General features: G+C 58.7%; 45 protein-coding genes and 2 pseudogenes. 23 read left to right on the forward strand and 24 right to left on the reverse strand.

Going from position 1 to position 57,671, the window contains the following annotated elements; genetic code table 11:
- The 9 genes and pseudogenes from AC4IHP_RS23220 to AC4IHP_RS23260 form a co-directional block, all read left to right on the forward strand.
- The coding region (locus AC4IHP_RS23220; RefSeq protein ID WP_490832863.1) for a bacteriophage T4 gp5 trimerization domain-containing protein at window positions 1–537 on the forward strand (537 nt) is incomplete at its 5' end.
- Window positions 527–1,264 carry a DUF4123 domain-containing protein gene (locus AC4IHP_RS23225; protein ID WP_256810790.1) on the forward strand — a complete coding sequence of 246 codons (738 nt, stop codon included), beginning with the start codon at window positions 527–529 and terminating at the stop codon, window positions 1,262–1,264. The genes AC4IHP_RS23220 and AC4IHP_RS23225, both read left to right, overlap by 11 nt.
- A complete protein-coding gene (locus AC4IHP_RS23230) occupies window positions 1,264–6,042 on the forward strand; it encodes an RHS repeat-associated core domain-containing protein (protein ID WP_490832864.1) in 4,779 nt (1,592 codons plus the stop codon). The genes AC4IHP_RS23225 and AC4IHP_RS23230 overlap by 1 nt, the downstream gene beginning before the upstream one ends.
- Window positions 6,039–6,470 (forward strand): hypothetical protein, encoded by a 432-nt coding sequence (locus AC4IHP_RS23235; RefSeq protein WP_323621757.1) that lies wholly within the window; start codon window positions 6,039–6,041, stop codon window positions 6,468–6,470. The genes AC4IHP_RS23230 and AC4IHP_RS23235 overlap by 4 nt, the downstream gene beginning before the upstream one ends.
- Window positions 6,471–6,562: 92 nt before the next feature.
- A pseudogene (locus AC4IHP_RS23240) lies at window positions 6,563–7,971 on the forward strand (RHS repeat domain-containing protein); the annotation flags it as partial.
- Between the two features lie 314 nt (window positions 7,972–8,285).
- The gene (locus AC4IHP_RS23245; RefSeq protein WP_490832865.1) at window positions 8,286–8,588 is read left to right on the forward strand and encodes a hypothetical protein; all 303 of its coding nucleotides are present in this window, start codon (window positions 8,286–8,288) and stop codon (window positions 8,586–8,588) included.
- 22 nt (window positions 8,589–8,610) lie between these two features.
- Window positions 8,611–9,866: pseudogene (locus tag AC4IHP_RS23250) on the forward strand (RHS repeat domain-containing protein); the annotation flags it as partial.
- 523 nt (window positions 9,867–10,389) lie between these two features.
- Window positions 10,390–10,818 carry a HEAT repeat domain-containing protein gene (locus AC4IHP_RS23255; RefSeq protein WP_490832866.1) on the forward strand — a complete coding sequence of 143 codons (429 nt, stop codon included), beginning with the start codon at window positions 10,390–10,392 and terminating at the stop codon, window positions 10,816–10,818.
- Window positions 10,819–11,410: 592 nt separating this feature from the next.
- Window positions 11,411–12,436 carry a hypothetical protein gene (locus AC4IHP_RS23260; protein WP_490832867.1) on the forward strand — a complete coding sequence of 342 codons (1,026 nt, stop codon included), beginning with the start codon at window positions 11,411–11,413 and terminating at the stop codon, window positions 12,434–12,436.
- A 142-nt stretch (window positions 12,437–12,578) separates the two neighbouring features.
- Here the strand turns inward: AC4IHP_RS23260 and AC4IHP_RS23265 are convergent, their stop codons facing one another.
- The 4 genes from AC4IHP_RS23265 to AC4IHP_RS23280 form a co-directional block, all read right to left on the reverse strand.
- Window positions 12,579–13,301: a tellurite resistance TerB family protein gene (locus tag AC4IHP_RS23265; RefSeq protein ID WP_252875659.1), complete on the reverse strand. Its 723-nt coding sequence runs from the start codon at window positions 13,299–13,301 to the stop codon at window positions 12,579–12,581.
- Window positions 13,302–13,582: 281 nt separating this feature from the next.
- Entirely contained in the window at window positions 13,583–14,140 is a 558-nt protein-coding gene (locus AC4IHP_RS23270) for a hypothetical protein (protein WP_042606925.1), read from the reverse strand.
- A gap of 5 nt (window positions 14,141–14,145) precedes the next feature.
- The gene (locus AC4IHP_RS23275; RefSeq protein ID WP_281924607.1) at window positions 14,146–14,727 is read right to left on the reverse strand and encodes a ComF family protein; all 582 of its coding nucleotides are present in this window, start codon (window positions 14,725–14,727) and stop codon (window positions 14,146–14,148) included.
- 303 nt (window positions 14,728–15,030) lie between these two features.
- Window positions 15,031–15,216: a hypothetical protein gene (locus tag AC4IHP_RS23280; protein WP_016771524.1), complete on the reverse strand. Its 186-nt coding sequence runs from the start codon at window positions 15,214–15,216 to the stop codon at window positions 15,031–15,033.
- 403 nt (window positions 15,217–15,619) lie between these two features.
- Between AC4IHP_RS23280 and AC4IHP_RS23285 the strand changes: the two genes are divergently transcribed.
- Window positions 15,620–17,248, forward strand: coding sequence for a glucan biosynthesis protein D (locus tag AC4IHP_RS23285; RefSeq protein WP_064364377.1), 1,629 nt, complete (start codon window positions 15,620–15,622; stop codon window positions 17,246–17,248).
- Window positions 17,249–17,424: 176 nt separating this feature from the next.
- On the opposite strand, the gene AC4IHP_RS23290 is transcribed toward AC4IHP_RS23285, so the two are convergent.
- The 3 genes from AC4IHP_RS23290 to AC4IHP_RS23300 all read right to left on the reverse strand — a co-directional run bounded on the left by AC4IHP_RS23290 (window position 17,425) and on the right by AC4IHP_RS23300 (window position 21,104).
- Window positions 17,425–18,531 (reverse strand): NADH:flavin oxidoreductase/NADH oxidase, encoded by a 1,107-nt coding sequence (locus AC4IHP_RS23290; protein WP_041478189.1) that lies wholly within the window; start codon window positions 18,529–18,531, stop codon window positions 17,425–17,427.
- A 266-nt stretch (window positions 18,532–18,797) separates the two neighbouring features.
- Entirely contained in the window at window positions 18,798–20,507 is a 1,710-nt protein-coding gene (gene recJ / locus AC4IHP_RS23295; protein ID WP_490832868.1) for a single-stranded-DNA-specific exonuclease RecJ, read from the reverse strand.
- A 54-nt stretch (window positions 20,508–20,561) separates the two neighbouring features.
- Complete coding sequence (locus AC4IHP_RS23300) at window positions 20,562–21,104, reverse strand: YaeQ family protein (protein WP_083366913.1); 543 nt, start codon at window positions 21,102–21,104, stop codon at window positions 20,562–20,564.
- Window positions 21,105–21,250: 146 nt separating this feature from the next.
- On the opposite strand from AC4IHP_RS23300, the gene AC4IHP_RS23305 reads away from it, so the two are divergent.
- Entirely contained in the window at window positions 21,251–22,450 is a 1,200-nt protein-coding gene (locus AC4IHP_RS23305; protein WP_024011725.1) for a CaiB/BaiF CoA transferase family protein, read from the forward strand.
- Window positions 22,451–22,672: 222 nt separating this feature from the next.
- On the opposite strand, the gene AC4IHP_RS23310 is transcribed toward AC4IHP_RS23305, so the two are convergent.
- The 7 genes from AC4IHP_RS23310 to xerD form a co-directional block, all read right to left on the reverse strand.
- Window positions 22,673–22,954, reverse strand: a complete 282-nt coding sequence (locus AC4IHP_RS23310; RefSeq protein WP_016771530.1) for a DUF3509 domain-containing protein — start codon at window positions 22,952–22,954, stop codon at window positions 22,673–22,675.
- A 162-nt stretch (window positions 22,955–23,116) separates the two neighbouring features.
- Window positions 23,117–23,524: a response regulator gene (locus AC4IHP_RS23315; protein ID WP_460124339.1), complete on the reverse strand. Its 408-nt coding sequence runs from the start codon at window positions 23,522–23,524 to the stop codon at window positions 23,117–23,119.
- A gap of 117 nt (window positions 23,525–23,641) precedes the next feature.
- Window positions 23,642–25,015, reverse strand: a complete 1,374-nt coding sequence (locus AC4IHP_RS23320; protein WP_460124336.1) for a transporter substrate-binding domain-containing protein — start codon at window positions 25,013–25,015, stop codon at window positions 23,642–23,644.
- 120 nt (window positions 25,016–25,135) lie between these two features.
- On the reverse strand, window positions 25,136–26,545 hold the full coding sequence (gene thrC / locus AC4IHP_RS23325; protein WP_490832869.1) for a threonine synthase: 1,410 nt from the start codon (window positions 26,543–26,545) through the stop codon (window positions 25,136–25,138).
- 105 nt (window positions 26,546–26,650) lie between these two features.
- Window positions 26,651–27,955: a homoserine dehydrogenase gene (locus tag AC4IHP_RS23330; protein WP_024011722.1), complete on the reverse strand. Its 1,305-nt coding sequence runs from the start codon at window positions 27,953–27,955 to the stop codon at window positions 26,651–26,653.
- A gap of 131 nt (window positions 27,956–28,086) precedes the next feature.
- Window positions 28,087–28,818 carry a bifunctional protein-disulfide isomerase/oxidoreductase DsbC gene (gene dsbC / locus AC4IHP_RS23335; protein WP_016771534.1) on the reverse strand — a complete coding sequence of 244 codons (732 nt, stop codon included), beginning with the start codon at window positions 28,816–28,818 and terminating at the stop codon, window positions 28,087–28,089.
- Window positions 28,819–29,073: 255 nt separating this feature from the next.
- The gene (xerD, locus tag AC4IHP_RS23340; RefSeq protein ID WP_490832870.1) at window positions 29,074–29,970 is read right to left on the reverse strand and encodes a site-specific tyrosine recombinase XerD; all 897 of its coding nucleotides are present in this window, start codon (window positions 29,968–29,970) and stop codon (window positions 29,074–29,076) included.
- Window positions 29,971–30,078: 108 nt separating this feature from the next.
- Between xerD and AC4IHP_RS23345 the strand changes: the two genes are divergently transcribed.
- On the forward strand, window positions 30,079–31,887 hold the full coding sequence (locus AC4IHP_RS23345; RefSeq protein ID WP_490832871.1) for a cation:proton antiporter: 1,809 nt from the start codon (window positions 30,079–30,081) through the stop codon (window positions 31,885–31,887).
- Window positions 31,888–32,056: 169 nt separating this feature from the next.
- Here the strand turns inward: AC4IHP_RS23345 and rplS are convergent, their stop codons facing one another.
- From rplS to ffh, 5 genes are all read right to left on the reverse strand, one after another.
- The gene (gene rplS / locus AC4IHP_RS23350) at window positions 32,057–32,407 is read right to left on the reverse strand and encodes a 50S ribosomal protein L19 (protein WP_003175895.1); all 351 of its coding nucleotides are present in this window, start codon (window positions 32,405–32,407) and stop codon (window positions 32,057–32,059) included.
- A 45-nt stretch (window positions 32,408–32,452) separates the two neighbouring features.
- Entirely contained in the window at window positions 32,453–33,205 is a 753-nt protein-coding gene (trmD, locus tag AC4IHP_RS23355; protein WP_038860625.1) for a tRNA (guanosine(37)-N1)-methyltransferase TrmD, read from the reverse strand.
- Window positions 33,206–33,207: 2 nt separating this feature from the next.
- On the reverse strand, window positions 33,208–33,744 hold the full coding sequence (rimM, locus tag AC4IHP_RS23360) for a ribosome maturation factor RimM (RefSeq protein ID WP_101159360.1): 537 nt from the start codon (window positions 33,742–33,744) through the stop codon (window positions 33,208–33,210).
- A gap of 5 nt (window positions 33,745–33,749) precedes the next feature.
- Window positions 33,750–34,001: a 30S ribosomal protein S16 gene (gene rpsP, locus AC4IHP_RS23365; protein WP_003185073.1), complete on the reverse strand. Its 252-nt coding sequence runs from the start codon at window positions 33,999–34,001 to the stop codon at window positions 33,750–33,752.
- Between the two features lie 262 nt (window positions 34,002–34,263).
- Window positions 34,264–35,640, reverse strand: coding sequence for a signal recognition particle protein (gene ffh, locus AC4IHP_RS23370; RefSeq protein ID WP_007967791.1), 1,377 nt, complete (start codon window positions 35,638–35,640; stop codon window positions 34,264–34,266).
- Between the two features lie 210 nt (window positions 35,641–35,850).
- Here ffh and AC4IHP_RS23375 point away from each other — a divergent pair, with 210 nt between their 5' ends.
- The 3 genes from AC4IHP_RS23375 to AC4IHP_RS23385 all read left to right on the forward strand — a co-directional run bounded on the left by AC4IHP_RS23375 (window position 35,851) and on the right by AC4IHP_RS23385 (window position 39,509).
- Window positions 35,851–36,663, forward strand: coding sequence for a cytochrome C assembly family protein (locus tag AC4IHP_RS23375; protein ID WP_016771539.1), 813 nt, complete (start codon window positions 35,851–35,853; stop codon window positions 36,661–36,663).
- A gap of 12 nt (window positions 36,664–36,675) precedes the next feature.
- Window positions 36,676–37,917: a transporter associated domain-containing protein gene (locus AC4IHP_RS23380; RefSeq protein WP_490832872.1), complete on the forward strand. Its 1,242-nt coding sequence runs from the start codon at window positions 36,676–36,678 to the stop codon at window positions 37,915–37,917.
- A gap of 275 nt (window positions 37,918–38,192) precedes the next feature.
- Window positions 38,193–39,509: an MFS transporter gene (locus AC4IHP_RS23385; protein WP_110600209.1), complete on the forward strand. Its 1,317-nt coding sequence runs from the start codon at window positions 38,193–38,195 to the stop codon at window positions 39,507–39,509.
- Window positions 39,510–39,634: 125 nt separating this feature from the next.
- On the opposite strand, the gene purT is transcribed toward AC4IHP_RS23385, so the two are convergent.
- The 5 genes from purT to AC4IHP_RS23410 form a co-directional block, all read right to left on the reverse strand.
- Window positions 39,635–40,816, reverse strand: coding sequence for a formate-dependent phosphoribosylglycinamide formyltransferase (purT, locus tag AC4IHP_RS23390; protein WP_490832873.1), 1,182 nt, complete (start codon window positions 40,814–40,816; stop codon window positions 39,635–39,637).
- Window positions 40,817–40,916: 100 nt separating this feature from the next.
- On the reverse strand, window positions 40,917–41,384 hold the full coding sequence (locus tag AC4IHP_RS23395; protein ID WP_016771544.1) for a VUT family protein: 468 nt from the start codon (window positions 41,382–41,384) through the stop codon (window positions 40,917–40,919).
- A 131-nt stretch (window positions 41,385–41,515) separates the two neighbouring features.
- The gene (locus AC4IHP_RS23400; protein WP_460124315.1) at window positions 41,516–41,731 is read right to left on the reverse strand and encodes a DUF1289 domain-containing protein; all 216 of its coding nucleotides are present in this window, start codon (window positions 41,729–41,731) and stop codon (window positions 41,516–41,518) included.
- The gene (locus tag AC4IHP_RS23405) at window positions 41,728–42,252 is read right to left on the reverse strand and encodes a gamma carbonic anhydrase family protein (RefSeq protein ID WP_490832874.1); all 525 of its coding nucleotides are present in this window, start codon (window positions 42,250–42,252) and stop codon (window positions 41,728–41,730) included. The genes AC4IHP_RS23400 and AC4IHP_RS23405 overlap by 4 nt, the downstream gene beginning before the upstream one ends.
- Window positions 42,253–42,289: 37 nt before the next feature.
- A complete protein-coding gene (locus AC4IHP_RS23410; protein ID WP_039759145.1) occupies window positions 42,290–42,889 on the reverse strand; it encodes a CoA pyrophosphatase in 600 nt (199 codons plus the stop codon).
- 147 nt (window positions 42,890–43,036) lie between these two features.
- On the opposite strand from AC4IHP_RS23410, the gene AC4IHP_RS23415 reads away from it, so the two are divergent.
- The 8 genes from AC4IHP_RS23415 to AC4IHP_RS23450 all read left to right on the forward strand — a co-directional run bounded on the left by AC4IHP_RS23415 (window position 43,037) and on the right by AC4IHP_RS23450 (window position 57,669).
- Window positions 43,037–43,591, forward strand: a complete 555-nt coding sequence (locus tag AC4IHP_RS23415) for an NUDIX hydrolase (protein ID WP_460124306.1) — start codon at window positions 43,037–43,039, stop codon at window positions 43,589–43,591.
- Window positions 43,592–43,665: 74 nt separating this feature from the next.
- Window positions 43,666–44,181 (forward strand): L,D-transpeptidase family protein, encoded by a 516-nt coding sequence (locus tag AC4IHP_RS23420; protein ID WP_217852193.1) that lies wholly within the window; start codon window positions 43,666–43,668, stop codon window positions 44,179–44,181.
- A gap of 282 nt (window positions 44,182–44,463) precedes the next feature.
- Window positions 44,464–45,195: a GntR family transcriptional regulator gene (locus AC4IHP_RS23425; protein WP_490832875.1), complete on the forward strand. Its 732-nt coding sequence runs from the start codon at window positions 44,464–44,466 to the stop codon at window positions 45,193–45,195.
- A 40-nt stretch (window positions 45,196–45,235) separates the two neighbouring features.
- The gene (nagA, locus tag AC4IHP_RS23430) at window positions 45,236–46,342 is read left to right on the forward strand and encodes an N-acetylglucosamine-6-phosphate deacetylase (protein ID WP_490832876.1); all 1,107 of its coding nucleotides are present in this window, start codon (window positions 45,236–45,238) and stop codon (window positions 46,340–46,342) included.
- A complete protein-coding gene (locus AC4IHP_RS23435; RefSeq protein ID WP_490832877.1) occupies window positions 46,323–47,345 on the forward strand; it encodes an SIS domain-containing protein in 1,023 nt (340 codons plus the stop codon). The genes nagA and AC4IHP_RS23435 overlap by 20 nt, the downstream gene beginning before the upstream one ends.
- Before the next feature lie 151 nt (window positions 47,346–47,496).
- Window positions 47,497–50,010 (forward strand): phosphoenolpyruvate--protein phosphotransferase, encoded by a 2,514-nt coding sequence (ptsP, locus tag AC4IHP_RS23440; protein ID WP_490832878.1) that lies wholly within the window; start codon window positions 47,497–47,499, stop codon window positions 50,008–50,010.
- A gap of 23 nt (window positions 50,011–50,033) precedes the next feature.
- Entirely contained in the window at window positions 50,034–51,749 is a 1,716-nt protein-coding gene (gene nagE / locus AC4IHP_RS23445) for an N-acetylglucosamine-specific PTS transporter subunit IIBC (protein ID WP_490832879.1), read from the forward strand.
- A gap of 196 nt (window positions 51,750–51,945) precedes the next feature.
- Window positions 51,946–57,669: a membrane-targeted effector domain-containing toxin gene (locus AC4IHP_RS23450; RefSeq protein ID WP_490832880.1), complete on the forward strand. Its 5,724-nt coding sequence runs from the start codon at window positions 51,946–51,948 to the stop codon at window positions 57,667–57,669.
- Window positions 57,670–57,671: the final 2 nt, after the last annotated feature.

The raw sequence follows: 57,671 nt of genomic DNA on the forward strand, positions 1-57,671 counted from the left end.
GCCCAGCGCGACTGGGACGAAAACATCGAGCACGACCAGAAAATCCGCGTCGGCAACGAACGCCACGACACCGTCGAACAGAACAGCTACACCGAGTTCAAGGCCGAAGAACACCACACCGTCTACGCCGACCGCAAAGTCGAAACCCGCGCCAACGACCACCTCACCGTCGGCGTCAACCAGCACATCAAGATCGGCACCGGCCAATTCATCGACGCCGGACAGGAAATCCACCTGAGCAGCGGCATGAAAGTGGTGATGGAAGCAGGTGCGGAGCTGACCCTGGTGGGTGGCGGCAGCTTCATCAAGATCGACGCCGGCGGCGTGACCATGAGCGGGCCGGTGATCAACATGAACTCTGGTGGCAGCCCCGGCAGTGGGACTGGTGCTGCGCCGTTGATGCCGGGCGTGTTGAAACAGGCGGATGCCGACAAGGCTGGTCAGGTCCTGACCCCGGCGCAAATCAACACCCTCAAACGTAACGCGCCGTTCTGCGAAGAATGCGAAAAATGCAAGGCAGGTGCCTGTGCCATCTGAACCAATCACCCCCAAGGACTGGCTGGCGCAACAGCCGCTGCAAAGCGGCGAGCGCCTGTACCTGATCATCAGCGCCGCCAGCGACGCCGATGCGCTGAAAACCCTGTACCTCACCGAACCCACCGCCCAGCTCATCCCGATCTGGGGCGGCACGCCCTACTCCACCTGGCAACCGGTGATGCCCTACCTCACCGAACTCAAAGCCAACTCCGCCTTCCTGCCATGGATCGCCGAAACCGACGCCCTCGACTGGGGCTGGCTGGCGGTATCGCGTTCAGAACCGAACGAAGTGTTCGAACATCTGCGCAGCCTGACGCAGGTGAAAATGCCGGATGGCACCGAGGTGTTTTTCCGGTTTTGGGATGGACGGCATATTTATCCGATTCTGCGGGGACTTGGGGAGAAGGCTGGAGAAGTGCTGCCGGTGTTTGAGCGGTATCTGATCAATGGGCAGGCGCTGGAAGTGGGCACGCGGGTGGTGCCGAAGGTGCGGGACTGGCCGTGGTGGGAGGTGCCGAAGGGGTTGTTGGAGGGGTTGAGCAAGGACAATCCGGCGACGCTGGTCAGCAATCTGATGCAGTGGCTGGAAGAAGACCGCCCGGACCTCTACACCGCATGGCCCGAGAACAATCTGAAGCTGAAAATCACCCGCTTCGTGCGCCGCCCGGATGCGCCGCAAAACCTTAAAGAAGCGTTGATAAACCACCTGATTCTGGAGCAAGGCTGATGGATCGCGTTGCCTTTGTTGACAACCAACTGAACACCTTCAAGGACAGTCTGAAGCTGTATCAGGAGCAAACCAAAACCTGGTATGCACAGGCCCTCGACAAGGGTAGCCGTGCCGCTGACATGCCGTCTTTGCTGGGCATGGAGCGTGTCATCAAGGTGGGCAACACCAGTAAAGCGGTGAGCATGACCGACGGTAGTTTTACGTCGAACGTGGCTCAATGTCCGCTCAAGGGACCGTTGCTGATCGAGAGCAAATTCGAATCGGTTTACGACATTCCCGTCGGCGATATCGAAGTCGAAATCGTGGCGGTGGACGGTGGTGCGATCAGCAAGGTAAAACTCGACGCCCAAGGCAAGGCCGCGTGGACCGGGGGTGTACCCGGCAAGTTCTACACGATTCGCGTCCATAACGAAGTGACCCCGGCGCAGATCGACGCCCTCTTCAGTTCCTACAGGGGTGTGACTGCGGACCTTGAAGGTTTCCTACGCAAGGAATGGGCCGGCTTCAAACCGCAATGGTCGAATCTCTCAACCTCCGGCACAGCCATGGCCATCGGCAACGGCATTCTTGAAGGTGGCTGGGAAGCGATCAAGGGCGTATGGGACGGCATCAGTCTCGTGCTCGACATCCTCCAGGACCCAGGAAAGTTTGCGAAGGATCTCGGCGCTGGCGCAGACGAACTGATCAAAGTCGCCAAAAGCTCGCCTGACATCATGAAAAAAGCCATGTTGCTGGCAAGTGACGAAGCTGCTTTGTTTTTGCTGGTACGCAGTGCGGTGATCTGGCTGGCGGGCTTGCCGCCGATGAAAATGGCAGGCGATGTAGCAAAGATGACCACGGCAATTGTGGTTGGCATTGCGATCGACATCGTGATCGGCGTGGTATTGACCATCGCGGCAGAAGGTACCGGCGTCATCTACCTTGCGGCCCGACTGAAGAAGTACGGAGAGCTTGTCATCAAGGCCGTGATCGGCTTCGTGAAGTCGGTGTTCAAGATCATCAACGGCTTTATGGAGTATGTCGCCAAGTACACCGCAGTGGCCGCCCGAGGGGTGACTGCGAAGGTCAGGAACGGGATTTCCGAGTTGCGTTTTGATGGGAAGCGTGTGACGACCGTCGAAACCCCGACAACCCGGCACGATGCCCCTGCACAATCCAAGACCCCAGATGAAAAAAGCGCAACTTGCGCAAAGAACACTTGCACTAACGGCTGCCCGGTCTCGATGGTCACTGGCGAGGAGCTACTGACGCTGACCGATGGTGAACTCGGAGGGGCTATACCATTTAGCTGGACTCGTCTCTATCGGAACAGCGCAGCGGAAATCGATTGTGGGCTGGGTTTTGGCTGGAGCCACGCGTTAGCACAGCGGTTAGAAATCAACGTCGATGAAGTGGTATGGACCGATCATGAAAACCGGGTGATCACCTTCCCACTTCCAAGCATCCAACGCCCGGCGATAACCAATAGCCTCTCGGAAGCAGCCATCTTCATCGGGGACGATCCATCAGAACTTATTCTCACTCAGGCTGGTGAGCATGCTCAGTTCTATCACTTCCGCTACGATCGCAAAGGCGCAACACTTATAGCCATCAGTGACAAATACGACAACCGCCTTCATGTCACGCGCGATATTCACAGTCGGATCAAACGTATCGACAATGGTGCCGGTCGTGCCTTGCTGTTGCGCTACGATCGCACGCATATTGTGGCGGTCGACTATCAACAGTTCACACCAGCAGACAATCTGGAAGACGGATGGACCACTGTCCAGACGATAATCAGTTATGCCTACGACTCGCAACACCGCTTGATTGAAGCGAAAAACGCCGCTGGAGAAGCCGAGCGTTACGCCTATAACGATCAAAACGTCATTCTCGAGCGCCGTCTAGCCGGAGGTGCCAGCTTCTACTGGGAATGGGAAAGAGAGGGCAAATCTGCACGCTGTATTCATCACTGGGCGAACTTCTCGCAGATGGATACTCGCTACGTTTGGGATGATAAGGGAAGTGTCACTGTCACAAACGCAGACGGTAGCGAAGAGATATACACCCACGACGACCAAGCCCGACTGGTTGCTCAAATTGATCCGGACGGAGCCGAAAATCTCAAGGCATATGACGAAAAGGGACGCCTGATCGCGGAGCAAAATCCGCTCGGAGCTATCACCGAATACCGATACAGCGAATCAGGGCACCTGGTCGCAGTCATACCTCCAGAAGACGAACCAACCGGCTACGAGTACAGCCGTGGGTTCGTAAGTAAGGTTGTTCGCGGTAAATCAGTCTGGAAATATCAGCGCAACAATCAAGGCGATATCACCCAACAGACAGATCCAGAAGGCAACACCACCTACTACAGCTATGACCGTCGGGGCCGCTTGCAGGAAATCGGCCTGCCCGATGGCAGCCGGCACCAGTTGGGCTGGAATAGTCTCGGCCAGCTTCTGGAAGAGCGCCTACCCGATGGTAGTCAACGCAAGTACCGATACGACGCACTCGGCCGGCAGATCACACGTCAGGACGAAAACGGCGCCATCACGCACTACCAATGGGATGCCGCGAATCGCCTGGCACAGATTACTTTGCCCGGTGGAGCAACACGGACGTTTACATACAATGCATACGGTCGAGTCACCGCCGAACGCGACGAGCTCGGCCGTATCACCCGCTACGAATACGCCGACAACCTGCACCTCGTCAGCCGCCGTATCAATCCCGACGGCAGCCAACTGCGCTACCGCTACAATAACTCGCGCCTGCTGCTCACTGAAATTGAAAACGAGCGCGGCGAGCACTACCACCTCGATTACTACGCCAACGGCCTGATTCAACAAGAAACAGGCTTCGATGGTCGTCGGACTGCCTACGAGTACGACCTCAACGGCCAACTGCTGAAGAAAACGGAGTTCGGTGACGACGGTAGTGAACTGGTCACCGAATACCTGCGTGATGCCGCAGGTCGCTTGCTTGTAAAAACGCTACCCGATGGTGAGGAGATTCACTACAGCTACGACGCACTTGGTCGCCTCGTTAACGTCGACGACGGCCACTGGCCGCTCGCCTATAAATACGATCTGCAAGACCGACTCATCGAAGAACACCAAGGCTGGGGCACTCTGCGCTACGAATACGACAGCGTTGGCCAGCTCAAGCACTGCCGCCTTCCTGATGGCAGCAAACTTGATTACCGTCATTTGTCCGGTGGACGCCTGAGCAGCATTGACCTGAACGGTTCGCGCCTTACCAGTCACCAGTTCAGTGCCGGTCGCGAACAACAGCGCCAGCAAGGTCTGTTACTCAGCCAATACCAATACGATGAACAGGGCCGCCTGCAAGCGCATAGCGTGAGCCAACGGGACAAACACCTGTTCCAGCGTCGCTACAACTACGATGCCAACGGCAACCTCGCCGGCATCGACGACAGCCGCAAAGGCAACCGCAGCTATCACTACGATCCACTCGACCGACTGATAAGCGTACGCGGCGCCATGCCAGAGAGCTTCGCTCACGACCCGGCAGGCAACCTCCTTGGACAAAATGACCTGCCCGCAGCCAACCTCGCCAACGTCAAAGGCAATCGCCTGCTGATGCAAGGCGACCGCCACTACGACTACGACGCTTACGGCAACCTGATCCGAGAGCGTCGCGGTACCGGCCAGAAGCTCGTCACCGAGTACCGCTACGACTGCCAGCACCGCCTGATCGGCGTCAGCCTGCCGGGTGGCAGCACCGCGTCCTATAAATACGACGCCTTTGGCCGCCGCACTGAAAAGTCAGTCGACGGTTACACCACCGAGTTTCTGTGGCAAGGCGAACGCCTCATCGCCGAAAGCGCAGAAAATCGTTATCGCAGCTACATCTACGAACCGGGCAGTTTCCGCCCGTTGGCAATGCTCGACGGCGAAGGCCCACTAAAGGCTGCCCCGTTCTACTATCAACTCGACCACCTCGGCACGCCGCAGGAACTCACCGACTACAGCGGCGAAATCATGTGGTCGGCGAAGTACCGCGCCTATGGCAATCTCGCAGCGCTGGATGTGAGCGAAATCGATAACCCGTTACGCTTCCAGGGTCAGTATTACGACGCCGAGACAGGCTTACATTACAACCGCCACCGCTACTACAATCCGGGGACTGGACGGTTTTTGACCCCGGATCCGATCAAGCTTGCGGGTGGGTTGAATAGCTACCAGTACGTGCCTAATCCTACGGGGTGGGTGGATCCGTTGGGTTTAAGCTGCAAGCTAGGACAGTGCCCAGAACCTCCTAAATGGAGCGAAAAATCTGTCTTCAATAAATATCCAGAGAAGACAGTCCTGAGGACTTCAGGGCCTGAGGCACAAGCTGCATTCTTACAAGAACATCTCCCTGGCCTGCCAAAGGAACAGGCCCAGATGATCCTTGAAGAGTCTTACAAAAAGGGGACTTCAGTCGTTATCGGTGGTAGCAGGGTCAGGGGTGATAATCACATTGGTAGCGACCTTGATGTAGGATTTGGAGACATAAACGCGAATAAGGCCGGAAAACTAGTTAAAGGACTGGAAAAAAAGTTCGAGGGCAAGGAAGGTTTTCTTTCGCTTGAACAAACCAGAATCACACCCGGAAACAAAACCCAAAATATTGAAGAAATAAAATCTCCTGAAGAATTCTTCCAACGCTCTGGAACTCGATCCGGACAGGATCAAAGAGCTGGCGAACAGTACCGAGCGTCAGGCTCAATAACACTTAGAGAAGACGGGACAATCACGTTAATACCACCAGGAGCCACACCATGATATTTAAATCCTCTGGCAACTTAGTCAACCCAAACATCGTAACTTATAGAAGCCTCGGGTTTGGCGAGGCTGCCATACTCGATACGCAGGCATATGAACTCATAATCAACCCCTGCGATTTTCCAGAAGAATTCATGATCTATGCCGATACATTCATCTCCGAGTGCAGGATTGACGATGCAGAGCAGGGATATGCGGACATCCCAGCGCTTGCAAAAATCAATTATCCGACCTTCAGCGGGCTTTTGGAAAACCATGAAAATCTAGCGACCCACTTAATCAAAGACTACTTATACTTCGAACTATTTTACTATTTATTCCCAAACTCAGAAAATCTAAAGCTAGTTATAAACAATATAAAAGACATCCATATAGAAGGTAAATCAATGGTAATCTCCGGCGATACATACCCATTCAAAAAAATCTAACAAAACAAATTTGCGCCGCTCGTTTCCGTACGCGCAAAAAATATAACATCAACGACTACTCATCAAAAAAATAGTTAGACAACACTAGCAGGGAGTTCGCTACCGAATGCCAATGCGATGAGTTTGGCCGCCCGCTAGTGATAACGTTTAATAATTTCGAAGATATTCATTTGCACTACGACGTTTTGGACCGGCTTATAAAAACGCTTACGACGACCATTGGCCGCTCGCCTACAAATACGATCTCCAAGACCGACTCATCGAGGAGCACCAAGGCTGGGGCACTCTGCGCTACGAATACGACGGTGTCGGTCAGCTCAAGCACTGCCGCTTGCCCGATGGCAGCAAACTCGATTACCGCCACCAGCCTGGCGGGCAACTCAGCAGCATCGACCTCAACGGTTCTCGCCTGACCTCTCATCAGTTCAACGCCGGTCGAGAGCAACAGCGCCAACAAGGTCTGCTGCTTAGCCAATACCAATACGATGAACAGGGACGTCTGCAAGCGCACAGCGTTAGCCAACGGGACAAGCACCTGTTCCAGCGTCGCTACAACTACGATGCCAACGGCAACCTCGCCGGTATTAACGACAGCCGCAAAGGCAACCGCAGCTATCACTACGATCCACTCGACCGACTGATCAGCGTACGCGGCGCCATGCCAGAGAGCTTCGTTCACGACCCGGCAGGCAACCTCCTCGGACAAAATGACCTGCCCGCGGCCAACCTCGCCAACGTCAAAGGTAATCGCCTGCTCATGCAGGGCGACCGCCACTACGACTACGACGCGTACGGCAACCTGATCCGCGAGCGTCGCGGCACCGGCCAAAAGCTCATCACCGAATACCGCTACGACTGCCAACACCGCCTGATCGGCGTCAGCCTGCCGGGTGGCAGCACCGCATCTTACAAATACGACGCCTTCGGCCGCCGCATCGAGAAAACCGTCGACGGCCACACCACTGAATTCCTCTGGCAAGGCGAACGCCTCATCGCCGAAAGCGCAGAAAATCGTTATCGCAGCTACATCTACGAACCGGGCAGTTTCCGCCCGTTGGCAATGCTCGACGGCGAAGGCCCGCTAAAAGCGGCCCCGTTCTACTACCAACTCGACCACCTCGGCACGCCGCAGGAACTGACCGACTACAGCGGCGAAATCATGTGGTCCGCGAGGTACCGAGCGTACGGCAACCTCGCGGCGCTGGATGTCAGTGAAATCGATAATCCGCTTCGCTTCCAAGGTCAGTATTTCGACGCCGAGACAGGCTTACATTACAACCGCCACCGCTACTACAATCCGGGAACTGGACGGTTCTTGACCCCGGATCCGATCAAGCTTGCGGGTGGGTTGAATAGCTACCAGTACGTTCCTAACCCTACGGGGTGGGTGGATCCCCTAGGGTTGAATACTTGTCCAGGCGGAGATAAATGCGTTCCGGGGCAAAGCGCTAAAATACCTGAAGGAAAAGCCAGGGTAAGCGATGGAGCCCCGCCTCCTCCCGACGTTCAATGGACAAATCATGGCAATAAACATGTGGCGCCTAAGGCTCCTTGGCCATCTGTTGTAAAATCGACCGCTAATGGAGGTGCAGCTAAATATCTACCCGGCACGGACATTGAAGCGTTAGAGCGGCACGCGTTTGCAAATGGTCAAGATGTTAACCATGGAAAGTAATTGACATGGGAAAAACCGTAGGCGCCAATGACGGAAAAGAAACTCAGTACATGCGAGTGAAGTTAAGTGCAAACACAATACATGGACATCCAATATCAGAAGAATCATTTAGAAAACTAACGAAAAAGAAGAAATGATTTATGAATCTTGAAAACATAAAAAAACTTGGTGGCAAGATAACTTTTGACGAAATATCCAGCCTAGTCGGATCGGATATTTCGCTCATTACAGATGAATTAAGGGAGGATCTTTTGCAAGCGCTACTCCCGCACGAGCAAACAATAGACATTGGTTGGTATCCCGAATTCAGTGAACACGGCGCCTTCAGAATCTCATTAATCGCAAATCAAAATTGGGCATCGCCTATATACACCGAAACGGCCACAACCTGGGGCGATCTTGAAAAAGCGTTAGACCATACATTGAATAAAGTAAAAATTTAATGGATCGACGAGCTCGCGTTGACTAGCCAGCGTCGACGACGGTCGTTAGCCTTTCGCCTATAAATATGACTTGCAGACCAACTCATCGAGGAACACCAGGTCTGGGGCACCTTGCGCTACGAATACGACAGCGTCGGCCAACTCAGCCACTGCCGTCTGCCGGATGGCTGCACGCTCGATTACCGTTATTTGTCCGGTGGACGCCTGAGCAGCATCGACCTCAACGGCTCTCGCCTGACCAGCCACCAGTTCAGCGCCGGTCGCGAACAACAACGCCAACAAGGGTTGCTGCTCAGCCAATACCAATACGATGAACAGGGTCGACTTCAAGCGCACAGCGTCCGCCAGCGGGACAAACACCTTTTCCAGCGTCGCTACAACTACGATGCCAACGGCAACCTTGCCGGCATCGACGACAGCCGCAAAGGCAACCGCAGCTATCACTACGATCCGCTCGACCGACTTATCAGCGTACGCGGCGCTATGCCAGAAAGCTTCGCCCATGACCCCGCAGGCAACCTGCTCAGCCAAAATGAACTGCCTGCGGCGAACCACGCCAACGTCAAAGGCAATCGTCTGTTGATGCAAGGCGACCGCCACTACGACTATGACGCGTACGGAAATCTGATCCGCGAGCGTCGCGGCACCGGCCAAAAGCTTGTCACCGAATACCGCTACGACTGCCAACACCGCCTGATCGGCGTCAGCCTGCCGGGTGGCAGCACCGCATCCTACAAATACGATGCCTTCGGCCGCCGCATCGAGAAAACCGTCGACGGCCATACCACTGAATTTCTATGGCAAGGCGAGCGATTGATCGCCGAAAACGCAGAAAATCGTTATCGCAGCTATATCTACGAACCGGGCAGCTTCCGCCCGTTGGCCATGCTCGACGGCGAAGGCCCATTAAAAGCGGCCCCGTTCTACTACCAACTCGACCACCTGGGCACCCCGCAAGAACTGACCGACTACAGCGGCGAAATCATGTGGTCTGCGAAATACCGCGCCTACGGTAATCTCGCAGCGCTGGATGTAAGCGAAATCGATAATCCGCTGCGTTTTCAAGGTCAGTATTTCGACGCCGAGACAGGCTTACATTACAACCGCCACCGCTACTACAATCCGGGCACTGGGCGTTTTTTGACCCCGGATCCGATCAAGCTTGCGGGTGGGTTGAATAGCTACCAGTACGTGACGAACCCTACGGGGTGGGTGGATCCGTTGGGGCTGAACACCTGTCCTGGCGCAGGGGAAGAACCTAAAGGTAAGAGGCCCGATGATTCGGAAAAAGCTGAACACGACGAAGGAAAAGCGCCACCTGATCCATATAATCGCCCATACGCCGGGGCACTGCCTGCCCAGATGCAAGATAAGATTCTGTTCGGCACGCGCAGCCCGAACAGTAATAAGCCGATTGGGGGGCATTCCTCTGAAGTTTTAAAATCCCCAAAACACGAAATGACCGTTGTACAGACAAACGCAGACGGTACGATAAAAGTTCAAGACTTCAAAATGGTTCTTGTACGAAAAGACGGTACCGTCGGTATGTCAGCCAAGAAAGGCGGAAAACATACACTAGCCCCAGAAACCTGGAGCAACGACAAGATACTTTGGGTTACAGATGAAGTAGCCGCTACACCCGGTGTATTCATGCGGGAAGTTGACGGCGTTACAACCACCCTACACACCAAAACGGTTGACGGTGTGAAGTGGCAGGTTTTAAAGGACGACGGAGTCATTACGTCTTCATTTCCTGCGGGCGACGCGCCTATGTCACCATCAACTTAAGTTGAGATAGCGAATGAACAGCAAAATTTACGAAGAGTACAATCACTGGCTTGGGCAGAATGAAGACTCCAATTGGAACGAGTACATAACGGAGCAAGTAGCTAAGGGAGTATTGAAAAAATTCAACGCGGAAGATTGGAAACTTTTGCACGACACTGTTCTCTCTATGGAGCAATATTGGCAAGAGCGAAGTGCTGCGGCACTGGGTGAATTGCGGTCAGCAGATGCCATAGAGATTTTAAAACTACTTCTCGACTCCGAATTTATCGAGGTATCTATCGCCGCCGCCTCAGAGCTAGACTGGACAGAAACACCAATTGAAACAAAATATGCCGAAAAAATACAAAATATAATTGACCAACTGCCGCCAGACGAAATCGACTATTATCCAGAGCTGTACAACCTTTTGGAAAAAGCTAAAAAATCAGATAAAAATCAATAAGAGCCAGTCTGGACATACAGGGACAGATTTATTTTCCATTGAAATAAATCCGCCCCCCAATTGTCGCAATGCCCTATCAGAGAAAATAATGTTAGAAAAAAAAAAAAAAAAAACAAAAAATCATACTGACTGGCGAAGATGCTCTGGAAGCACTCGCAAATATTGAATTCATCTTGATTTCTCTACATAAAATGGGAAGTTACTATAGCGACAAACCGGTTGAAGAATACCGGAAAGCTACAACTGAGTTCATTGACGATGAAAACGTAACTCAGCGACTAGCAAAAATCAGAACATTATCAGCAAAAATTTTGACTCAACTCTTGGTGAGGATGACATGGATGACATAGAGCGTCATATGGAAGGAATTGAGTTCTGGAAGCCTTGACTGATTAGTTGTACGAAGAAATCTGCTGGGCCGCCTGATAAGCATGGAAGGCGCGATACTGAGACCTGCAAGGCCACTGTCAAATTAAAAATCCCCAATCAAGAATAATGAAAAAAAAAACAGAAAACTTACGCTCAACGCATAATCACCCGATCAAATCTCTGCGATCACTCTCACGGATTAAATAACCAAAGGACTGTTATCTTGAAACACTTGAGCCGCACTCTCGCCTTGCTTCTAGCCTTCACCTTCTCCCTGAGCGCAATCGCGCTGTCACTTCGATCCGAACAACGTCCCGACGGCACAACTGCCTTGTTGCTCACAAACGAAGCCAGTCCAGAACGGGCTTCCAAGCTCAACCAAGACCCGGCGGTTCGCTCTGCACTCGTTAATTTTTTTGGGTACCAAACCGGAAGTTACACCAATGACAATACGATGATCGTGCAGCAGGTTCTTGAAGCGCTCGATTCGCAGATGGCCACGTTTGTTGATGGCGTGCCTCCCGGCAGAAAAATGATCACCGCCATGGACGACGGTAACAACGGATTCGAGCGCGGCGCATTACTGTTGGACGACAAGGGGCATTTGCTCGCCGTAGGATTGGTCAATGGCCACTGCACCGTCAAGTCTCGTGAGGAAGCATTGACTTGTAACGATGCGCCGGAAACAGTGCTGACTATTTTCCAGCCAGAAGGCGCCAAGAAGGCTGACGCTGACTCTTTGGTCTCCTGGAGTAAGCAGTTGCCTCCTATGATGGCGCTGTGGGCGGAGAGTGATGACCCAGAACGCCGAGCCGCTGCGCAGAAGATTGCCCACGTTGAGTACATCGTGACTCAGCCGAAACAGGGAGCCTGGACTGCCGCTCAATTACCTTCCGATTTTCCAAAAGCGATGCTGGCATTGATTCCGCAGCGAGCTCACCTGATTGGCGCTGGCGCTCACGGTGTATTTACGACACCGGGTATGGAAGGCACACCAATTGACGGTGATTGGGACAAAATAGCCGGACGCCCTCAGCATGAATATGAGGTCATTCTCAGGACTTTTACCGAATACGCGGATGTTATCGACTTCTATCAGCAGCATGCGAAGGACGCGGAAGTCAGCGGCAACGAGCGCAAAGCACTGGTTGAGGGTCACATTGATGGTGGTACCTATAAAATAGAAATCACCAATAGAAAAGAAGCCGGCACAGTGATCACGTTCTCCGCTTGGCGGCAGGAGGTTTGATTCGCGCTTCCTGCAGCAGCCAGACAGCTGTGATCACAGGCGCAAAAAGCTGATCTTTCTAACCGCGCTCAACTGTCGCTTTCCTCCAGTCCGCAGGCAAAAAAATCGCAGCCTAACACTGCGATTTTTTTAAACGATAACTTTAAGCCCCCGCCAACCGCACCTGCCTCTCCAACTCCACCTTCAACCCCGGCTCCAATTTCAACTGCCGTGCCAGTTCATCCAGATAACTCTTCTCCATGAAATTCTCCTCATCCACCAGCATCACACTGGCGATGTACATCTCCGCCGCCATTTCCGGCGTGCTGGCCGCGCGGGCGACGTCGGTGGGGTCGAGGGGTTTGTTGAGTTCGGCGTGGAGCCAGTGTTGCAGCTCCTGGTCGTTGTCGAGTTTGGTGAATTCGCCTTCGATCAGTTCGCGCTCCCGCTCGTCGATGTGGCCGTCGGCCTTGGCGGCGGCGACCAGGGCTTTGAGGATCGCCTGGCTATGTTCTTCGACTTGCGCGGGGGGCAGGCGGTCGAGAGTTTGTGGTTCGCGTTGGGGTGCGCTGCCTTTCTGGGCGTTGTAGTTGCCGTAGGCCTTGTAGGCCAGCACGCCCAGCGCGGCGAGGCCGCCGTAGATGGCGACTTTGCCGCCGACCTTGCGAACTTTTTTGTTGCCGAGCAGCAGGCCCATCGCGCCAGCGGCCAATGCGCCGCCGCCCGCGCCGGAGAGCAGGCCGCCGAGGCCGCTGGAGCCTGACGAGCCGCCGAGCAAGCCGCCCAGTCCGCTGGCAGCCGACTTGTTGGAAGCGCCACCAGTCTTGTTCTGCAGCATTTCCTGCCCGGACTTGAGCAGTTGATCGAGCAATCCACGGGTGTTCATGTTCCGTCTCCAAACAAGGGTTATCCGGATCTAAGGCCCTCAGCCTAGTTCGAAAGTGCCCGAACCCGCCCCGCGAGTGTGCTTCGAGATGTTGCTCAACCAGCAGCCGTGTGGGATGTACAGCCAATCAATCAAACCAACGACGGTTAACGTCTGCTGCTTACGCTGCGTCAAACCGTCATTTTGGTCTTCCGGCCCGGGGGGTATTTCGGGTGCGTCGCCAACGCCCTTCGCGCCGGCTACCACACTCTGCCGAAATCATAAAAACCCGAAAAGCATCATCAAAACAAAAGCTCTGCCTGATCGTGTTTCAACAAGGAAATACGATCGAACAGCCTGATTTTTTCGTTGGCTTTTTGCCTGGCGTGGTCGGACATGACTGCAATCAACTCCTCAAGCTGGCTGACATCTCCGACCACTTTGAATTGCTTTTCCTTGTTGACGAATACAAGAGACTTCTTTTTTCGCGATAACAGTTCAATGACATTGCTGAGCGTACCGGTACTCTTGGCATCCCAGATCATCAAGCCATAATCAGCCGCTTCGGCCATGACCACGTCTTTTTCGGTGAAAAAGGCTCTTGATCCCTTGGTATGTTTTGAGGCCACGGGCCTGGCGGGCCATTGCCCAAGGTTATTCCTGGGCACCGAGCCGCTGCAGAACACCGTTGTTCTGGAAGCTTCGAGACTCAGCAGGTACTCCTGAATGGAGCTATCAGCGCCACCCGCATCACCCACCACCACCTCAAAATCAGACGCAACGATATTATTGATGCGCTCTTTAACCTTTGGATCAAGGTTCTTGATGTTGATAGAGCCAGCAATAAATACAGTGGTCATTGAGTTCATTTCCAGGTTAGTGCCGCTACGTAGATCTTTCCGACCTTTGGATATTTACGTAAAACGGCGCAGGCCGCGTCCATCGACGCCCCACTATCAAACAGATCATCTACTACCAAAACATTCCAGCGCCCGTCAGTAGTGATTTCATCATTGATGCTAAAACTGTTTCCAATCGCAGCAACTTTCTCTGCTTTGGAATGCAGATCCTTGAGCGACTTTCCCGTCGCCGCCTTTCTGAGCAAATCCGAAAAAACCGGCCGCCCGATGATTCGTCCCAACGCCAGGGCAACCTCAGTCACCGGTTGTCGCTGACGGATATTCGAAGCTGGCATAGGCACTACAAACCCGACCTGGTCCAGTCTGGGGAACACATTCGTCGCTACGGCTTGAGCAAGTGGGCCGACCTGGTTCCAATCCTTCTGGTACTTGAGCTGGTAGGTTGCCTCACCTATCTCGGTACGCTGATTATCGAAACATGGGTGTCCGCGATCATCGTTGCCCAGAAAGGTACTACTTACCATGTGTTTGTCCAGCACCCAGCCCTGATCCCAAGGGCCGTTGATCTGCTTGAGGGATACTTTCATCGAATTCTCCGTTATTGATGACAATCTCTTAAGCCCTGAAACCAAGGGCCGAGCATCTGCAGCGACGCGCAAGATCAAACAAATAACGGAAAAAACACCTGCTAGGGGTGGTCACGCTGATGCCTGCACAAAAACAGGCATTTCCTACAGATACGACCTTCCTGAAAAACTCCCATTTCCTACGGCATCATCCCGTTGCTGCCAAAAAACTGTGGCGAGGGAGCAAACTCCCTCGCCACAGGTCAGGTTGATTTATCCGTCCACCGTGGAAGCCAAATGGCTTTCACGGTGACTGCTTCAGCGCTAAAACCGCGAAACACTGCGCATCGCATCCACCAGATAACGCATGGCGATCCGGTCACTCTCTGACAGCTCTCGATAACGCTCCACCAATTTCAATTCTTCGGAATTGAGGCGGCGTCTTCTGCGCCCGCCGCCCAAGCAAGGAAAGATGCCCAACATTTCAGTGATGCCCTGTATTTTTGCCATGGACGATGTCCTTCTCTATTGAGTCAAGAAACTGCTGAACCTCACATCGCCCTGCCTCTTCGAGCAGCGTCGTGTGCCCCGCCGGCACGAAGGCTTGTATCCGGTCTTGTCCATAGAATAGGAATTAAATCGGCGTTGAAAAGTGGTTTTTAGAGTAATTAATCGAAAAAAGCAGATATGCCCTCTAAATCAGAGAGCCCTGTCAGAAAAATTACAGACATGTCTTGTTTCATTGCCAGATGACGCAACGCAAACAAGCCTTTTTGCCCGACAATCGAACCGATTAAGCTAGCGGGCATCTGTTTATAGTCCGTTGCGTTTGGCCGAAGGCATGACCGAACCGTAATTTCCGATCCGACAGGTGCCAGGAACGGCGCTGGATTGCACACGACAGGTTGTATTTATGCACCGCAGGAATTTGCTCAAAGCGTCCATGGCCATTGCGGCCTATACCGGTCTTTCCGCGTCGGGCCTGTTGGCCGCTCGAGCCTGGGCGGCCAATGGTGGCGCCGCCGATGGCGAGGCTCAGGCCTTTGATTTCGAATCGTTGAAGCGCCAGGCCAAGCAGCTCGCCGGCAATGCTTATCAGGATACGAAACAGGTATTGCCGCCGACCTTGGCGACCATGACTCCGCAGAATTTCAACGCGATCCGCTACGACGGCGAGCATTCGTTGTGGAAGGAAAACAAAGGCCAGCTGGACGTGCAGTTCTTCCACGTCGGCATGGGTTTCCGTCAGCCGGTGCGCATGTACAGCGTTGATCCGAAGACGCGCATGGCGCGTGAGGTGCATTTCCGTCCGGCGCTGTTCAATTACGAGAACACTTCGGTCGACACCCAGCAGCTCAAGGGCGATCTGGGTTTTGCCGGCTTCAAGCTGTTCAAGGCGCCGGAGCTGGATCGGCATGACGTGGTGTCGTTTCTCGGCGCCAGCTATTTCCGGGCGGTCGATGCCACTGGCCAATATGGCCTCTCCGCACGCGGCCTGGCCATCGATACTTACGCGAAGAAACGCGAAGAGTTTCCCGACTTCACCAAGTTCTGGTTCGAGACGCCGGACAAGAACGCCACGCGTTTTGTGGTCTACGCCCTGCTCGACTCGCCGAGCGCCACCGGTGCCTATCGCTTTGACATCGATTGCCAGGCCGAGCGCGTGGTGATGGAAATCGACGCGCACATCAACGCGCGTACCACCATCGAACAACTGGGCGTGGCGCCGATGACCAGCATGTTCAGCTGCGGCACTCACGAACGGCGCATGTGCGACACCATCCACCCGCAGATCCACGACTCGGATCGTCTGGCCATGTGGCGCGGCAATGGCGAGTGGATCTGCCGTCCGTTGAACAACCCGGCGACGCTGCAATTCAATGCATTTGCCGACAAGGACCCGAAGGGTTTCGGCCTGGTGCAGACCGACCACGAATTCGCCAACTATCAGGACACCGTCGACTGGTACAGCAAGCGCCCGAGCCTGTGGGTAGAACCAACAACCGCATGGGGCGAAGGCTCTATCGATCTGCTGGAAATTCCTACGACCGGCGAGACGCTGGATAACATCGTCGCGTTCTGGACGCCGAAGAAGCCCGTGGCTGCCGGTGATTCGCTGAATTACGGGTACAAGCTGTACTGGAGCGCCCTGCCACCGGTCGGCACGCCACTGGCACGGGTGCACGCGACGCGTTCGGGCATGGGCGGCTTCACCGAGGGTTGGGCGCCGGGTGAGCACTACCCGCCAGTCTGGGCGCGGCGTTTTGCCGTGGACTTCACCGGCGGCGGCCTCGAGCGCCTGCCACAGGGCACCGGGATCGAGCCAGTGATCACTTGCTCCAATGGTAAGGTGCAAGACTTCAGCGTGCTCGTGCTGGATGACATCAAGGGTTATCGGATCCTGTTCGATTGGTACCCGACTAATGACAGTGTCGAGCCGGTGGAACTGCGCCTGTTCATCCGTACCAATGACCGCACGTTGAGCGAAACCTGGTTGTACCAGTACTTCCCACCGGCGCCGGACAAGCGTAAATACCCTTGAGGTTATAAGGCGGCTGTTCTGGCGTCATTCGCGAGCAGGCTCGCTCCCACAGGGGTCCGCATTCCTATTGTGGGAGCGAGCCTGCTCGCGAAGAGGCCCGCCTGACAACGCAAACTTGTGCCGAATAGAAAAGCCCCGACCATCACTGGTCGGGGCTTTTGCTTTTCAGCCTTCAATCAATCGCGCAAATCCGATTCATGAATCGGCTGATCCCGATGGGTCGCGCGCTGATACTGCGCCGGCCACACCGCTTTGCGCCCGCCCAGATCATCATCGGCATGCAGCGGCCAGTAAGGATCACGCAGCAGTTCGCGGGCGAGGAAAATGATGTCGGCCTGACAGGTGCGCAGAATATGCTCGGCCTGCGCCGGCTCGGTAATCATTCCCACAGTGCCAGTGGCGATGCCTGATTCCTTGCGTACACGTTCGGCAAAACGCGTCTGGTAACCCGGCCCGACCGGGATCTCCGCGTTAGCCGCAGTCCCGCCCGATGATACATCGATCAGATCCGCGCCAAGGGTGTGCAGGCGCCGCGCCAGCTCCACTGTCTCATCCGGATTCCAGCCGTCTTCGACCCAGTCGGTCGCCGAGACGCGGACAAACACCGGCAATTCCTCCGGCCACACCGCCCTCACCGCTTCAGTGACTTGCAGCACCAGGCGGATGCGATTCTCGAACGAACCACCGTACTGATCGCGGCGTTGATTGCTCAGCGGCGAAAGAAACTGATGCAGCAGATAGCCGTGCGCGGCATGCACCTCGACCACGCTGAACCCCGCCGTCAGCGCGCGTTTGGCCGCATCGACAAAGGCCTGGATCACCTCGGCGATCTGCCCCTCATCCAGCTGCTTCGGTTGGGTGTGCTGCGGATCGAAGGCAATCGGCGATGGTCCGACCGGGGTCCAGCCGCCATCTTCGGGTTTGACGCTGCCATGCTTGCCGATCCACGGCCGGTGAGTGCTGGCCTTGCGCCCGGCGTGCGCCAGTTGAATACCCGCGACCGCGCCCTGCGCGGTGATGAACCGAGTGATGCGTTGCAGCGGGGCGATCTGTTCGTCGTTCCACAGGCCAAGGTCTTCGGCGGTGATGCGCCCGTCGGCGGTAACTGCCGTAGCTTCGGTAAACACCAGACCGGCACCGCCCACCGCGCGGCTGCCCAGGTGCACCAGGTGCCAGTCGTTGGCCAGGCCGTCGACGCTGGAGTACTGGCACATCGGCGACACGGCGATGCGGTTGGGCAGGGTCAGTTGGCGAAGAGTAAAGGGTTCAAGCAGCAGACTCATGGGGCACCTCTCGAATCAGTGGGCAGGCTCCAGGGTTCTGTTTGAAAAGTCGACGAGTGACAGATAAAGGGTGCGACACCCGCCCCCGCGGGCAAAAATTCGACAAGACGTCACAAGGCCAATCAAGCAGTGCTTAGAGCCTAGTCGACAACCGAGGATGACGGAGGGTTCAGAGTAATTCAGTGTGTGAAAGGACGCTTTCGCGAGCAGGCTCGCTCCCACAAGACTGCACCGTACCTGTGGGAGCGAGCCTGCTCGCGAATGGCTTAACGCGGTTCGATATGAGCAATCATCAACTGCACAGTCTCGTTGCCGCGAAACTCGTTAACGTCGAGCTTGTAAGCCAGTTCAACCCATTGAATCGTCGGGTTCGGCCACACATCGCGATCAATGCCAAACGCGATGCCATCGAGCTTCACCGAACCGCATTCGCTTTTCAGCACCACTTTCAAATGCCGCTCGCCAACTACACGCTGCTCGACCAACTGGAACACGCCATGAAACAGCGGCTCAGGAAAGTGCTGACCCCATGGCCCGGCGTGACGCAAGGCGCGAGCCAGTTCGAGGTGGAACTCTTCGACGGCCAGCGTGCCGTCCGACAACATGCGCCCGGTAAGGTCTTCTTCGCGAAGTTGCCTGCGCACCTCAGCGTCGAATGCCTCGGCGAACAGCGGAAAATTCTCCTGCGGCAAGGTCAGACCAGCGGCCATCGCGTGGCCACCGTACTTGGCGATCAGGTTCGGATGCTGCGCCGCGACCACGCTCAGCGCATCGCGAATATGGAAGCCTTGCACCGAGCGACCGGAGCCCTTGAGCAAGCCATCACCGGCATCAGCGAAAGCGATGGTCGGGCGGAAATAGCGCTCTTTCATCCGCGAGGCGAGGATGCCGATCACGCCCTGATGCCACTCCGGATCGAACAGGCACAGACCAAAAGGCATCGATTCGACCGGCAGATCCTTGAGCTGCGCCAGCGCTTCACGCTGCATGCCCTGCTCGATGGATTTGCGATCCTGGTTCATGCCGTCCAGTTGCGCAGCCATTTCCCGCGCCAGATTGGCGTCGGCGGTGAGCAGGCATTCGATGCCCAGGCTCATGTCGTCCAGACGCCCGGCGGCGTTCAGGCGCGGGCCGACGATGAAACCCAGGTCGGTGGAAGTGATCCGCGCAGCATCACGCTTGGCAACTTCGAGGATCGCCTTGATCCCCGGCCGCGCCCGGCCGGCACGAATACGCTCCAAGCCTTGGTGCACAAGAATGCGGTTGTTGGCATCCAGCGGCACCACGTCGGCGACGCTGCCCAGCGCCACGAGATCGAGCAGTTCGCCGATGTTCGGTTGCGGCTTGCTCTCGTACCAGCCAAGGCTGCGCAGGCGCGCGCGCAAGGCCATCAACACGTAAAAAATCACCCCGACGCCGGCCAGCGCCTTGCTCGGAAACTCGCAGCCCGGCTGGTTCGGATTGACCAGCGCATCGGCATGCGGCAGTTCATCGCCGGGCAAGTGGTGGTCGGTGATCAACACCTTCAGTCCCGCGCGCTTGGCCGCCGCGACGCCTTCGACACTGGAAATACCATTGTCGACGGTGATCAATAACTGCGGTTCACGGGTCAGCGCGACTTCGACGATTTCCGGCGTCAGGCCATAGCCGTATTCGAAACGGTTCGGCACCAGATAATCGACATGCGCCGCGCCCAGCAGGCGCAGGCCGAGGACACCGACGGTGCTGGCGGTGGCGCCGTCCGCGTCGAAGTCGCCAACAATGAGAATGCGCTGACGCTGCTCCAGAGCCGTCACCAGCAGGTCGACCGCCGCATCAATGCCTTTAAGCTGCTGGAACGGGATCAAGCGCGCCAGACTCTTGTCCAGCTCTGCCTCCGACTGCACGCCCCGCGCCGCGTACAGGCGAGTCAGCAGTGGCGGCAGATCACCGAGGAAAGGCAGCGTGGCAGGCAGTTGACGAGGTTCGATACGCATGGGGCGACGGAGGCTTCTCTTTGATTCGTGGGAAATATCAGCGGTGTCGCGACCTCAGCCGCGCTCACCTTGCAGCCATTGCAACTGGACTTCGTGCTGACCGCGATCGTCGGTGACGAAGATCGTGCCTTCGCTGATCATCACGTCCCACTTGATGACGCGGGGCATGTCTTTGGCCAGGGTCTCCAGCACTTCTTGCGGAACGGCGGCGATGTTGACGTTTTTCAGGTTCTTGATCGCCGGGATCACTTTGGTTTCCCAGACACGCAGGCTGCCGTAGGCCAGCAGGCTGGTGCGTTCGGTGCGGCGCGAGCACCAGGTCAGGCGATCGACATCCGGCTGGCCGACTTCGATCCAGTGCAGGACACGGTCATCCAGGCTCTTTTCCCACAAGGCCGGTTCATCCACGTCTGACAGACCACGGCCGAACGACAGCTGCTCGTTGTACCAGAGCGCGTAGGCCAGCAGCCGCACGGTCATGCGTTCTTCGGTTTCCGAAGGATGACGGGCGATGGTCTGCTTGACGCTCTCGTAGACGCTGCGGTCGAGGTCGGTGAGGTTCAGTTCGAATTTGTAGGTAGTGGACGGCTGTGCCATGAACGGGCTTCTTGATACGAGGAAAGTCGGCAAGTCTAACCGATGCCACAGGCAATCATCGAATTGATGGCAATCCAGCTGCGGCGTCTGACAGCCGGCTATGTTAAAACCCTGTATCCGTTCAGCCTTGTCCTACAGGATTTCGCATGCCGTTCACCAGCAAACCGCTCTCGGGTCTGAAAGTCATTGAATTGGGTACGCTGATCGCCGGGCCGTTTGCCTCGCGCATTTGCGGCGAATTCGGCGCCGAGGTGATCAAGATCGAATCGCCGGACGGCGGCGATCCCCTGCGCAAGTGGCGCAAATTGTACGAAGGCACCTCATTGTGGTGGTTCGTCCAGGCGCGCAACAAGAAGTCGCTGACCCTCAATCTGAAACACCCTGACGGTTTGGCGATCCTGAAACAGCTGTTGGGCGAAGCCGACATCCTCATCGAGAATTTCCGCCCCGGCGTTCTGGAGAAACTCGGTCTGAGCTGGGAAACCCTGCACGCACTGAACCCGAAACTGGTGATGGTGCGCCTGTCCGGTTTCGGTCAGACCGGGCCAATGAAGGACCAGCCGGGTTTCGGCGCGGTCGGCGAATCCATGGGCGGTCTGCGTTACATCACCGGCTTCGAAGACCGCCCACCGGTGCGCACCGGGATCTCCATCGGCGATTCGATTGCCGCGCTGTGGGGCGTGATCGGTGCGCTGATGGCGCTGCGTCATCGCGAGGTCAACGGCGGACTGGGCCAAGTCGTCGACGTTGCGCTGTACGAAGCCATTTTCGCGATGATGGAAAGCATGGTGCCGGAGTTCGACGTCTTCGGTTTCATCCGCGAGCGCAGCGGCAACATCATGCCGGGCATCACGCCCTCTTCGATCCACACCAGCGCCGACGGCAAGCATGTACAGATCGGTGCCAATGGTGACGCGATCTTCAAACGCTTCATGCTCGTGATCGGCCGCGAAGATCTTGCCAACGACCCGCTGCTGGCCAGTAATGACGGGCGTGACAGCCGCCGCGACGAGCTGTATGGCGTGATTGATCGCTGGGTCAATTCGCTGCCGCTGCAGACTGTTCTCGACTTGCTCAATCAGGCCGACGTACCGGTCAGCCGGATCTTCAGCGCAGAGGATATGTTCAACGATCCGCAATACCTGGCGCGGGAAATGTTCCTGCATGCCAAGCTGCCGGACGGCAAGGATTTCAAAATGCCCGGCATCGTGCCGAAACTTTCCGAAACCCCAGGTTCATCCGAATGGGTCGGACCGCAGTTGGGCGAACACAATGCGCAGGTGCTTGGCGATCTGGGCTACGACGCGGCGCAAATCGCCCGGCTGCGCGAAGACGGAGCCATTTGAGCACGACTGCGCGGTTTGATCATCGAGCAATAAACCGCGCAATGAGCAAACGCCAGGCAAAAAGAAACCCCGAGAAGTGGGGAGACGACTCGGGGTTAAACGTGGTCTGCTTCGAGACCCGTAGCAGCAAGCGACAAGCACCGGAGCACAATGCTTGATCCTGCTGTTATGGGGTCTGACTGACAGGGATGCAGGAAGGTTCCCACAAAAAATATTTCATCTTTACAGGGCCGGACGCTTGTCCAGAGCCGCATTGCGCAACGCCGCGATGACGCAAGGTTCCAGCCGTCCTTCGGCGATCATCACGTCGCGGTGCAGGCCGTCCACCACATCGGTCAGCAAGCGCTTGTCGCTCAACTGGGCCTGATTGAATTCGCGTTCCACCACAATGGCGCCGCTGCTGTTCTTCAGCGTCACCAGACATTCACCATGGCTGCCGCGAGGGGTCAGCGTCACCTGATACGGGCTCAGAGCCTCACCGAGCAATAGACTGATACTTTCCATCTCGATCTCCACTCAATAGTCCGAAAACACAGTGCCTGGGGCGTGTTCACATTAAATGACCACCGGCCCGAGAAGAAAGTTCTGCCTGTCGCGCCCCAATCTCATGGGGCTGCGTCTGACAGAGCATGCACGGTGAAGATGACAGAAAAATAACCGCCGGCTTCAGGCCTCGATGAGTTCCTGCGGAGTGATCAGATAGCTGTCCAGCAGCCCCCTCATCAACACTGCCGAGACCGGCGTTTGCAGACGCCCCAGCAGACGCAGGCGTTGCTGGCGGAGCACTGGTTCCAGATCACTCAATAGGCTCTGCGCGACCGAGCCCAGCAGAATCAGCGCACGCGCCTCATGGTGGGCGGCCAAATGGTGAATCAGGGCCAGGCCATCCCCTCCCTTGAGTTGCGGATCGCAAATAGCAATATCGACCGCACCGCGGTGCCCCAGGGAACACAAGGCTGACGCCAGCGAAGGCGCGGTCAAGACGTCATAGATGCCGATGGCATTGAGCATTTGATGCAATGCCATCAGTTGGAACGGGTTGGGTTCAAGAATCAAAACTTTAAGCGAGCGCATGGGCGACCTCTGGAGCGATCATCGCGGACTCTCACCGCAGTTATCGGTCACTCTAGGGCAGGCGTCTTAAGCCTCCCATCAGAAAAGTAGCCGCGTCTTGCAGGACATTTCCCTTCTTTACTGCAGACAACGACACCCGCTCTCGGTCCGGCGCTGGGTGATGTCGGTCCAGCCGCCCAACAAGCCGCGTAATTTGCCGTCGCCGCTGTAAAAAGGCACGGTCCACTGATAGACCTCTCGAGGCCCGCCATTAAATAGCAACTGGCGCTTGCTGAAGCGCGACTTGCGGGTTTGCAACTGGGCAATGAACTCGTCGTGCAGCATCCGCGCGGTGGCTTCGGGAAATGCGTCAACCTCGATCAGCAACCGCCCCTGCATCTGATCCAGGCGCACCGACAGCGCTTCTTCGTAACTGCGGTTGCAGATGATCAGACGCCCCTGCATATCGCGCACGAATACAGGGTCCGGCATGGAATCGATCAGAGCATGCTGAAAGGCCAGTTGATCACCCAGTTCCTTTTCCGCTTTACAGCGCAACTTGATCACCGCCGCCAGGCGTCTGTTCCATACCAACGACAGTATTCCGAAAACGCCGATCCCCCCCATCGCCCAGCATGCCCACTCGACCAGCCGCTCCCAGATGGACGGCACGGGTGGCGGCGAAACGCCTTCGAGCCATTTGAGACGGATCGCTCGCAGTTCAGCGGCCGGGAAAGCTTCCAGCGCTTTGTTGAGAATACTCAGCAGCTGCGGCATGCCTTTTCGCACAGCCAGATGATCGGCTTCCCACTTGCCTTCTACCAGCCCGCCGACCTTGAGCATGCCCAACGGATAAAGCTGCGCGCCGATCTCGTTTTCGATGGTCGCATAGGCTTCGCCGCTTTCCACCAACGCTCGCGCTTCGGCGTAGGTCTTTACCGAACGAATTTGAATCGACGGATAATCGCGCCGAATCACATCCTCCAGGGCATGGCGGGCGGGTAGCACCACAACGCGTCTGGCCAGCTGTTCGAAAGATTCCACCCTTGGGGTATTGGCATGTCCGACAAAAACCCAGCCGGCCCCTCCGAAAGCATGACTGAAATCCAGGAAGGTCTTGCGATCATCACTCATGGCCAACGTCGTACTGATGTCCGCGACCCCGCTTTGCAGACGTGCGAGCATATGATCGGTGGAGAACGACTCCTGATGCTCGAATTGCAGCCCCGTCATTGCACTGACGCGCTTGAGCACATCGTTGTTCAGACCGCTCCATTGGCCGTGTTCGTCCTGAAACAGGTACAGCGGATATTGCACCGATGCCACCGTCACTCTGGGGTTGTCGCGGATCCATTGCCGCTCTTGCGCATCCAGCTCGACAGCCGGCACATTGACCGACGCATTGGCCTGATCGAGTGCCATCTGCGCCGCCACGCCGCTGTGCACCCATCCCAGCACCGCCAACAAAAACAACCAGCCCAGTGCCGGTTTCAAACCTCTGTAAAACAGCATAGCCATTTCCTTCGTGATCGACTCACCCGTCCTTCGTGGGTGAAAACCCGAGCAGTGTGGCAGCAGAAACAAAAAAGCCCGTCAGGAGACGGGCTTCAAAATGTGACAGCGCTGGCAGGCTTACAGTGGCATGCCGCGGTTGCCATGCTGACTGACAAAGGCTTGCACGGCTTTCAGGTCATTTGGCAGAACGGTGCAGCGCTCGTTTCGCTCAAACAAATCAGAAAGATGTGCAGGTAGTTCGAGCGCTTTTCCTACACCCGCTTTCTCCACTGCCTCGGGAAACTTGACGGGGTGGGCAGTGCCCAGAATGACCATCGGAATGTCCAGACTGCGACGGCAATCACGCGCGGCCTTCACGCCGATGGCGGTGTGCGGATCAAGGACTTCACCGCTCTGCTCGTAGACTTCGGCAATGGTTTCGCAGGTCTGCGCATCGTCCACCGCCAGCGAGTCGAACAGTTTACGCGCTTCGGTCCAGCGCTCTTGTTCGACGCTGAAGCTGCCATCCTTTTTGAACGAGTCCATCAGGCCGGCAATCGCCGCACCGTTACGACCGTGCAGGTCGAACAGCAGGCGCTCGAAGTTCGACGAAACCATAATGTCCATCGATGGCGACAGCGTTGCGTGCAGGGTTTCCTTGACGTACTGGTTGCCGCTCATGAAGCGGTGCAGGATGTCGTTGCGGTTGGTCGCGACGATCAACTGGTTGATCGGCAGGCCCATGTTGCGCGCCAGGTAACCGGCGAAAATGTCGCCGAAGTTGCCGGTCGGCACCGAGAACGACACCGAACGCGCCGGACCGCCCAACTGCAGGGCCGCGTGGAAGTAGTAAACGATCTGGGCCATGATCCGCGCCCAGTTGATCGAGTTCACCGCCACCAGACGCGTGCCTTTGAGGAAGCTCTGGTCGGCGAAGCTGTTCTTGACCATTTCCTGGCAGTCATCGAAGTTGCCTTCGATGGCGATGTTGTGGATGTTCTCGCCGAAGATCGTCGTCATCTGCCGACGCTGCACTTCCGATACACGCTGATGCGGGTGCAGGATGAAGATGTCGACGTTTTCACAGTGCTTGCAGCCTTCGATGGCTGCCGAACCGGTATCACCGGAGGTGGCACCGACAATCACCACGCGCTCGCCGCGCTTTTCCAGCACGTAATCGAGCAGACGACCGAGCAGTTGCAGGGCGAAGTCCTTGAACGCCAGGGTCGGGCCGTGGAACAGTTCCAGCACCCATTCATTACCGTTCAACTGACGCAATGGCGCCACGGCGCTGTGGGCGAACACACCGTAGGTTTCTTCGAGGATCTTCTTGAAATCGGCATCCGGGATGCTGCCGGTAACGAACGGGCGCATCACCCGGAAGGCCAGTTCGTGATACGGCAGGCCAGCCCAGGAAGCGATCTCTTCCTGAGTGAAACGTGGCAGGTTTTCCGGGACGTACAGACCGCCATCGGTCGCCAGACCGGCCAGCAGGACCTCTTCGAAATTCAGGGCCGGGGCCTGGCCGCGAGTACTGATATATCGCATTTTTTTCAAACCTTCGGTTTGAGCTGCAAGCTGCAAGCTGCAAGTCGCAAGTAAAAGCCAGACTGCTTCTCTCTTGCCGCTTGCAGCTCGAAGCTTGCCGCTGCTTTAGTTCAAATGTTCGACACGGATCCGTACAACCGGGCCGTCGACGCCAGCCAGTGCTTCCAGCGCGGTGATCGCATCATTTATGCGCTGCTCGACCACGCGGTGGGTCAGCAGGATCATCGGCACCAGGCCGTCATGCTCTTCGACTTCCTTCTGCATGATCGATTCGATATTGATGCCGCGCTCCGACAGGATGCTCGCCACTTGAGCCAGTACGCCCGGATGATCCTTGGCGTGAATGCGCAGGTAGTAAGCGCTTTCGCAGGCTTCGATCGGCAGGATCGGATGCGCCGACAACGAGTCCGGCTGGAAGGCCAGGTGCGGCACACGGTTTTCCGGGTCGGATGTCATGGCGCGAACCACGTCGACCAGGTCGGCGATCACCGACGAAGCGGTCGGCTCCATGCCAGCGCCGGCACCGTAGAACAGCGTCGAACCGGCGGCGTCACCGTTGACCATCACTGCGTTCATCACGCCGTTGACGTTGGCGATCAGGCGATCAGCCGGAATCAGCGTCGGGTGCACGCGCAACTCGATGCCAGCGTCAGTGCTGCGCGCCACACCGAGGTGTTTGATGCGATAGCCCAGCGCTTCGGCATAGTTGACGTCGGCGGTGGTCAGTTTGGTGATGCCTTCGGTGTAAGCCTTGTCGAACTGCAGCGGAATACCGAAGGCAATCGACGCCAGAATGGTCAACTTGTGCGCGGCATCGATGCCTTCGACGTCGAAAGTCGGGTCGGCTTCGGCATAACCCAGCGCCTGCGCTTCGGCGAGCACGTCTTCGAACGTACGGCCCTTCTCACGCATTTCGGTGAGGATGAAGTTGCCGGTGCCGTTGATGATGCCCGCGACCCAGTTGATGCGGTTGGCGGACAGGCCTTCGCGGATCGCCTTGATCACCGGAATGCCACCGGCGACCGCCGCTTCGAATGCCACGATCACGCCTTTCTCGCGTGCCTTGGCGAAAATCTCATTACCGTGAACGGCTATCAGCGCCTTGTTCGCGGTGACCACATGCTTGCCATTCTCGATGGCCTTGAGTACCAGCTCGCGGGCAACGGTGTAGCCGCCCATCAGCTCTATGACGATGTCGATCTCAGGGTTCGTGGCCACTTCGAAGACATCGTTGGTAATCGCAATACCGGTCGTCTGGAACTGAGGCTTTGGCGTGCGCGTGGCAATTTGTGCCACTTCGATTCCACGCCCGGCACGACGAGCAATTTCCTCGGCGTTGCGCTGAAGTACGTTGAAGGTACCGCCACCGACGGTCCCTAACCCACAGATGCCTACTTTGACCGGATTCACTGTGAACTCCCCATGAAACGGCCGACACAGGGTCGGCCGGAAAACAACCGCGTGCTCGCGGCTCTCTGTTGATGGCCCGGCGCTGTTGCTGCCGGACCACGATCGTCATCGGTTGCCCGAGACGATGCGAATTACTTCGCGCCCAGCGCCAGTTTGGCGACTTGTGGCGCCGGCTGGTAGCCCGGAATGACCTGGCCGTCGGCCAAAACGATGGCCGGTGTGCCATTCACGCCGATCGACTGACCGAGGGCGAATTGCTTGGAAACCGGGTTATCGCACTTGGCGGCCTTGATTTCCTTGCCATCGACCATTTTGTCCATGGCGGCTTTCTTGTCTTTCGAGCACCACACCGCTTGCAGCTGTTCGTCACCCGGGGAATTCAGGCCCTGGCGCGGGAACGCCACGTAGCGCACTTCAATGCCGCGCTTGTTCAGCTCGGGCACTTCGGCATGCAGTTTGTGGCAGTACGGGCAGGTGGTGTCGGTGAACACGGTGATGTGCGATTTGGTCTCGCCCACGGCCGGGTAGACCACGGTTTCGGCCACCGGAATGGCATTGATCAGTTTGGAAATGCCCAGGCGTTCGGTCTTTTCGGTCAGGTTGACCGGTTTGCCGTTCGCGAGCTGATACAGGTTGCCCTGGACGATGTACTGGCCATCGGCGCTGGCGTAAAGCACGCGGCTGCCTTTGAGTTTGACTTCGTACATGCCAGGCAACGGACTGGCGCTGATGCTCTCGACCGGAACCTCGAGTTCGAGTTTTTCCAGGCTTTGACGAATGGCTTTGTCGGCCGCGTCATCGGCGACGGCAAAGGTGCTCACCAGCGCGATAGCGGCGGCAGCGAAAATCTGGGTCAGACGCATGAGTACTCCTGAGGGCGGGCCAATGAAACGATCAGAACGCCCGTGCGAAACACCGGGTCATAACCGTCCATCGTGCAAACCGGCAAAGCCTAACACATAAGGTCGCGAGGGCCGAATGCGCCTGTCGCCACGTATTCGGGACGACATGATTCCCTGTAGGAGCGAGCCTGCTCGCGAAGAGGCCGGCACATCCAGATTGAGTGTTGCCTGACACACCGCTTTCGCGAGCAGACTCGCTCCCACAGGGGGTAGTGTTCAGCCGCGAGGATGGTGTTTGGCGTGCAGATCCTGCAACCTGGCGCGGGCGACATGGGTGTAAATCTGCGTGGTGGACAGGTCGCTGTGCCCGAGCAGCATCTGCACCACGCGCAAGTCCGCACCATGGTTGAGCAGGTGCGTGGCGAACGCGTGACGCAAGGTGTGCGGCGACAGCGACTTGCTGATACCGGCGACCTTGGCCTGATGCTTGATCCGATGCCAGAACGTCTGCCGGGTCATCTGCTCGCCGCGCTGGCTGGGGAACAGCACATCGCTGGGGCGGCCGCCGAGCAACTCGCCACGACCATCACGCATATAACGCTCAACCCAGACAATCGCCTCCTCGCCCATCGGCACCAGACGCTCCTTGCTGCCCTTGCCCATCACCCGCAAGACGCCCTGGCGCAGGTTGACCTGCTCCAGCGTCAGGCTGATCAGTTCGGTCACGCGCAGGCCACAGGCATACAGCACTTCCAGCATCGCCCGGTCGCGCAGGCCGATGGCCTCGCTCAGGTCCGGCGCCTTGAGCAGCGCTTCGACATCGGCTTCCGACAGCGATTTGGGCAACGGCCGGCCCAGTTGCGGCATGTCGACTCGCAACGTCGGGTCGACGCTGATCAGTTTTTCCCGCAACAGATAGCGATAAAAGCCACGCACCCCGGAGAGAAATCTCGCGGTCGAGCGCGGCTTGTAGTTTTGCTCCAGCCGCCACGCGAGGTGATCAAGGATCAACTCGCGACCGGCATTGATCAATTCGAGATTCTTCTCCTGCAACCAGCCGTTGAACAGCGCGAGGTCGCTGCGATAGGCGTCGCGGGTGTTGTCGGACAGGCCTTTTTCCAGCCATAAAGCGTCGAGGAATTGATCAATCAGCGGATGGTCGATGGCAGGCATGGGTGCTCGGGGCAGGCAGTTTTTCACACTGCGCGCAAATAGACAGTGAACGACGGGAATGGCCGCTAGTCTTTCATAGCCAGCCAGATCAAGGAACAGGGAGCATCAATGAACGAGCAGCAAATTCTCTTGGCATTTGGCGGGATCGGCGCGGCGGCGCTGGGTTGTCAGTGGCTGGCATGGCGCCTGAAGCTGCCGGCCATTCTGTTTCTGCTGCTGACCGGCATTCTGGCCGGCCCGCTGCTGGGTTGGCTCGACCCGCAGGAAATGTTCGGCCCGTTGCTGATGCCATTGGTGTCGCTGGCAGTGGCGCTGATCCTGTTCGAGGGCAGCCTGACTCTGCACCTGTCGGAATGGAAAGAGATCGGCAGCGTCGTTCATCGACTGGTGACCCTCGGTGCGATTTCGACCTGGATCGTCATCGCGGTCGCCACGCATTTTCTGCTCGGTTTCGACTGGATGCTGGCGATTCTGTTTGGCAGCCTGACACTGGTCACCGGTCCGACCGTGATCGTGCCGATGCTGCGGGTGGTGCGGCCAAAAGCCTCGATCGCCAACATCCTGCGCTGGGAAGGCATCGTCATCGATCCGATCGGCGCTCTGCTCGCGGTCGTGGTGTACAGCTTCATCATCGCCAGCGCTGAAGGCCACGGCCTCAAGCAAAGCCTCTTCACCTTCGGCGGGGTGATTCTCTGCGGCGCCTTGTTTGGTGTCGTCGGTGGTTGGCTGCTGGGGACGGTGATCCGCCGTCAGTGGCTGCCGGAATACTTGCATAACCTGGCCTCGCTGGCAGCGGTGCTGGCGATTTTCATCTGCGCCAACCAAGTGATGCACGAGTCCGGCTTGCTGGCGGTGACGCTGATGGGCATGTGGCTGGCCAACATGAAAGGCGTGGACGTGCGGCACATCCTGCACTTCAAGGAAAACCTCAGCGTGTTGCTGATTTCCGGACTGTTCATCCTGCTCGCGGCGCGCCTGGACCTGGACGCTTTGATCGGTCTGGGACCGCTGGTGTTGATCCTGCTGCTGGTGATCCAGCTGATCGCCCGCCCACTGAATGTTTTGCTCAGCACCGCCGGTTCCAGTCTCAGCTGGCGCGAACGAGCGTTGCTGTGCTGGATCGCGCCACGCGGGATCGTCGCTGCGGCTGTCTCGGCGATTTTCGCCATTCGTCTGGATGAATCCGGACATGAAGGCGCCCTGCTGCTGGTGCCGCTGACCTTCGCGGTAATCATCGGCACCGTGGTTTTGCAAAGCGCAACGGCGCGACCGCTGGCACGGCTGTTAAAGGTCGCCGAACCGGCGCCGAGCGGTTTTCTGATCGTTGGAGCCAACGGCCCGGCCCGCGAACTGGGCAAGTCGCTGCAGCAACTGGGCAGCCGCGTCCTGCTGACCGATTCGAGCTGGGAGAATATCCGCGCGGCACGCATGGAAGGCTTGCCGACTTATTTCGGCAACCCGGCGTCGCAGCATGCGGACGCGCATCTGGACCTGGTGGGGTTGGGGCATTTGCTGGCGCTGTCACCGTCGGGCGAGCTGAACACATTGGCGGCGATGCGCTTTCGTCATGACTTCGGTCATCAGCGCCTGTTCGGGCTGGCCAGCGGCCATGAAAGCCGCCGCAGCGACAAGCACCGCGCAAGCCTGGAACACCGGGGCAATCAATTGGGCAGTGAGGCACTGACCTATTCGAAACTGGCCGGCCAGATGGGCCAGGGAGCGGAGCTTTACAGCACGACGTTGACGGACGGCTTCGGCTGGGAGGATTACCAAGCGCTGCACGGCAATCGCGCGACGCTGCTGTTCATGCGTGATGACAGCGGTTGGGTGCATGTGGTGACGCCGGAAACGGCGTTGAAGCCGGGGGCGGGGTGGACGTTGCTGGCGTTGATTCAACCGGAAGGTTCCAGCGCCTGACGGATCGATTCGCGAGCAGGCTCGCTCCCACATTCGGACCCCTGTGGGAGCGGGCCTGCTCGCGAAGGCGGCGACTCGGTCACGAATAGACTGTAGATCTTTGCCGCACAAATCCCGGGCAACAAAAAAGCAGCCCGTAGGCTGCTTTTTTCTGCATCGGAAGCTGGGCTTAAGCCAGTTTTTCCTTGATGCGAGCTGCTTTACCCGACAGGTCACGCAGGTAGTACAGCTTGGCTTTACGTACGTCACCGCGACGTTTGACAGCCATGCTGTCGATCTGCGGGGAGTAGGTCTGGAAAGTACGTTCTACGCCAACACCGTTGGAGATTTTACGAACGGTGAACGCACTGTTCACGCCGCGGTTACGCTTGGCGATTACAACGCCTTCGAACGCTTGCAGACGGGAACGATCGCCTTCCTTCACTTTCACCTGAACGACAATAGTGTCGCCTGGGGCGAAGGTAGGGATTTCTTTGGTCATCTGCTCTGCTTCGAGTGCAAGGATGATTTTGTTGGTCATGCTGTGCTCCTAAGGTAAATCGTTCGATCTACCATCGATACGTTGTTAACTATCGTCCCGCTCGCGGATGTATTCCTCGAGCAGCTTCTTCTCTTCTCCAGAAAGCGAGCGGCTTTCCAGAAGATCGGCGCGTCGTTCATAGGTCCTACCAAGGGACTGCTGTAAACGCCAACGCCGGATATGCGCGTGATTGCCACTTAGCAACACGTCGGGAACACGCTGATCCGCATACACCTCCGGTCGGGTGTAGTGCGGGCAATCCAGCAGACCATCCGTAAAGGAATCTTCCTCAGCGGAATCCGCATGCCCTAAAGCTCCAGGCAGCAGTCGTGTAACCGCATCGATCAGGACCATGGCCGGCAGCTCACCGCCAGACAGTACATAGTCGCCAATCGACCACTCTTCATCGACATGAGCCTCAATAAAGCGCTCGTCAATGCCTTCGTAGCGGCCGGCAATCAGGATCAATGCATCCGATTGTGCCAGCTCGCGTACCGCCGACTGAGTCAGTTGACGGCCTTGGGGGGACAGGTAAATCACCTTCGCCGCCTCCCCGGCTGCTGCCTTGGCCTGAGCCAGCGCATCTTCCAGGGGCTTGATCTTCATCACCATGCCCGGACCACCGCCAAACGGGCGATCGTCCACAGTGTGATGCCGATCCGTCGTGTAATCTCGCGGATTCCAACAGGTCAGCTGCAAGAGCCCCTGTTTGACCGCACGACTGGTGATGCCGTAATCGCCAATGGCGGAAAACATCTCGGGAAACAAACTGATCACTTCTACGCGCAAGTTAGCCACGTTCAGAAGTCCGCGTCCCAATCCACCTTCATCTCGCCCGCTGCCAGGTCGACGGCCAACACGCATTGCTCCGTATAGGGCAACAGGCGTTCGCGATCATCCAGGCTGCCAGCGCAAGGCTTGACGACCATTACATCATTGGCGCCGGTTTCCAGAAGATGATCGATTTTCCCGAGCAGTTGCCCAAGGGTGTCGATGACCTTCAGACCTTCCAGCTGGTACCAGTAGTACTCGCCTTCGGTCAATTCAGCGAACAGGTTGCGCGGCACGCAGATCTCATAACCGGCCAGAAGACGAGCTTCTTCACGATCATCGAGACCCTTGAGCTTGGCGACCAGGAACTTGTCGCTCCCGCGTCCACTGACCAGCTCGACCTGTTTGACATTGCCTTCGCGCTTGAGCGTCCAGGTTTTGTACTGCAACAGGTTTTCAGTCGGATCAGTAAAGGAATAAACCTTCACTTCGCCGCGAACGCCATGAACAGAATAAATTTTGCCAATAACGATCAAATCATCGGCAGGGGCTGGCGTCGCGTTCATATTGCTCAGGCCGCAGCCTTGGCAGATTCCTTCAACAACTGAGCAACGCGCTCAGAAGGTTGTGCACCAACGCTCAGCCAGTAGGCAACGCGCTCTTGGTTCACGGACAGACGGATTTCCTGACCACGGGCAACAGGGTTGAAGAAACCAACCTGTTCTTTGTGGGAGCCGTCACGCGGGTTACGCGAGTCGGTTACGGTCAGGTGGTAAAACGGGCGCTTTTTGGAGCCGCCAAGGGCAAGACGGATTGTTAGCATGTGAACATCGTTCCTGTAGTCGGTGCTGCAAATCTAAATGCACAGCGGGCATGGGTGCCCGAAAGGCCGCATATTCTAAGGAATATCCGGACTTTTGCAAATGCCTTTTTCCGGCGCCCATGGCATGCCGTGCAGATTTGCATAGAGAGCCGTCATTAAAAACGGCCAGTCAGCTCCCGCCGAGTGCGGGTTTGCTGTTTGATCCTGCGTCCTTGCAGGGTCTGCGCCGGTGCGACGACCGGCGAAGTCTTAGTGTCCTGACTTACATTTTCGGCATGCCGCCGCCGGGCAACATACCGCCCATGCCGCGCATCATTTTTGCCATACCGCCCTTGGCGGTGAATTTCTTCATCATCTTCTGCATCTGCTTGTGCTGCTTGATCAAGCGGCCGATGTCCTGCACCTGCGTGCCGGAGCCCATGGCGATCCGGCGCTTGCGCGAACCGCTGATCAGCTCAGGGTCGCGGCGCTCGGCCGGGGTCATGGAATTGATGATGGCTTCCATCTGCTTGAACTGCTTCTCTGCGGCGTTCTGGGCATTGCCCATCTGCGACAGGTTGACGCCGCCGATGCTCGGCAGTTTGTCCATGAGCCCGCCGAGGCCGCCCATGTTCTTCATTTGTTGCAGCTGATCGCGGAAGTCTTCGAGGTCGAAGCCCTTGCCCTTTTTCAGCTTCTTGGCCAGTTTGTCGGCCTTGTCCTTGTCCAGCGTCGCTTCAGCTTGTTCGATCAGGCTGAGCACGTCGCCCATGCCGAGGATCCGCGAAGCAATACGCTCAGGGTGGAACGGATCTAGCGCTTCGCTCTTCTCGCCCATACCGATGAACTTGATCGGCTTGCCGGTGATGGCGCGCACCGACAGTGCGGCACCGCCACGAGCGTCGCCGTCGACCTTGGTCAGGATCACACCGGTCAGCGGCAACGCATCACCGAAGGCCTTGGCCGTGTTGGCGGCGTCCTGACCGGTCATGGCGTCGACCACGAACAGGGTTTCGACCGGGTTGATCGCGGCGTGCAGCGCCTTGATCTCGCCCATCATCTCTTCGTCGATGTGCAGACGACCGGCGGTATCGACGATGACCACGTCGATGAATTTCAGTTTTGCTTCTTTAATAGCCGCATTGGCGATGTCGACCGGCTTCTGGCTCAGGTCGGACGGGAAGAACGTCACGCCGATGTCGTTGGCCAGGGTTTCCAGCTGCTTGATCGCCGCTGGACGGTAGATGTCCGCCGAGACGACCATGACCGACTTCTTCTTGCGCTCTTTAAGGAAGCGCGCCAGTTTGCCGGCGGTGGTGGTTTTACCCGCGCCCTGCAGACCGGCCATCAGAATCACGGCTGGCGGAACGGCACTCAGGTTGAGGTCTTCGTTGGCCGCGCCCATCAGGCTTTCAAGTTCGGCCTGGACGATCTTCACGAACGCCTGGCCCGGCGTCAGGCTGCGCGACACCTCGGTGCCGACAGCGCGCTCCTTGACCGAATTGACGAAGTCCTTGACCACCGGCAATGCGACGTCAGCTTCGAGCAACGCCATGCGCACTTCACGCAGGGTGTCTTTGATATTGTCCTCGGTCAGCTTCGCCTTGCCGGTGACATGGCGCAGCGTCTGCGAGAGACGGTCGGTTAAGTTTTCAAACATTGCGCGATCCTTTCAGGCCCTGTACGAACCGGGATAATGGCGGCCCAGACCGGAATCAACATGTGCTCGGCGAGCCTGCGGCGTGGGCAGGTCGCGGATTATAGCGAAGACTGCGGCCGGCGGACACCTCGCCGTCAGCTTGCGGAGTCTTTCGTGCCGTGGCGGTTCTATGCCAAACTCAGCGCCTTTCGGGCTCGCCTAACAGGATTTATGCTCCCCTTGTCACCCAGTTTGCTGACCACCCTCGCCGCCGCCCTGCTCTATGCCGCTGCGACCGTCTATCAAAGTACTCGCCTGGCCACCGGCGCCAAGGCGAACAAGCGCCTGCTGGTCAGCCTCGGCGTGTTCGCCGTGCTCGCCCACGGCGCCAGCCTGCTCACGCATCTATTGACCCCGATCGGCCTCGGCCTGGACTTCTTCAGCGCATCGAGCCTGATCGCTGCGGCGGTGATTGCCCTGACCTTGCTGGCCTGCTCGCGGATCCCGGTGGAAAACCTGCTGGTGCTGCTGTTCCCGCTGGGTGCGATCACGGTATTACTGGCGCAGTTCGCGCCGACCGGCACGGTGCAGATCATCGACGAAGAGCCGGGCATCCTCGCGCACATTCTATTGTCGATCCTCGCCTACGGCATGTTCACCATCGCCGTATTCCAGGCGTTGCTGCTGCTGGTTCAGGACCATCAGCTCAAGCACAAGCACCCGTCCGGGCTGATCAAGAACTTCCCGCCCCTGCAAACCATGGAAAGCCTGCTGTTCGGCTTTCTCTGGGCCGGCTGGACGCTGCTGTCGCTGTCGCTGATTTCCGGCTGGCTGTTCGTCGAGAACCTGTTTGCCCAGCATCTGGTGCACAAGACCCTGCTGGCCTGCCTGGCATGGATCGTCTTCAGCGTGCTGCTGTGGGGCCGCAACCGTCTGGGCTGGCGCGGCCACAAGGCGATTCGCTGGACCCTCGCCGGTTTCTGCCTGCTGATGCTGGCGTACTTCGGCAGCAAACTGGTTCGTGAATACATCCTGCACATCTGACGGGCGGCATAAATGGACGGTTTGCCCATAGGGCCGATGCTCGCGGTATTTGTCCTGCTGATTTTATGGTCGGGGCTGTTTACCGCCGTCGAAATCGCGCAGCAGCACCTGCTTGCGCAACGTATCGCCTCGCGCGCCAGCGACAAACCGCTGGCGAAGCTGAGCTTCCCGCTCGACAGCCTGATCCTCTGCAATACCTTGTGCCGCGCCCTCGCAGTGATCATCGCGACGCTGCTGGCGATTTTTCTCTGCGAAGAAAACGGCCCGTGGGCGGCCTGCCTTGGCGCCGGTGCCATCCTGCTGGTGTTCGCCGATTATTTCCCGCGCACCGTGGCCCGGCGCTATCCCGACGCCGTGCTGACGTTCGGCAACGCCCTGCTGGGCGTGCCGATGAAGATCGTCTATCCGTTTGCCTGGCTGTTCAGCCGGGTCAGCGCTTTGTTGATGACGCCATTCACGCGCAAGGCTCAGGTGGTGCAACAGAGCGAGGACGAGTTGCCGGCCGATCACGATGATGATCCCGAACATCCCGTGCGCAGCCACCCGGTGTCGGGCATCCATGCGCTGGACAACATCACGGTTAACGACATTCTGGTGCCGCGCAGTGACGTCGACGGCATCAACCTCGACGATTCGATCGAAGAGATCATCGAGCAACTGCGCGAGAACAAGCGCACGCGTCTGCCGGTGTTTCACAGCGACATCAATCAGGTCGAAGCGGTGCTCAACACCCGCCAGATCGGCCATTTGCTCAGCAACGGCGGATTGACCCGCGAGGCGCTGCTGGCCGCCAGCTACGAGCCCTACTTCGTCCCGGAAAGCACGCCGTTGCAACTGCAGCTGCTGAATTTCCACAAGCAGCAGCGGCGCTTGGGCATGGTCGTCGATGAATACGGCGAAGTGCTGGGCATCGTCACCCTTGAAGACATTCTCGAAGAGATCGTCGGCGAATTCGAAAGCGAGCACAGCCTCGACAATCCGCACATTCATCCCCAGGCCGACGGGCGTATGGTCATTGATGGCGCCGCGTCGATCCGTGACCTGAACAAGTGCCTGGGCTGGCACCTGCCGAGCGACGGGCCGAAGACGCTCAATGGTCTGGTCACCGAAGCGCTGGAAACCATTCCGGAAAGCGCGGTGTGCCTGAAGATCGGCCGTTATCGACTGGAAATCCTCGAGACCGAGGAGAACCGGGTGAGTAAGGTGTTGATCTGGCATACCTCTTCTGCTCCTGCTTTGGTGCCCGCCAGATAAAAGATCGAAAGATCAAAAGATCGCAGCCTTCGGCAGCTCCTACCCTGCGATCTTTTGCGCTTGTTTGATCGTTAGCCCCCTTCCTATAATCGAGGCGCTTACCCAAGCGCCGTCGATCCCTGTGCCTACCCGGCACTGCCCGGATCCTGACTGTTTCCGCTGCAAACCGACGACTGTTCCTACTCGAAACAGCGCTCGCGCCCTACCCCACATCCCTGGGTGTTCGACCATAATAATTCGCTCCACTGGAGCTCATGACTGTCAGGGATCACCGCATGACGACCCATACCGCTTACAGCGAAACCGCGCCTGCCCAGCCGACCAATTCCGCCACCCGCGTGGCCACGGCAAGCTTTATCGGCACCGCTATCGAGTTCTACGACTTCTACGTTTATGCCACTGCTGCGGCGCTGGTGATCGGGCCGGTGTTCTTTCCGCAGACCTCCGGCACGGCGCAGATGCTTTCGGCATTTCTGACTTTCGGCATTGCTTTCCTCGCCCGGCCACTGGGTTCGGCACTGTTTGGCCACTTCGGCGACCGCATCGGGCGCAAGTCGACGCTGGTCGCCTCGCTGCTGTTGATGGGCGTGTGCACCACCTTGATTGGCGTGTTGCCGGGCTACGACAGCATTGGGGCCTGGGCGCCGATTCTCCTGTGTGTGCTGCGTTTCGGTCAGGGCCTGGGCCTTGGCGGCGAATGGGGCGGCGCAGCGCTGCTGGCCACGGAAAACGCACCGAAGGGCAAGCGCGCGTGGTTCGGCATGTTCCCGCAGCTCGGGCCATCGATTGGTTTTCTTGCAGCCAACGGCCTGTTCCTGACTCTGGCGATGACGCTGGATGACGAACAGTTCCGCAGCTGGGGCTGGCGTATTCCGTTTCTGCTCAGCGCGGCGCTGGTGATGGTCGGTCTGTATGTGCGCCTCAAATTGCATGAAACGCCAGTGTTCGCCAATGCGATCGCCCGTCAGGAGCGAGTGAAAGTGCCGCTGGTCGAGTTGTTCAGCCAATACTGGGCGCCGACCTTGCTCGGTGCGGCGGCGATGGTGGTCTGCTATGCGCTGTTCTATATCTCGACGGTGTTTTCCCTGAGCTACGGCGTATCGACGCTGGGCTACAGTCGCGAAACGTTCTTGGGCCTGCTGTGCTTTGCCGTGTTGTTCATGGCCGCAGCGACGCCTTTGTCGGCCTGGGCCAGCGACCGTTACGGGCGCAAACCGGTGCTGATCATCGGTGGCGTGCTGGCGATTCTGTCCGGTTTTCTCATGGAGCCATTGCTGACGCAGGGCTCGACCTGGGGCGTGGCGCTGTTTCTGTGCATCGAGTTGTTTTTGATGGGCGTGACATTCGCACCGATGGGCGCGCTGCTGCCTGAGCTGTTTCCGACCCACGTGCGTTATACCGGCGCTTCAGCGGCGTACAACCTCGGCGGCATCGTCGGAGCCTCGGCGGCGCCGTTCTTTGCGCAGAAACTGGTGGCGATGGGTGGCTTGAGCTATGTCGGCGGGTATGTATCAGCGGCGGCGGTGTTGAGTCTGATTGCGGTGCTGTGCTTGAAGGAGACGCGCAATAACGATCTGAATCGGGTTGCCTGACAGAAGATCAAGAGCTTCGCGAGCAGGCTCGCTCCCACAGGGTTTTGGGATTGGTCACAGATTCTGTGTTCACCCAATCCCATGTGGGAGCGAGCCTGCTCGCGAATAGCTGCTGCGCCCCGCTTTTACAGCTCTACAACAACCGCCTGCGACGCACGAGTCGCCTTGGCACGCGCGGCCTCGATCGACTCATCCCGCGCCAGTGCCACGCCCATGCGGCGCTGACCATTCACTTCTGGCTTACCGAACAAGCGCAGCGCTGTGTCCGGCTCGCTCAGCGCAGCGCCCAGGTTGGCGAATGCGGTCTGGGTCGACTGCCCTTCCACCAGAATCACCGCCGACGCCGATGGCCCGAACTGACGGATCAGCGGTACCGGCAGGCCGAGAATGGCGCGGGCGTGCAGAGCGAACTGCGACAGGTCCTGGGAAATCAGCGTGACCAGACCGGTGTCATGCGGACGTGGCGAGACTTCGCTGAACCACACCTGATCGCCTTTGATGAACAGCTCCACGCCGAACAGACCACGGCCACCCAGCGCTTCAGTGACTGCTTTGGCAACGCGCTCGGATTCAGCCAGAGCAATCGGGCTCATGGCCTGTGGCTGCCAGGATTCCTGATAGTCGCCCTTCTCTTGACGGTGGCCGACCGGTGCGCAGAACGTGGTGCCGCCAATGTGGCGCACGGTCAGCAGGGTGATTTCGTAGTCAAAGTCGATAAAGCCTTCGATGATCACCCGACCTTTGCCGGCGCGACCGCCCTCTTGCGCGTAATCCCAGGCTTTTTGCACGTCATCGGCGCTGCGCAGCAGGCTCTGGCCCTTGCCCGACGAACTCATCACCGGCTTGACCACGCATGGGAAACCCAGGTCCTGGACGGCTTTGTTGTAGTCCTCGAAGGTGTCGGCGAAATGGTACGGCGAGGTCGGCAGGTCCAGCTCTTCGGCAGCCAGACGACGGATGCCTTCGCGGTTCATGGTCAGTTGCGCAGCGCGCGCGGTAGGGATCACGGTGAAGCCTTCGGCTTCCAGCTCGACCAGCGTGGCGGTGGCGATGGCTTCGATTTCCGGCACGATGAAGTGCGGCTTCTCGGCTTCGATCACTGCACGCAACGCAGCGCCGTCGAGCATGTTGATCACGTGGCTGCGATGGGCGACTTGCATGGCCGGCGCGTTGGCGTAGCGGTCGACGGCAATCACTTCAACGCCCAGGCGCTGCAGTTCGATTACCACTTCCTTGCCCAACTCACCACAGCCACACAGCAATACGCGGGTCGCGGTTGGCGACAATGGAGTTCCGATACGGGTCATCTCAGGTCCTCAAAGGAAGCGGATCATCGAGGAAAGCCACGCAGGTGCGCTTTCCATGGGGAGAAAGCGCGGCATTTTACATGAACCCGAGGGTTTGGCTTCAGCTGGCGACAGCCTGTTTGCGATCCCGCCAGGCCATGATCAGCCAGACGGCGGTGACGCCGGCGAACTTGGAGGCCAGCGCGGTGATAATTACCGGCGGCGTCAAGGCATCGATCATGCCGAAAAAAATGAAGGTATCCAGCGGAATGCTCAGCGCCGAACTGATCCACAGACGGTCGCGCAATGGCCGTTTGGTAATGCTGAACACCAGCCAGTCGATGCATTCGGAGACCGCGAACGCCGTGGCGCTGGCCAGCGCAATGGAAGGGTCGGACGTGATGTAGGAGAGCACCAGCGCCGCCAGCATCGCCACGATCGCGCCATGACCGAAGCGCGTTTGCACCATGTCGCGCAGCACGAACACCAGGCCGCCCCATGCGGACCAGATGATGTCCAGGTGCGGCGCGGTGGAAAAGGCGAAGTTGATCAGCACGACGCTGCTGATGTAGGCGATGAGGAAGATCATGGAGGCGGCCTGTCGATTTGGCGCACAGGTTACTTGAGTGCCCTGAAAAGCAAAAGATCGCAGCCTTCGGCAGCTCCTACATTTGGAATGCGTTCCCATGTAGGAGCTGCCGAAGGCTGCGATCTTTTGATCTATTGGCTCGGCGTCTTGGCAATCATCCAGACTAATCCACTCGCCTTCGCCCGTTCATGACACAACCCCAGCACCACCCGGCGCTCGTCATTGTTCATGCGGCCCCAGCGGGTGATCTCCGCGACCGTGCGCTGGCACCCGGTGCAAACATCATCCTCATCCAGCGCGCAGATATTCACGCACGGCGAGGCGACTGGTCGTTCAACAGTCGTCATTGTTCCTGCTCGAACAGATCGCGGGCGTACCGCTGCGAGTTATGCACATAGTGCGCGGCGCTGGCTTCGAGCATCTTTTTCTGCGCCTCGGTCAGTTCACGCACAACCTTGCCCGGCGAGCCCATCACCAGCGAACCGTCGGGAATTTCCTTGCCTTCGCCGATCAGCGAACTGGCGCCGATGATGCAGTTCTTGCCGATCTTCGCGCCGTTGAGAATCACCGCGTTGATACCGATCAGGCTGTAATCGCCGACCGTGCAGCCGTGGAGCATGGCGTTGTGGCCGATGGTCACCCCGGTGCCGATGGTCAGCGGGTAGCCCATGTCGGTGTGCATTACCGTGCCGTCCTGCACGTTGCTGTTCTTGCCGATGAGGATCAGTTCGTTGTCGCCGCGCAATACGGCGTTGAACCAGACGTTGGCGCCCTCTTCCAGGAGGACCTTGCCCACCAGCACGGCATTAGGCGCGACCCAGCTCTGTGGATGGGTTTCGACACGGGCGTCGCCCAGGCGGTATTTCATTTTGTTTTCCTCGGGCTCACGGCCGTTCGATGACGGCTCAGGTATCGATAAAGCTTTTCGGCGGTCGGTGCAGGCTGATTCTGGCGTCATAGAGCAGGTTGATCAACTCGACGATCATGATCGCCGTCAGGCCCCAGATCTTGTACTCGCCGAAGCGATAGCTCGGCACGTACCAACTGCGGCCCTGATAGTCGATGCGATGGGTGTGCTCGCGCGGGTCCTTGCGGAAGAACTCCAGCGGCACGCTGAAGACAGCGGCGATCTCGGCATCATTGGGCTGGTATTCGACAAAGTCGGGAATCACTCCGACATACGGCGTTACCTTGATGCCGTGCAGGGAGATCAGTGGACTCAGCGGGCCGATGACTTCGACCAGGCCCGGCGGCAGGCCGATCTCTTCCTCGGCTTCGCGCAGCGCGGTGAATATGAGGTCCGGGTCTTCCGGGTCGCGGCGCCCTCCGGGGAAGGCAACTTCGCCGCCATGGGTCGAAAGCCCGCTGGCGCGCAGGGTCAGGACCAGTTCCGGTTCGTCACTGCGGGTGATCGGCACCAGCACGGCGGCTTCGGGGAAACGTGCGTCGGTCTCCAGCGTGCGCGGTGTGTGGTTGCTTACCCTATGCAGTAGCTCGTCCAGCATGAGTGTTCTCGATCGGTGCCTTGCTCCGCATCATGCACCAATCAAAGCGAGCGCCCAAGCCCCCGAAACCGGCCGTGTCGCGAAACGACAACTTGCCGACCGGCCCCGCTGCACGCCAAGATAGGCGCAGCATTCAGGAACCCGAGCATGAAATTTTGCAGCCACTGCGGTAACCCGGTCACCCAGCGCATTCCCGAAGGCGACTCGCGGCTGCGATTTGTCTGCGACAGCTGTCAGACCATTCACTACCAGAATCCCAATATCGTCGCCGGTTGCGTGCCGACCTGGGGGACGAAAGTGCTGCTCTGCCGCCGCGCCATCGAGCCGCGCCTCGGTTACTGGACACTGCCTGCCGGTTTCATGGAAAACGGCGAGACCATCGAGCAGGCCGCCGTGCGTGAAACCGCCGAAGAAGCCTGCGCCCGGGTGCGCAACCTGAGCATTTACACGCTGATCGACGTGCCGCACATCAGCCAGGTGCATGTGTTTTTCCGCGCCGAACTGGCCGACCTGGAGTTTGCGGCCGGGCCCGAAAGCCTCGAAGTACAGCTGTTCGACGAAGCCGATATCCCTTGGGACGAGCTGGCTTTCCGCACGGTCGGGCGTACCTTAGAATGCTTCTTCGCTGATCGGCGCGTCGAGAAGTATCCGGTTCGTTCGGAATCGATTCCGCCGTTGGTGCAGCCGGTCGTTGTCGGCTAGAAGATCAAAAGATCGCAGCCTTCGGCAGCTCCTACCTAAAACCTGATTGCGTCACTCCCTGGGGAATCGTTTCAATGCGCTGGTTGCTTGCCCTGTTCTGCCTGTCGTTCGTCAGCGTTTCGCAAGCGTCATTCGTGACCACCGTGACGCCGTCCAATACTCCACTGATCGAAAAAGTCCTGGTACTCAAATCGGCCCACCAACTACAGCTGATTGCCGATGGCAAGCCGCTGAAGACCTATCGCATTTCCTTGGGCAAGGGCGCGAAGAAAGGCCCGAAACTGATCGAGGGCGACAAACGCACACCCGAAGGTTTCTATTGGATCGACTGGCGCAAGACCAGCGAGAAATTCAACCTGTCGATGCACATCTCCTACCCGAACATCAGCGACGCCGCCCGCGCTCGCCGTGAAGGTGTCGAGCCCGGCGGCATGATCATGATCCACGGCACCCCGGACTCGGCAGACAACCCGGAGCAGTTGTTCCACACCCTCGACTGGACCGATGGCTGCATCGCCATGCGCAACGTCGACATGCGTGAAGTGTGGAATCTGGTACCGGACGGCACGATGATCGAGATTCGCCCGTAACCTCGACCGCTGGTCACCGCAAAAAAAATAAATCAAAAGATCGCAGCCTTCGGCAGCTCCTACAGGGTTGATACCACTTCCCACTGTAGAAGCTGCCGAAGGCTGCGATCTTTTGCTTTTCAACGTCCACCACTAATACCACTTAAGACCACCACCCCCTGAAGCCCCGATATTCGCGGGTTACAAGCTATTTACCTGCGTTGACATGGTATTCAAGTGGTATTAGTTTTCGCTCCACAAGCGAGCCACAACAATCCTATACTCGCGACGGAAACGACCTACATGAACGACCTCCAGACCCTACGTCCCGACGATTCCCAGCCGACGCCACTGTACTTGCAACTGGCGCGCAATCTGGAAGCGGCGATTCATGCCGGGCAGTGGAAGGCCGAACAGGCGATGCCGTCCGAGCGCAGCCTCAGCGACCAGCTCGGCATTTCCCGGGTCACCGCACGCAAGGCGTTGGAAGTCTTGCTCGACCAAGGCCTGATCCGCCGCCTGCAAGGCTCGGGCACGTTCATCACCCCCCGTCTGGAACAACCGCTGTCGCGTCTTTCCGGCTTCAGCGAAATGCTGCGCCTGAAAGGTTTCGTGCCGAGCTCGAAATGGCTGGAGCGGGACATCACCCTGCCAAACCACGAAGAACTGATCCGCCTCGGCCTGTCGCCGAACGACAAGGTGGCGCGCATGAAGCGCCTGCGCAAAGCCGATGACACGGTCATGGCGATCGAGATGAGCACCCTGCCCGCGTCGATCATGCCCAAGCCGCAAGCGGTGGGCGATTCGCTTTACGAATACCTCGACGGCATTGGCAAACCGATCGTCCGCGCCCTGCAGCACATCCAGGCGATCAACGCCTCTGACGAATTCGCCGCACTGGTCGGCATCGCCCCCGGTACCGCCATGCTGCTGATGACCCGGGTCGGCTATCTGGAAGACAACACGCCGATCGAAGTCACCGACACCTATTGCCGCAACGACTACTACGACTTTGTTGCAGAGCTTCGTAGATAAAAAGCTGCGCCGCTGAGAGCGGCCCCAAGCGAGAACCGAAATGTCCGAAGACAACATCCTCACCGCCAGCGGCTGGGTTCGCGGCCGGCTGATTCACGAACACGGCAAGATCGTGTCGATCGAAGGCGTGCCCTGCGATCCGGCGGCTAACGAGCTGCCCTATCTGCTGCCGGGTTTCATCGACCTGCATGTGCATGGCGGCGGCGGCAAAGACATTATGGAAGGCGCCGAAGCCTTCGAGACCATCAGCAAAACCCACGTGCGCTTTGGCACTACTTCGCTGCTGGCCACGACCATGACTGCGCCGAGCGCGGAGATTTCCAGCGTCCTCAAAGAGGTCGGAGAATTCTGCGAACAGCGTCCGAAAGGCGCCGCGCGAGTGCTTGGCGTGCACCTTGAAGGCCCCTACATCAACCCGGGAAAACTCGGCGCGCAACCGAACTTCGCTCACACCGCGTTGATGGCCGAAGTTGAAGAGTATCTGGCGCTGGCGCCGATCCGCGTCATCACCATTGCCCCGGAAATCGCCGGTCACGATGCATTGATTCGCGAGCTGAGCAGCCGTGGCATCCGCATGCAGATCGGCCACACCCTCGGCAGCTACGAGGAAGGCGTCGCTGCGCTGGCTGCCGGTGCCAGCAGTTTCACCCACCTCTATAACGCCATGAGCCCGCTGCATCACCGCGAGCCGGGCATCGTCGGCGCGGCGCTGGCCCACGCCAAATACGCCGAGCTGATTCCCGATCTGCTGCACGTGCACCCCGGCGCCATTCGCGTGGCGCTGCGTTCGATCCCGTGCCTGTATTGCGTCACCGATTCGACCGCCGCCGCCGGCATGCCCGACGGTGAATACAAGCTCGGCAGCCACACCGTGACCAAATGCCTGGGCGGCGTGCGTCTGCCCGACGGCACGCTGGCCGGCAGCACGCTGACCATGGATCAGGCCCTGCGCAATCTGGTGAAGATCGGTTTGCCGATCAGCGAAGCCTCGCAGCGTCTGTCGCAATTTCCCGCCGACTACCTCGGCATCACCGAACGCGGGCGCCTTGCCCCCGGCGCCTGGGCCGACTGCGTGCGGCTCGATCGCTCACTCACACTGACCGCCGTCATGGTCGAAGGAGAAGACATTGACTTCAAAAATGCTTGAAGAGGCGCTGTCCTCGTTCCAGGCCGTGCAAGCGCAACTGCAACAGCTCGACGCGCCAATGATCGAGATCGCCGGGCGCCTGCGCCGGCAGCCGCCGCAAGTGGCGATGACCGTCGCCCGTGGCAGCTCCGACCACGCGGCGAGCTACTTCGCCTACCTGACCATGCAGCAACTGGGCGTGCCGGTGGCCTCGTTGCCAATGTCCGTGGTGACCATGCAGCAGGCGCCACTGAAAGTCAGCGGTCAGGTCGCCTTTGCGTTTTCGCAGTCGGGGCAGAGCCCGGATCTGGTCAACAGCCTGCGCCTGTTGCGCAAGCGTGGCGCGCTGAGCGTGTCGATGGTCAACGCAGCCGATTCGCCACTGGAAGCGGCCTGTGAATTCAGCCTGCCGCTGCTCGCCGGCACGGAAAGCAGCGTCGCCGCGACCAAGAGTTTTATCGCCACCCTCAGCGCCAGCGCGCGTTTGATCGCGCACTGGAAAGAGGACAGCGAATTGCTGCAGGCCCACGATGCGCTGCCAGAAGGCCTGCGCGAAGCGGCGAAACAGGACTGGAGCGTGGCCATCGAAGCCCTGCGCGATTGCGAGCGCCTGATGGTGATCGGCCGTGGCGCCGGTTTCGCGATTGCCCAGGAAGCGGCGCTGAAATTCAAGGAAACCTCGGCGATTCAGGCCGAAGCGTTCAGCAGCGCCGAAGTCCGTCACGGCCCGATGGCACTGATCGACGAACACTATCCGCTGCTGGTTTTCGCCCCACGCGGCGCCGAGCAGGCCGGCCTGCTGAGTCTGGCGGCGGAAATGCGCCAGCGCGGCGCCCGCGTTTTGCTCGCCGCGCCGGATGACGTCAGCGAACGCGACCTGACCCTGAGCCGCGCCGAACACCCGGCCCTCGACCCGATTCTGGCGATCCAGAGCTTTTACGTTATGGCTGCAGGTCTGGCCGTGGCGCGGGGCATGGACCCGGATCAGCCGCGCCATTTGAGCAAAGTGACCCGCACCCACTGATAGCCGTTGACGGATGTACTCCGTGTAGGAGCTGCCGCAGGCTGCGATCTTTTGATTTTTGACGTAGCGAAAAAACAAGATCAAAAGATCGCAGCCTTCGGCAGCTCCTACAGGGGACATTGAACCGAGATTCAACTGATGAGACCCAGCCATGCCCGACAACAATAAAGAGCTGACCCTCAGCGCCCCGCTCAGCGGCCCGGTACTGACGCTCGCCAACGTCCCGGACGCGGTGTTCGCCAGTGGCGCGATGGGCGACGGCATCGCCATCGACCCGCTCAACGACACGCTGTATTCGCCCTGCGCCGGCGTAGTCATCCACGTTGCGCGCAGCAGCCACGCGGTGACCGTGCGCGCCGACAACGGCGCGGAAATCCTCCTGCACCTGGGCCTCGATACCGTTGAATTGAACGGAGAAGGTTTCGCCATGCTGGTCAAGGAAAGCGATCGCGTCAGCCTCGGTCAGCCACTGCTGCGCTATGACCTGGACAACGTTGGCCAGCAATGCAAAAGCCTGGTCAGCCTGTTGATCCTGACCAACAGCGCGGACTTTCAAGTGCGGCCGATCACCCTCAAAGCGGTGAAAGTCGGCGAGCCGTTGCTGCACATCATCGCGCGCAATGTGGTGGCGGCGAATACCGATACAAGCGGCGGGCCTGAGGTTCGTGGTCAAGTGCAGGTCGCTCATCGCGGCGGCTTGCATGCGCGCCCCGCTGCGCTGATCCGCCAGACCGCGCAAGGTTTCAACAGCCATTCACAGCTGCACTTCAATGGTAAAACGGCGCCGTGCAACAGCCTGATCGGTTTGATGGGCCTGGCGATCGGTGAGCAGGACGAGGTGCAGGTCAGTTGTCAGGGGCCGGACGCCGATGCCGCATTGCAAGCTCTGCTCAGCGCATTGGCCACGGCGCTGCCGGACGATCATCACGCGCAAGCGCCGGTCAGCACTACAGCGCTGAAACGCCCGGCCGAGGCTGGGGTGTTGCACGGTGTTTGCGCGGCGCCGGGGCTGGTCGCCGGGCCGTTGTTTCGCTTGAACGCGATCACCTTGCCGGCGGATGCGGGCCGTCACGATCCGGTGCAACAGCAGCCGATTCTTGAAACGGCCTTGAACGCGGTGCGCAGCGAAATCGCCGCCACCCTCGCTCAGGCGAAAAAGCACAAGAACGCCGACGAAGAAGCGATCTTCGCCGCACACCTGGCGCTGCTCGAAGACCCGGCCCTGCTCGACGCAGCCCAGCAATTCATCGAACAAGGCACCGCCGCGACTCATGCCTGGAGTCAGTCGATCGACACGCAGTGCGACATGCTCCAAGGCACCGGCAGTCCGCTGCTGGCCGAACGTGCCAATGACTTGCGCGATCTCAAGCAACGCGTCCTCCGTGTCCTGCTCGGCGAGGCCTGGCAATACCAGGTGCCGGCCGGCGCCATCGTCGCCGCCCACGAACTGACGCCATCGGATCTGCTGCAACTCAGCGCGCAAGGCGTCGCCGGATTGTGCATGGCCGAGGGCGGCGCGACCTCGCACGTCGCGATTCTGGCGCGCGGCAAAGGCTTGCCGTGCATCGTCGCTTTGGGCGCGCAATTGCTTGAGCAGCCGCAAGATCAAGCCGTAGTGCTCGACGCTGATGGCGGGCGCCTCGAATTGACGCCAAACGCCGAGCGCCTGAGCGAAGTGCAACAGGCACACATCCAGCGCCAGCAGCGCCGCGACAGCCAACAGGCCAAAGCCCATCTACCTGCAGAAACCCGCAATGGCGTACACATCGAAGTGGTCGCCAATGTCGCCTCAAGCAGCGAAGCCGCAGACGCTTTTGCCAACGGTGCCGATGGCGTCGGCCTGTTGCGCACCGAGTTTCTCTTCGTCGATCGCCAGACGGCACCGGACGTCGAAGAACAGCGCAGCGCTTATCAAGCGGTCATCGATGCCATGGGCGACAAGTCGGTGATCATCCGCACCATCGATGTCGGTGGCGACAAGCAACTCGACTATCTGCCGCTGCCCGACGAAGCCAACCCGGTGCTCGGTTTGCGCGGTATTCGTCTGGCCCAGGCGCGCCCGGAAATTCTCGATCAGCAACTGCGCGCGCTGCTGCAGGTCAAGCCGTTGCAACGCTGCCGGATTCTGTTGCCGATGGTCACCGAAGTTGAAGAACTGCTGCAGATTCGCCAGCGCGTCGACGCCTTGTGTCTTGAGCTGGGCATTGCCGAGCGCCCGGAGATCGGCGTGATGATCGAAGTCCCCGCCGCCGCGCTGCAAGCCGAACAACTGGCCGAACACGCCGACTTCCTCTCGATCGGCACCAACGATCTATCGCAATACACCTTGGCGATGGACCGCGACCACGCCGGGCTGGCGGCGCGGGTCGATGCCCTGCACCCGGCGTTGCTGCGTCTGATCGCCATGACCTGCGAAGGCGCGGCGGTGCACAAACGCTGGGTCGGTGTCTGCGGCGCGCTCGCCTCCGACCCGTTGGCGACGCCGGTGCTGATCGGCCTCGGCGTCACTGAATTGTCGGTGAGCCCGGTGCAGATCGGTGAGATCAAGGACCGCGTGCGCCAGTTGCACGAAGCCGAATGTCAGCGTCTGAGCCGCGACTTGCTCAAGCTGTCCAGCGCCGCCGCCGTTCGCCACGCCTGTCATCAACATTGGCCTCTGCGCTAACAAAAACAACAAGGACAAACGCCATGTACCAACTCTTCATCGAAGGCCTGCAACGCCTCGGCCGTGCGCTGATGCTGCCGATCGCGATCCTGCCGATTGCCGGCCTGCTGCTGCGCCTGGGCGACACAGACCTGTTGAACATCGCGATCATTCACGATGCCGGGCAAGTGATCTTCGCCAATCTGGCGATGATTTTTGCCATTGGCATCGCCGTCGGTTTCGCCCGGGACAACAACGGCACCGCCGGCCTCGCCGGAGTGATTGGTTATCTGGTGATGATCTCCACACTCAAGGTGCTCGACTCGACCATCAACATGGGCATGCTCGCCGGGATCGTCAGCGGTCTGATGGCCGGCGCGCTGTACAACCGCTTCAAGGACATCAAGTTGCCGGAGTATCTGGCGTTCTTTGGCGGCCGGCGTTTCGTGCCGATTGTCACCGGGTTTGCGGCGGTGGGTCTGGGCGTGCTGTTCGGCTATATCTGGCCGCCGATCCAGCAGGGCATCAATGCGTTCGGCGCGCTGATGATGGAAAGCGGCAGCCTCGGCGCCTTTGTCTTCGGCGTGTTCAACCGCCTGCTGATCGTCACCGGCCTGCACCACATCCTCAACAACATGGCGTGGTTCGTCTTCGGCAACTTCACCGACCCGACCACCGGCGCGCTGGTGACCGGCGATCTGTCGCGGTATTTTGCCGGCGATCCGAAGGGCGGCCAGTTCATGACCGGAATGTTCCCGATGATGGTCTTCGGCCTGCCCGCCGCCTGTCTGGCGATGTACCGCAACGCTTTGCCGGAGCGGCGCAAGGTGATGGGCGGGATCTTTCTGTCGATGGCCCTGACCTCGTTTCTGACAGGTGTGACCGAGCCGATCGAATTCGCCTTCATGTTTCTCGCGCCGTTGCTGTTCCTCCTGCACGCGCTGCTGACCGGGCTGTCGATGGCGATCACCAACGGCTTGAACATTCATCTGGGCTTCACCTTTTCCGGTGGCTTCATCGACATGATTCTCGGCTGGGGCAAGTCGACCAATGGCTGGCTGGTGGTGCCGGTCGGGCTGGCTTATGCGGTCATCTATTACCTGGTTTTCGACTTCTGTATTCGCCGCTTCAACCTGAAGACGCCGGGGCGCGAAGACGTGGCCACGGCAGAAAAAGCCGTGCTTTCGGAAACCGAACGCGCCAGTGCTTACATCAAGGCACTGGGCGGCGCAGAGAATCTGCTCACGGTCGGCGCGTGCACGACGCGACTGCGCCTGGAAATGGTCGACCGCAACAAGGCCTCGGATGCCGAACTCAAAGCGTTGGGCGCAATGGCCGTGGTGCGCCCGGGCAAGGGTGGCAGTCTGCAGGTGGTGGTCGGGCCGCTGGCCGATAGCATTGCCGATGAAATCCGCTTGGCAATGCCAGCGCCAGGCCGTGCGGCTCCGGTTGAAGCGGCTGTCATCGTCGAGGGGCCGAAACCAGTTGCACATGCCAGCAACGAGGCGCAGCAATGGCTGAATGCTGTGGGCGGCAGCGACAATGTGCTGCAACTCGATTGCATCGCCATGACCCGGATTCGCCTGCAACTGGTCGATGGCAAGGCGTTGTCAGAGGCACAGTTGAAAGCGCTGGGATGTATGGGCGTCAGCCACTTGGACGGTGGCGTCTGGCATCTGCTGGTCGGCGAGAACGCGGCGAGTTTGAGCGCAGCGATCGAAGGGTTGGTCAGTCGCCGGGAAATCAACGCGCAGGTTTGAATCGGCGGTGATAGGCGGACCTCTTCGCAAGCAGGCTCGCTCTCACAGTTGAAAGCATCGGCCTGCAGCCCGCCGTGCGACGCAGCGCGCACGGCGGGATATTTTTCCGCCTGCAAACCAATACATATCTACCACCCTGCTCTCGCGCACCCTCGCCATGCTCAGTGTTCATCCCACACGCATGGAGAGCGTGCCCATGAGCACATCCTCAGCCCCGACGTTTGATGAGATCAGAAGCGATCTCAATCAGATCGGGCATCACTTTTTCAACCTCGAAACCGCGCTGCTGCCAGAGCAGAAAAGCACGACCGAACAAGCCTCTCTCAACCGCATCAACGGCTTGCTCAAGAGCCATCGCGAACAGTTTGTGCGGCGAAGCCGTGCGCTGTATCAGGCCTTGGCCGACAGCGATCTGCAGAGCAGCAGCGGCAAATCCTTGCTGGCGGGCCTGAAAGAAAGCCTCGATACGGCATTGCTCGACATGGATCTGCGTGACCGTATCGACGGCAAATCCGCACGATCTTTCCTGACCTACGACGCGGGGTTCACTGCGCTTGAGCACGAGGCGCGGCAGGCTGTAAAAGATCGCCTGTTGCACCCCGATGCCGGCGCGCTAGTGGAAAAACTCACCTTGGGCCCGGCCCTGCGTCCGGCAGCCTACGCTGTGCAGTTCAGCTACCAAGGGGAAACCGTCGAACTTGCCGGCGCTTTTGTCGTGACTGAAAAAAGCAGCCCGAAACTGGAGGACCTGGCAACCACGCAAAGCGTCGGCTACCTGCTGTTGTTCACCCCTGCGCGAGGTATCGAAGCCTTCGACTCGCAGAAAGATCTGGATGCCCGTCTGCTGCACTACCTGCAACATCCGGCTAGCCGCGATGAATTCAGGCAGATGCTGCCCGTGCGTTATCACGACTTGAGCGCAGCGGGCATCTGGCCGTTACAGCTGTCGCTGATCGACAGTCAGCCGCTGTTTGAGCATGCCTGTGACGTGGTCGCGAAAAAACGCACGCAGGACATCGAACGGGCGTTGAGCTTCGCTGACAATCCACAACAGGACCCGGCGCAATTGCTCGCCGCCCTCGACCGTGCCATCGCCGCTGCGCTACCGGAGCTCACTCCGCGCCTCCAATTGCGCGCCCAGACACTGTTCGAGCGGCACTTGCGCAACAGCGCACCGGACTGGTTTCGCAGCGCCAGTGCCACGCGGCAAACCGAGTTGGCAGAGCATGTAGGCAACTATCAACAGGCGCGACAGAAACTGCTCGACCTGATGGGGCCAATGGTCAGTCTGAAGGAGTTCGCCCGCGAACAATGGCTGCAGCGTCTGAGCGATGACCTGGACATCGACGATCTGGACATCGAAAAACTGCAGATCACTACCGATCGGCGCGTGCCCGGATACGGCGTCTGTATTCATCAGCGCAGCCTGCTCGATCTGTCGCTGCGAGGCCCGCACACCGGCGATGAATTGCCGGGTTCGGAATTCCTCAGCTATACCACTATCACCTACGACGGTGCGCCACTGCCCCCGGAATTCTCTGACCTGACGCCCGCCTGGCTGGTCGAGCAGGCAATCGGCTTGCAGCCTCGCGTCGACTTCGCTCAGTTGCAGCGCGAGATGCACGCCCGACGCACCGTCCGGCCAGCCATCGAGCATATGCTCGACCAAAGGATCGTCGCTCTGGCCTACACCGCCATGTTGCAGGGGCACCTGCTCGACAGTGACGTGCAGATGATCCAGCGGCTGCGCAACGCCAACGACCTCCACTTGCAGGCCGCAACACTGTCCTTGCACGGTGCGCAGTTGCAGGACGTCTGGGTGCTGCGCCAGACCGACGCCACCGGCGTCATCAACCGCGTGTTGTTATGCACCCCGCAAGCACCCCGCGACCGACAATTCCAGGCCTTCGACAGCGAAATCGAATGCCAGACCCATGTGCTCGACTGGGGCAAAAGTTTCAAGGACTCCGAGAGCATGGCGGGCTACCTGCTCAACCGCGCCCCGATGCGCTTTCGCCCGAGCATGCGCAAATTGCTCTCAGCGCTGAGCTTCAAGCCTGAGGCCGTGGAATACAAAAAGGTCACCTTCGAGCACTGTGGCAGTCACCTGGATTGCTTGCGAGCGATGGCCGAGCACGTGTTGTCGACGCGAACCGATGACTATGACTTCTCTACGCCGCAATGGTATCGCCAGACCACAGCGGCCAATCGCCGCCAGCTTGCGACTCTGACTGAAAGTGCCGAGGAGACTTTGCGCGCGTTTGCCAGGCATCCGTTATCCGGCAGCCACTTTCCCGCTTTCGATGTTTTCGTGCACGAGCAGGCCAGGATCAGCCTGAACCGCTTGCTCAAGCGCCCGGGCAATGATGTCGACCCGGACACCGTCTGGGCCTACTCGCCGATGTCCGTGATTCCGGCGTTGACCCCCAAACCCGTGAACTACACCCGCCTGTATCGAGACGGATACGCCGGGGGGCTCGGTTTTCTCGATGAAAAATTCTGGCAATCTGCACGCTTCAGGGGGCCGGCAGGAATCGACATCAGCGGCCTCACCGCGCAGAACGTCGCGCGGTCGGTCACCGGGGTCTGGGTTGGGCAACGCTACACCGACAAGGTCAAAGCCGAACTGCAAAGTCCAGCCAGCGAAGGCTACGCGCTCAGGCGCAACACTCTCCTGGCCGTTACTCAGCGGCAGATGAAAAGCGCTGCCCTGGAATGCCAACTGCAGGGGCATATCAGCTCCAGCGATCGGCGATGGCTGGAGCAAAGCATCGCCAGCATGGACGACACTTCGGCGCCAACGCGCATCCGCTACCCGATCCACCGGCTGATGATTGACGGTGAATGGGTCATTGATACGTGGTTGTTCAGCCACGACAAACAGCCGGTGTTGCTCTACACCCCGGATGCCCCCGACGGGGTGGCTTTTCGCGAAGCGCGGCTGTTCAATTACCTGCTCAAGCATACCGACGGGATGATCGAGTATCTGACTGTCAGGGTCGGGGTGCAGTCGCAAAAACGCGTCCGCACGTTTCTCGAAACGGCCAGAAAGGACCTCCCACAGCAGCTCAACCGAACCACGCCAAGCCCTGCCCGCTATGACTCGACGACATCGGTAGATCCGGTCAAGGATCTGCCCAATGTGCTGTATGACATGAAGCTGCAACGCAAGATCGACGATGTCCACGCCACCACGACCAGCCGTGCGCAGATGATCAGCAGCATGGTCTGGACCTGTGTCGAATGGGTCACAGCCATTGCCACCGCGCCTTTTCCCTTGCTGAGTCTGAGCACCGGCCTGTTGCTGGCGTTCAAGGACGCCATGCTGGCGCTGCACGCCTATCGCCAGGGTGAACAGGGCGAAGCGTTCATGCATCTGCTCGGTTATATGTTCAACAGTGCCGGCGCAGTGCTGACCGACCTGCGTCCCGCCCTGCGGTCACTCAAACCGCTCAACCGCCCGCTGCGCCAGACTGCCGTGGCCGCCAGCAAAGAGCAGCAACAGACGGTCAAGCTGATCGACCAGGTGGCCGCAACGCCGGAGTGGGATGGCATGCGCACAGTGGTTTACAAGAGCAAGCTCTATTGGGCCAGTAACCATCCCGACGCGCTCGGCCGTTACTTGTTGTACACCACCGTTCCGGGCAGCCCCGAGCTGGTATCGACCGGCATCCTCACGGTGCGCAACGCAGACGGCACGATGGTGCGCAGTGGCGTGGCCGGCGGCGCGCCAAAATATGACGCCGTGCCAGAGACACCCGGTCCGCACAAGGATTATGGCGTTGCGCCGAAATACCGTGATCGCGTCGAGACGGTGATGAATCCGCAATCCAGAGGAGAGGTCATCAAACGCAGCGTGGATTATATGGTCCCTCCGCAGTCGATCATTGCCGGCGTCGTCGAGGAATTTGCCACAACGCGTAAAGCCTACCTGGAACAGGTGCAAAAACTGACCGCGGACGCCACCCGGCATTTCGCCGATCTCGCCCCGTTACCCCCTCGCGCTCAGGTGGCGGATGTCGCCGCCGACAGCACATTTGCACAGTTGATCGCCAGCGATGCATGTACGGGGAAAAATCTGGTGATTGGCGCCCGGCCCGGTTCGATCGCCAGCAAACAGGTGCTGATCGACAACCTGGACGCGCTCGCTGCCAATGGTTTCAAGCGTCTGTATGTGGAATATCTGGCAGGCGATGTTTTCCATCTCAAGCTGGAGAAAATGAACAAAGGTGAAAGCTGGAAACACATCAAACACCATTTGAAAGCCATTGATGCCGCGCTCGGGCATGGCAAGGACGCAGCGTATTCGTATCTGGCACTCGTCCGTACCGCTCGGGAAAAGGGTTTTCAAATCAGTGCGCTGGATGCCTCGACCAGCTATCAACTTGAGCATGCCATGGTGCTGTCCGAGATCTCGCCACTGACGCCTCGAAGCAACAGCATCCGCAATTTCTACTCGCACAAGACCCTGGCTGCCGATATCGCCGATGCACCGCAGCAACGCTGGATCGTCCTCACCGAACAGTCACGCATGTGCACGTTCGACAAGACGCCAGGTCTGGCCGATCTGCATGACGCCGTCGCCGTACGTGTCGAAGATATCGACTTGTATCAACCCTCACGCATTGGCAGGGATACGCCCGGGGCCATTAGCGGAGACGCGACAGCGCAAGGTGATTTCCTCGTCCGGATACCGAGTACATACAAGGCTCCTCTGCCCGTCGCCGAGCCAGCCGCCGCAGCCGCCGCTGCTGATCACTTCAGCGACTTCGATATTGCTTCAGCGCTACGCGATGACATCACCGACATGTTGCCTCAGCCCAAGTCCCTGGACTCGAACTACGCCCCAACCGTACCCCGTGAAAGAAAGGCCTACGACGCTTTCCTCACCCAGCGCAAACGTCTGGAAAAAACGGCCAGAGACGCGTTCACCGACTACGTCCCTCCCGACGCACCCATCCTGCCGGTGCTCACCTCCGACTCTACATTCGAAGCTTTTTTGCCGCGGTTGCGCGACGGAAATTTAAATCTGCTGATCGGCGAAGCCCACGCCGATGCAGCAAGCAAAGCACTGTTGAAAAAGCACATGAAAGCGCTCAAGGAAGCGGGGTATGACACGTTATATGTGGAGCACATGCTCACCGACCTGCACCAGGCCGATCTCGATACTTTCCTGCGGACCCAGCGCATGCCGGACAGGCTGAAGGCCTATCTGCATCGTCAGGATCGCGGACACATGCCCACTTACAAGGGGAACGATACGTACACAGAGGTCTTCCAGGCGGCGGCCAAATACAAAATTCGAATCAGGGCCCTCGATTGCACAGCCTCTTACCACCTCAAGGGCATCTATGACGAGGATATTTCGCGCAACGAGATGTTCAGCTATTTCGCGACCCAAGTGATTGAAGCCGATCAACTGGCTCACGGGCCGCATAGATGGCTGGCGCTCATCGGCAGTGCGCACACTAATTTCAATCTCGGTGTGCCAGGTCTGGCCGACACCCTGTCAGCCGTCAGCCTGCACGTACGCGACACGGCCCCTGAGCTGGCCAGGGATATCCACCGTGGCTCGTGGGAGTTTGTCAGCGGCAAGCGCGAGGCCAACGTACGGGCCTTGACCAGCGACTTTCTCATGGAGGTGGCCGTCCCTGGAACGAAAAAGCCTGTCGCGACGCCTTCTGTCAGTCGCAGCAAACTGACCCAACCCGGGCACTTCCTGATCGAGAACGCAGACACCCGTAACGCCAGCGTGGTGCATAAATCCAAGACTGGCGAGATCGTTGTCACGCCGATCCAGGTCAATGACAAAGGCCTGTTCTTCATTGATCGCTGGGAGAAAAAAAATCAGGGTTTCAAATACCTGCGAACGTTGATCGAGATGCTTGTAGCAGACGTGAAGCTGACCCAGGTGAAGTGACG

The sequence above is a fragment of the Pseudomonas sp. UF-293 genome, assembly GCF_058245595.1.

Excerpts from the sequence above, each read along its gene's own strand:
- purT (WP_490832873.1), bottom strand. The coding sequence starts at position 40,816 with ATGACCCGTATCGGAACTCCATTGTCGCCAACCGCGACCCGCGTATTG.
- AC4IHP_RS23305 (WP_024011725.1), top strand. The coding sequence starts at position 21,251 with ATGCCGTTCACCAGCAAACCGCTCTCGGGTCTGAAAGTCATTGAATTG.
- AC4IHP_RS23425 (WP_490832875.1), top strand. The coding sequence starts at position 44,464 with ATGAACGACCTCCAGACCCTACGTCCCGACGATTCCCAGCCGACGCCA.
- AC4IHP_RS23420 (WP_217852193.1), top strand. The coding sequence starts at position 43,666 with ATGCGCTGGTTGCTTGCCCTGTTCTGCCTGTCGTTCGTCAGCGTTTCG.
- ffh (WP_007967791.1), bottom strand. The coding sequence starts at position 35,640 with ATGTTTGAAAACTTAACCGACCGTCTCTCGCAGACGCTGCGCCATGTC.
- AC4IHP_RS23400 (WP_460124315.1), bottom strand. The coding sequence starts at position 41,731 with ATGACGACTGTTGAACGACCAGTCGCCTCGCCGTGCGTGAATATCTGC.
- rimM (WP_101159360.1), bottom strand. The coding sequence starts at position 33,744 with ATGAACGCGACGCCAGCCCCTGCCGATGATTTGATCGTTATTGGCAAA.
- thrC (WP_490832869.1), bottom strand. The coding sequence starts at position 26,545 with ATGCGATATATCAGTACTCGCGGCCAGGCCCCGGCCCTGAATTTCGAA.
- AC4IHP_RS23320 (WP_460124336.1), bottom strand. The coding sequence starts at position 25,015 with ATGCTGTTTTACAGAGGTTTGAAACCGGCACTGGGCTGGTTGTTTTTG.
- AC4IHP_RS23235 (WP_323621757.1), top strand. The coding sequence starts at position 6,039 with ATGATATTTAAATCCTCTGGCAACTTAGTCAACCCAAACATCGTAACT.
- AC4IHP_RS23315 (WP_460124339.1), bottom strand. The coding sequence starts at position 23,524 with ATGCGCTCGCTTAAAGTTTTGATTCTTGAACCCAACCCGTTCCAACTG.
- AC4IHP_RS23255 (WP_490832866.1), top strand. The coding sequence starts at position 10,390 with ATGAACAGCAAAATTTACGAAGAGTACAATCACTGGCTTGGGCAGAAT.
- AC4IHP_RS23270 (WP_042606925.1), bottom strand. The coding sequence starts at position 14,140 with ATGACCACTGTATTTATTGCTGGCTCTATCAACATCAAGAACCTTGAT.
- xerD (WP_490832870.1), bottom strand. The coding sequence starts at position 29,970 with ATGCCTGCCATCGACCATCCGCTGATTGATCAATTCCTCGACGCTTTA.
- rplS (WP_003175895.1), bottom strand. The coding sequence starts at position 32,407 with ATGACCAACAAAATCATCCTTGCACTCGAAGCAGAGCAGATGACCAAA.
- AC4IHP_RS23280 (WP_016771524.1), bottom strand. The coding sequence starts at position 15,216 with ATGGCAAAAATACAGGGCATCACTGAAATGTTGGGCATCTTTCCTTGC.
- AC4IHP_RS23380 (WP_490832872.1), top strand. The coding sequence starts at position 36,676 with ATGGACGGTTTGCCCATAGGGCCGATGCTCGCGGTATTTGTCCTGCTG.
- AC4IHP_RS23230 (WP_490832864.1), top strand. The coding sequence starts at position 1,264 with ATGGATCGCGTTGCCTTTGTTGACAACCAACTGAACACCTTCAAGGAC.
- nagE (WP_490832879.1), top strand. The coding sequence starts at position 50,034 with ATGTACCAACTCTTCATCGAAGGCCTGCAACGCCTCGGCCGTGCGCTG.
- AC4IHP_RS23300 (WP_083366913.1), bottom strand. The coding sequence starts at position 21,104 with ATGGCACAGCCGTCCACTACCTACAAATTCGAACTGAACCTCACCGAC.
- AC4IHP_RS23450 (WP_490832880.1), top strand. The coding sequence starts at position 51,946 with ATGAGCACATCCTCAGCCCCGACGTTTGATGAGATCAGAAGCGATCTC.
- AC4IHP_RS23410 (WP_039759145.1), bottom strand. The coding sequence starts at position 42,889 with ATGCTGGACGAGCTACTGCATAGGGTAAGCAACCACACACCGCGCACG.
- rpsP (WP_003185073.1), bottom strand. The coding sequence starts at position 34,001 with ATGCTAACAATCCGTCTTGCCCTTGGCGGCTCCAAAAAGCGCCCGTTT.
- AC4IHP_RS23385 (WP_110600209.1), top strand. The coding sequence starts at position 38,193 with ATGACGACCCATACCGCTTACAGCGAAACCGCGCCTGCCCAGCCGACC.
- AC4IHP_RS23265 (WP_252875659.1), bottom strand. The coding sequence starts at position 13,301 with ATGAACACCCGTGGATTGCTCGATCAACTGCTCAAGTCCGGGCAGGAA.
- AC4IHP_RS23345 (WP_490832871.1), top strand. The coding sequence starts at position 30,079 with ATGAACGAGCAGCAAATTCTCTTGGCATTTGGCGGGATCGGCGCGGCG.
- AC4IHP_RS23405 (WP_490832874.1), bottom strand. The coding sequence starts at position 42,252 with ATGAAATACCGCCTGGGCGACGCCCGTGTCGAAACCCATCCACAGAGC.
- AC4IHP_RS23275 (WP_281924607.1), bottom strand. The coding sequence starts at position 14,727 with ATGAAAGTATCCCTCAAGCAGATCAACGGCCCTTGGGATCAGGGCTGG.
- AC4IHP_RS23310 (WP_016771530.1), bottom strand. The coding sequence starts at position 22,954 with ATGGAAAGTATCAGTCTATTGCTCGGTGAGGCTCTGAGCCCGTATCAG.
- recJ (WP_490832868.1), bottom strand. The coding sequence starts at position 20,507 with ATGCGTATCGAACCTCGTCAACTGCCTGCCACGCTGCCTTTCCTCGGT.
- AC4IHP_RS23415 (WP_460124306.1), top strand. The coding sequence starts at position 43,037 with ATGAAATTTTGCAGCCACTGCGGTAACCCGGTCACCCAGCGCATTCCC.
- AC4IHP_RS23285 (WP_064364377.1), top strand. The coding sequence starts at position 15,620 with ATGCACCGCAGGAATTTGCTCAAAGCGTCCATGGCCATTGCGGCCTAT.
- AC4IHP_RS23290 (WP_041478189.1), bottom strand. The coding sequence starts at position 18,531 with ATGAGTCTGCTGCTTGAACCCTTTACTCTTCGCCAACTGACCCTGCCC.
- AC4IHP_RS23375 (WP_016771539.1), top strand. The coding sequence starts at position 35,851 with ATGCTCCCCTTGTCACCCAGTTTGCTGACCACCCTCGCCGCCGCCCTG.
- nagA (WP_490832876.1), top strand. The coding sequence starts at position 45,236 with ATGTCCGAAGACAACATCCTCACCGCCAGCGGCTGGGTTCGCGGCCGG.
- ptsP (WP_490832878.1), top strand. The coding sequence starts at position 47,497 with ATGCCCGACAACAATAAAGAGCTGACCCTCAGCGCCCCGCTCAGCGGC.
- AC4IHP_RS23395 (WP_016771544.1), bottom strand. The coding sequence starts at position 41,384 with ATGATCTTCCTCATCGCCTACATCAGCAGCGTCGTGCTGATCAACTTC.
- AC4IHP_RS23245 (WP_490832865.1), top strand. The coding sequence starts at position 8,286 with ATGAATCTTGAAAACATAAAAAAACTTGGTGGCAAGATAACTTTTGAC.
- dsbC (WP_016771534.1), bottom strand. The coding sequence starts at position 28,818 with ATGCGTCTGACCCAGATTTTCGCTGCCGCCGCTATCGCGCTGGTGAGC.